The 46,701-nt window shown below is 67.6% G+C and carries 46 protein-coding genes and 3 pseudogenes; 17 read left to right on the top strand and 32 right to left on the bottom strand.

Annotated elements, in window-relative coordinates; genetic code table 11:
- Positions 1–90 precede the first annotated feature (90 nt).
- The 3 genes from ACWC2B_RS34905 to ACWC2B_RS34915 are packed head-to-tail and all read right to left on the bottom strand — an operon-like array spanning position 91 to position 1,794.
- On the bottom strand, positions 91–1,383 hold the full coding sequence (locus ACWC2B_RS34905; protein WP_450723830.1) for an MFS transporter: 1,293 nt from the start codon (positions 1,381–1,383) through the stop codon (positions 91–93).
- 40 nt (positions 1,384–1,423) lie between these two features.
- Positions 1,424–1,606 carry an SDR family oxidoreductase gene (locus ACWC2B_RS34910; protein WP_450723832.1) on the bottom strand — a complete coding sequence of 61 codons (183 nt, stop codon included), beginning with the start codon at positions 1,604–1,606 and terminating at the stop codon, positions 1,424–1,426.
- Positions 1,603–1,794 (bottom strand): SDR family NAD(P)-dependent oxidoreductase, encoded by a 192-nt coding sequence (locus tag ACWC2B_RS34915; RefSeq protein ID WP_450723834.1) that lies wholly within the window; start codon positions 1,792–1,794, stop codon positions 1,603–1,605. Before ACWC2B_RS34915 ends, ACWC2B_RS34910 begins: the two co-directional genes overlap by 4 nt.
- A gap of 1,242 nt (positions 1,795–3,036) precedes the next feature.
- On the opposite strand from ACWC2B_RS34915, the gene ACWC2B_RS34920 reads away from it, so the two are divergent.
- Positions 3,037–3,432 carry a hypothetical protein gene (locus ACWC2B_RS34920; RefSeq protein WP_450723836.1) on the top strand — a complete coding sequence of 132 codons (396 nt, stop codon included), beginning with the start codon at positions 3,037–3,039 and terminating at the stop codon, positions 3,430–3,432.
- A 475-nt stretch (positions 3,433–3,907) separates the two neighbouring features.
- On the opposite strand, the gene ACWC2B_RS34925 is transcribed toward ACWC2B_RS34920, so the two are convergent.
- Positions 3,908–4,597 carry a rhomboid-like protein gene (locus tag ACWC2B_RS34925; protein WP_450723838.1) on the bottom strand — a complete coding sequence of 230 codons (690 nt, stop codon included), beginning with the start codon at positions 4,595–4,597 and terminating at the stop codon, positions 3,908–3,910.
- A 300-nt stretch (positions 4,598–4,897) separates the two neighbouring features.
- Between ACWC2B_RS34925 and ACWC2B_RS34930 the strand changes: the two genes are divergently transcribed.
- Entirely contained in the window at positions 4,898–5,407 is a 510-nt protein-coding gene (locus ACWC2B_RS34930) for a hypothetical protein (RefSeq protein WP_450723840.1), read from the top strand.
- 78 nt (positions 5,408–5,485) lie between these two features.
- Complete coding sequence (locus ACWC2B_RS34935) at positions 5,486–5,941, top strand: MarR family winged helix-turn-helix transcriptional regulator (protein WP_450723842.1); 456 nt, start codon at positions 5,486–5,488, stop codon at positions 5,939–5,941.
- 44 nt (positions 5,942–5,985) lie between these two features.
- On the opposite strand, the gene ACWC2B_RS34940 is transcribed toward ACWC2B_RS34935, so the two are convergent.
- The 4 genes from ACWC2B_RS34940 to ACWC2B_RS34955 all read right to left on the bottom strand — a co-directional run bounded on the left by ACWC2B_RS34940 (position 5,986) and on the right by ACWC2B_RS34955 (position 9,588).
- On the bottom strand, positions 5,986–6,540 hold the full coding sequence (locus tag ACWC2B_RS34940; protein WP_450723844.1) for a dihydrofolate reductase family protein: 555 nt from the start codon (positions 6,538–6,540) through the stop codon (positions 5,986–5,988).
- A gap of 86 nt (positions 6,541–6,626) precedes the next feature.
- On the bottom strand, positions 6,627–7,271 hold the full coding sequence (locus ACWC2B_RS34945; RefSeq protein WP_450723846.1) for a helix-turn-helix domain-containing protein: 645 nt from the start codon (positions 7,269–7,271) through the stop codon (positions 6,627–6,629).
- Between the two features lie 351 nt (positions 7,272–7,622).
- Positions 7,623–8,480: an LAETG motif-containing sortase-dependent surface protein gene (locus ACWC2B_RS34950; RefSeq protein WP_450723848.1), complete on the bottom strand. Its 858-nt coding sequence runs from the start codon at positions 8,478–8,480 to the stop codon at positions 7,623–7,625.
- Positions 8,481–8,770: 290 nt separating this feature from the next.
- Positions 8,771–9,588 (bottom strand): IS5 family transposase gene (locus ACWC2B_RS34955; RefSeq protein WP_450723850.1). Its coding sequence is split into 2 segments (ribosomal slippage): positions 8,771–9,238 and positions 9,241–9,588, totalling 816 coding nucleotides; the frame shifts between segments, so codons are not numbered across the junction.
- Positions 9,589–9,829: 241 nt separating this feature from the next.
- Here ACWC2B_RS34955 and ACWC2B_RS34960 point away from each other — a divergent pair.
- Entirely contained in the window at positions 9,830–10,003 is a 174-nt protein-coding gene (locus tag ACWC2B_RS34960) for a hypothetical protein (RefSeq protein WP_450723852.1), read from the top strand.
- A gap of 213 nt (positions 10,004–10,216) precedes the next feature.
- Here ACWC2B_RS34960 and ACWC2B_RS34965 read toward each other — a convergent pair whose 3' ends face one another.
- The 3 genes from ACWC2B_RS34965 to ACWC2B_RS34975 all read right to left on the bottom strand — a co-directional run bounded on the left by ACWC2B_RS34965 (position 10,217) and on the right by ACWC2B_RS34975 (position 11,972).
- A complete protein-coding gene (locus ACWC2B_RS34965; RefSeq protein WP_450723854.1) occupies positions 10,217–11,020 on the bottom strand; it encodes an aminoglycoside N(3)-acetyltransferase in 804 nt (267 codons plus the stop codon).
- A gap of 1 nt (position 11,021) precedes the next feature.
- On the bottom strand, positions 11,022–11,402 hold the full coding sequence (locus ACWC2B_RS34970) for a hypothetical protein (RefSeq protein WP_450723856.1): 381 nt from the start codon (positions 11,400–11,402) through the stop codon (positions 11,022–11,024).
- A gap of 330 nt (positions 11,403–11,732) precedes the next feature.
- Complete coding sequence (locus tag ACWC2B_RS34975; RefSeq protein WP_450723858.1) at positions 11,733–11,972, bottom strand: hypothetical protein; 240 nt, start codon at positions 11,970–11,972, stop codon at positions 11,733–11,735.
- 373 nt (positions 11,973–12,345) lie between these two features.
- Here ACWC2B_RS34975 and ACWC2B_RS34980 point away from each other — a divergent pair.
- A pseudogene (locus ACWC2B_RS34980) lies at positions 12,346–12,906 on the top strand (transposase); the annotation flags it as partial.
- A gap of 161 nt (positions 12,907–13,067) precedes the next feature.
- Here the strand turns inward: ACWC2B_RS34980 and ACWC2B_RS34985 are convergent.
- Genes ACWC2B_RS34985 through ACWC2B_RS34995 form a run of 3 tightly spaced genes read right to left on the bottom strand, consistent with a single transcriptional unit; the run spans position 13,068 to position 14,762 of the window.
- Positions 13,068–13,781: an alpha/beta fold hydrolase gene (locus ACWC2B_RS34985; RefSeq protein WP_450723860.1), complete on the bottom strand. Its 714-nt coding sequence runs from the start codon at positions 13,779–13,781 to the stop codon at positions 13,068–13,070.
- A gap of 58 nt (positions 13,782–13,839) precedes the next feature.
- Entirely contained in the window at positions 13,840–14,613 is a 774-nt protein-coding gene (locus ACWC2B_RS34990) for a MerR family transcriptional regulator (protein WP_450723862.1), read from the bottom strand.
- Positions 14,614–14,618: 5 nt separating this feature from the next.
- Positions 14,619–14,762 carry a hypothetical protein gene (locus tag ACWC2B_RS34995; RefSeq protein WP_450723864.1) on the bottom strand — a complete coding sequence of 48 codons (144 nt, stop codon included), beginning with the start codon at positions 14,760–14,762 and terminating at the stop codon, positions 14,619–14,621.
- Between the two features lie 217 nt (positions 14,763–14,979).
- Here ACWC2B_RS34995 and ACWC2B_RS35000 point away from each other — a divergent pair, with 217 nt between their 5' ends.
- Complete coding sequence (locus ACWC2B_RS35000) at positions 14,980–16,209, top strand: serine hydrolase domain-containing protein (RefSeq protein WP_450723866.1); 1,230 nt, start codon at positions 14,980–14,982, stop codon at positions 16,207–16,209.
- Positions 16,210–16,499: 290 nt separating this feature from the next.
- Here the strand turns inward: ACWC2B_RS35000 and ACWC2B_RS35005 are convergent, their stop codons facing one another.
- Positions 16,500–16,898: a hypothetical protein gene (locus ACWC2B_RS35005; protein WP_450723868.1), complete on the bottom strand. Its 399-nt coding sequence runs from the start codon at positions 16,896–16,898 to the stop codon at positions 16,500–16,502.
- A 347-nt stretch (positions 16,899–17,245) separates the two neighbouring features.
- Between ACWC2B_RS35005 and ACWC2B_RS35010 the strand changes: the two genes are divergently transcribed.
- Positions 17,246–17,833, top strand: a complete 588-nt coding sequence (locus ACWC2B_RS35010; RefSeq protein ID WP_450723870.1) for a histidine phosphatase family protein — start codon at positions 17,246–17,248, stop codon at positions 17,831–17,833.
- A 33-nt stretch (positions 17,834–17,866) separates the two neighbouring features.
- Here ACWC2B_RS35010 and ACWC2B_RS35015 read toward each other — a convergent pair whose 3' ends face one another.
- The 8 genes from ACWC2B_RS35015 to ACWC2B_RS35050 form a co-directional block, all read right to left on the bottom strand.
- Positions 17,867–18,172 (bottom strand): MmyB family transcriptional regulator, encoded by a 306-nt coding sequence (locus ACWC2B_RS35015; protein ID WP_450723872.1) that lies wholly within the window; start codon positions 18,170–18,172, stop codon positions 17,867–17,869.
- Complete coding sequence (locus ACWC2B_RS35020) at positions 18,172–18,360, bottom strand: MmyB family transcriptional regulator (RefSeq protein ID WP_450723918.1); 189 nt, start codon at positions 18,358–18,360, stop codon at positions 18,172–18,174. Before ACWC2B_RS35020 ends, ACWC2B_RS35015 begins: the two co-directional genes overlap by 1 nt.
- A gap of 331 nt (positions 18,361–18,691) precedes the next feature.
- A complete protein-coding gene (locus ACWC2B_RS35025) occupies positions 18,692–19,147 on the bottom strand; it encodes a GNAT family N-acetyltransferase (protein ID WP_450723874.1) in 456 nt (151 codons plus the stop codon).
- A gap of 474 nt (positions 19,148–19,621) precedes the next feature.
- Positions 19,622–19,885, bottom strand: coding sequence for a hypothetical protein (locus ACWC2B_RS35030; RefSeq protein WP_450723876.1), 264 nt, complete (start codon positions 19,883–19,885; stop codon positions 19,622–19,624).
- A 29-nt stretch (positions 19,886–19,914) separates the two neighbouring features.
- Entirely contained in the window at positions 19,915–20,586 is a 672-nt protein-coding gene (locus ACWC2B_RS35035) for a DUF4097 family beta strand repeat-containing protein (RefSeq protein ID WP_450723878.1), read from the bottom strand.
- A 524-nt stretch (positions 20,587–21,110) separates the two neighbouring features.
- Positions 21,111–21,716 (bottom strand): ScbR family autoregulator-binding transcription factor, encoded by a 606-nt coding sequence (locus tag ACWC2B_RS35040; RefSeq protein ID WP_450723880.1) that lies wholly within the window; start codon positions 21,714–21,716, stop codon positions 21,111–21,113.
- Positions 21,717–22,460: 744 nt separating this feature from the next.
- Positions 22,461–23,690: a cytochrome P450 family protein gene (locus ACWC2B_RS35045; RefSeq protein ID WP_450723882.1), complete on the bottom strand. Its 1,230-nt coding sequence runs from the start codon at positions 23,688–23,690 to the stop codon at positions 22,461–22,463.
- A 94-nt stretch (positions 23,691–23,784) separates the two neighbouring features.
- Positions 23,785–24,471, bottom strand: coding sequence for a ScbR family autoregulator-binding transcription factor (locus tag ACWC2B_RS35050; protein WP_450723884.1), 687 nt, complete (start codon positions 24,469–24,471; stop codon positions 23,785–23,787).
- Positions 24,472–24,872: 401 nt separating this feature from the next.
- On the opposite strand from ACWC2B_RS35050, the gene ACWC2B_RS35055 reads away from it, so the two are divergent.
- Positions 24,873–26,789 carry an acyl-CoA dehydrogenase family protein gene (locus ACWC2B_RS35055; protein WP_450723886.1) on the top strand — a complete coding sequence of 639 codons (1,917 nt, stop codon included), beginning with the start codon at positions 24,873–24,875 and terminating at the stop codon, positions 26,787–26,789.
- 799 nt (positions 26,790–27,588) lie between these two features.
- Here the strand turns inward: ACWC2B_RS35055 and ACWC2B_RS35060 are convergent.
- Positions 27,589–27,726: a hypothetical protein gene (locus ACWC2B_RS35060; protein WP_450723888.1), complete on the bottom strand. Its 138-nt coding sequence runs from the start codon at positions 27,724–27,726 to the stop codon at positions 27,589–27,591.
- Between the two features lie 208 nt (positions 27,727–27,934).
- Here ACWC2B_RS35060 and ACWC2B_RS35065 point away from each other — a divergent pair, with 208 nt between their 5' ends.
- Entirely contained in the window at positions 27,935–28,108 is a 174-nt protein-coding gene (locus ACWC2B_RS35065; protein ID WP_450723890.1) for a hypothetical protein, read from the top strand.
- Positions 28,109–28,979: 871 nt separating this feature from the next.
- On the opposite strand, the gene ACWC2B_RS35070 is transcribed toward ACWC2B_RS35065, so the two are convergent.
- The 5 genes and pseudogenes from ACWC2B_RS35070 to ACWC2B_RS35090 form a co-directional block, all read right to left on the bottom strand.
- Complete coding sequence (locus tag ACWC2B_RS35070; RefSeq protein WP_450723892.1) at positions 28,980–30,017, bottom strand: hypothetical protein; 1,038 nt, start codon at positions 30,015–30,017, stop codon at positions 28,980–28,982.
- Positions 30,018–30,947: 930 nt separating this feature from the next.
- A pseudogene (locus ACWC2B_RS35075) lies at positions 30,948–31,073 on the bottom strand (ArsR family transcriptional regulator); the annotation flags it as partial.
- 510 nt (positions 31,074–31,583) lie between these two features.
- Complete coding sequence (locus ACWC2B_RS35080; RefSeq protein ID WP_450723894.1) at positions 31,584–31,964, bottom strand: hypothetical protein; 381 nt, start codon at positions 31,962–31,964, stop codon at positions 31,584–31,586.
- Between the two features lie 321 nt (positions 31,965–32,285).
- Positions 32,286–32,372 (bottom strand): annotated as a pseudogene (locus ACWC2B_RS35085) (hypothetical protein); the annotation flags it as partial.
- 194 nt (positions 32,373–32,566) lie between these two features.
- The gene (locus tag ACWC2B_RS35090; RefSeq protein ID WP_450723896.1) at positions 32,567–34,042 is read right to left on the bottom strand and encodes a hypothetical protein; all 1,476 of its coding nucleotides are present in this window, start codon (positions 34,040–34,042) and stop codon (positions 32,567–32,569) included.
- Positions 34,043–34,399: 357 nt separating this feature from the next.
- Between ACWC2B_RS35090 and ACWC2B_RS35095 the strand changes: the two genes are divergently transcribed.
- From ACWC2B_RS35095 to ACWC2B_RS35110, 4 genes are all read left to right on the top strand, one after another.
- Positions 34,400–34,984: a GNAT family N-acetyltransferase gene (locus ACWC2B_RS35095; protein WP_450723898.1), complete on the top strand. Its 585-nt coding sequence runs from the start codon at positions 34,400–34,402 to the stop codon at positions 34,982–34,984.
- A 643-nt stretch (positions 34,985–35,627) separates the two neighbouring features.
- Positions 35,628–36,158 carry a GNAT family N-acetyltransferase gene (locus ACWC2B_RS35100; RefSeq protein ID WP_450723900.1) on the top strand — a complete coding sequence of 177 codons (531 nt, stop codon included), beginning with the start codon at positions 35,628–35,630 and terminating at the stop codon, positions 36,156–36,158.
- A 104-nt stretch (positions 36,159–36,262) separates the two neighbouring features.
- Positions 36,263–36,916, top strand: coding sequence for a transposase family protein (locus ACWC2B_RS35105; protein WP_450723902.1), 654 nt, complete (start codon positions 36,263–36,265; stop codon positions 36,914–36,916).
- A 529-nt stretch (positions 36,917–37,445) separates the two neighbouring features.
- Positions 37,446–38,834, top strand: a complete 1,389-nt coding sequence (locus tag ACWC2B_RS35110; protein ID WP_450723904.1) for a phosphatase PAP2 family protein — start codon at positions 37,446–37,448, stop codon at positions 38,832–38,834.
- 120 nt (positions 38,835–38,954) lie between these two features.
- Here ACWC2B_RS35110 and ACWC2B_RS35115 read toward each other — a convergent pair whose 3' ends face one another.
- Positions 38,955–39,752, bottom strand: coding sequence for an endonuclease/exonuclease/phosphatase family protein (locus ACWC2B_RS35115; protein ID WP_450723920.1), 798 nt, complete (start codon positions 39,750–39,752; stop codon positions 38,955–38,957).
- Positions 39,753–40,043: 291 nt separating this feature from the next.
- Here ACWC2B_RS35115 and ACWC2B_RS35120 point away from each other — a divergent pair, with 291 nt between their 5' ends.
- Positions 40,044–41,126, top strand: a complete 1,083-nt coding sequence (locus ACWC2B_RS35120; protein WP_450723906.1) for a class I SAM-dependent methyltransferase — start codon at positions 40,044–40,046, stop codon at positions 41,124–41,126.
- A gap of 319 nt (positions 41,127–41,445) precedes the next feature.
- Here the strand turns inward: ACWC2B_RS35120 and ACWC2B_RS35125 are convergent, their stop codons facing one another.
- Positions 41,446–42,315 carry a 4Fe-4S domain-containing protein gene (locus ACWC2B_RS35125; RefSeq protein ID WP_450723908.1) on the bottom strand — a complete coding sequence of 290 codons (870 nt, stop codon included), beginning with the start codon at positions 42,313–42,315 and terminating at the stop codon, positions 41,446–41,448.
- Positions 42,316–42,444: 129 nt separating this feature from the next.
- Between ACWC2B_RS35125 and ACWC2B_RS35130 the strand changes: the two genes are divergently transcribed.
- Positions 42,445–42,918 carry a MarR family winged helix-turn-helix transcriptional regulator gene (locus tag ACWC2B_RS35130; RefSeq protein WP_450723910.1) on the top strand — a complete coding sequence of 158 codons (474 nt, stop codon included), beginning with the start codon at positions 42,445–42,447 and terminating at the stop codon, positions 42,916–42,918.
- Between the two features lie 171 nt (positions 42,919–43,089).
- Complete coding sequence (locus ACWC2B_RS35135) at positions 43,090–44,382, top strand: YhgE/Pip domain-containing protein (RefSeq protein ID WP_450723912.1); 1,293 nt, start codon at positions 43,090–43,092, stop codon at positions 44,380–44,382.
- Positions 44,383–44,443: 61 nt separating this feature from the next.
- Here ACWC2B_RS35135 and ACWC2B_RS35140 read toward each other — a convergent pair whose 3' ends face one another.
- Complete coding sequence (locus ACWC2B_RS35140) at positions 44,444–45,508, bottom strand: aldo/keto reductase (RefSeq protein ID WP_450723914.1); 1,065 nt, start codon at positions 45,506–45,508, stop codon at positions 44,444–44,446.
- A gap of 132 nt (positions 45,509–45,640) precedes the next feature.
- Between ACWC2B_RS35140 and ACWC2B_RS35145 the strand changes: the two genes are divergently transcribed.
- Entirely contained in the window at positions 45,641–46,459 is an 819-nt protein-coding gene (locus ACWC2B_RS35145; protein WP_450723916.1) for a helix-turn-helix transcriptional regulator, read from the top strand.
- The last annotated feature ends 242 nt before the right edge of the window (positions 46,460–46,701 follow it).

Consider the following 46,701-nt stretch of genomic DNA (forward strand, 5'->3'; position numbering starts at 1 on the left):
ACGCGGCATGGGGGTCCCCCCTGGCCCTTAAGGCCTTGGGGGAGTGCGTGCCAGACGCCCCGGGCCCGGGCGGGGTTCAGACACAGGCTCTCAGTCTTCACTTCCGGCTGCCTCCGTCTCAAGGATGCGAACTGGTGGTTCGGCACCGTGTGTTGAGGCCTCGACACCCCGCAGGTGGGCCCAGGCGCTGAGCGCGAAGGCGACGAGGGTGATGCCCGCGCAGACCCACCCGAGGGCGGTGAACCCGTACCGCGTGAACAGAGGGCCGAGCAGCGCGGCGCCCAGGGCCACCGCGAGGTTCGTCGCCAGGCTGTAGAAGGCGAGCACGGTCCCGCGGTACTGCTGCGAGGATTCGCTCAGGAGCGTGCTGAGCAGGGTGACGACCAGACTCTGCATGGAGCCCCAGAGGAACAGACAGACCACCAGCAGCGGGGTCCACTCGGCGATCAGCGGGATGGCCACCAAGGCCGGGGCCAGGCCGCCGAGCAGGCCGATGAGCACGCGTTCCTTGCCGATCCTGTCGGCCCACCTGCCGGTGATGAAGCTCGTCGCGAACCCGAGGCCGTACAGCAGGATCATGAGGCCTGTCATGGAGCTGCCCTCGCCGAAGCGGTACTGCAGGGCGCTGCCGAGGAAGGTGTACATGCCGTAGAAGCCGAGCATGTTGAGGAAGGTCGCCAGCACGTACAGGCCCACCTTCGGCGCCAAGAGCGCCCGGCCGGCCGACCGGATCCACTTCTCGGCGGGAGCGGAGGGTGCGTCGTCGGCCAGCTCGGGGGCCTCGGCGTCGGTGGGGCGGGCGCCGGTCCTGGCGAGTAGCAGGACGAAGGCGACGAAGACGCCCAGGACCGAGAGCAGGCCGAAGGTCCAGCGCCAGTTCGCCCATTGCCCGATGAAGGACCCCATGGGCACCCCGAGCACGAGCGATATCGACCAGCTGGACACCAGGATGCCCATGGCCTTGGCGCGGTGCTGGTACAGGATGTGGTCACCGACGAAGGCGTAGGCCGTCGGCACGAAGGCTCCCGTGGCCAGACCGGCCAGCCCTCTGCCCGTGAAGAAGACCCCGGGTCCGCCGGCGAGTGCGCACATCAAGGTGCCCAGGACGAATGCGGCCATACCGATGGTCAGGCTGAGGCGCCGCGAGAAGCGGTCGCCGAGCGGGGCGAAGAGCAGGGCGCCGACCGCCGTGCTGATGCCGTAGACGCTGACCGACAGCGCCATGACGGCCACCGTCGTGTCGAACGATGTGGACATGTCCACGAGCAGCGGGGAGACAACGAGTTCCTCCGAGCCGACCGCGAAGATGCCGGCCATCAGGGCGAGAACCGTCAGCACAGGGAACCTGGCCACGCCCTCCTCGCCGCTCATTCGATCCGACACGCCAACCAACCTTTCTCTGCGGTGAATCCGGACGGCACGACTAGATCGCCGTGTAACCGCCGTCTACGGTGAGCGCGGCGTCGTTGATGAACGCCGACTTGTCCGAGGCCAGGAAGAGGATCGCGTTCGCGACGTCCTCGGGAGTTCCCAGACGCCCGATCGGATTGAGCTTGGCCTTCTCCCCCTTGATCGACGTGTCGTGCCCCGTGGACGTGTCGGTCATGGGGTGTCGATGATGCTGGGGCAGACGCAGTTGGCCCGGATGTTGTACTGCGCGTAGTCGACGGCGAGCGACTTCGTCAGCATCGTCACGCCGCCCTTCGTGGCGTTGTACGCGGCGATGCCGGGCCAGGCGACCAGGCCGCTGACGGAGCACACGTTCACGATGACGCCCTTGGCCGGCCCGATCATGTTCCGCAGGGCGTGCTTCGATCGCCGTCTGCTTCCCGATGCCGGAAGCGGCGACGACGGTCTCGCTGGAGAGCAGCTCTTCGCTGAATTCGAAGTCGGTCCGCGTCGCGCGTCCGTATTCGGGCGTGTTTCCGCGAAACAAGATCGCCGGCTCCAGGAGTGGATTCATGTAGAAGGCGTTGATGTTCGGATAGGCGTGAGCCACCAGTGCGAGATCAGCCTGCCCGCACGTGAGAGAGTTGAGGCACTGTTCGTAAGTACTCTCCAGGACGATGCGGAACTTCCCCGAATCACCGAAGCTGTGAGCCATTGACTGGGCGATGTATTCACTGCTCGTACCGCTCGCCCCCAGAGTTCCCAGCCCTGCCGATGTTGTCGATCCGGCGGGTATCAACGCATCGAATGTGCGCCTCTCACTATCGGGTATGTGCACGATTTCCACGTCGTACTCCACTCGATATCTCCTTGCGGCTGCCACGCCCAGGCAAGCCGCAAGGGTGCGCGGAACGGTATCGAAGGGAATCCGGTGAACTCGCCTGCCGACGCCCGATGCGTGGATCTCAATGCGAGTTGAACATACATGGCTTGATCCATCTCCTTCAATATGCCGCAGGGCTCGGCCGAAACTGCGGCATCTCAGGTATGGACCAAGCGGACCCGCGCTTCGCTGCGAAAGTTACGCCCCTGTTTCCGGCCGATGGGCTTCCTGTTTCCGGTCAACGGTGCCCAACTTTCATCAACTGGCTTGATTCCCGGATTCGGGCAGTCCGCCGGGGTCAACTCCGGGAGGTTGCTGTTCCGTGCATAGGAAGAGCGGCGAAGCCCTCTGTCGCCTACGCCCAGGGCGTCCGGCGGGAGTTGCGGGACAAGGGAGGGGGGCGGCTGCGGAAGTGCGGCGGTTTGCCTACCGGGGCGTGGCACCAAGACGCGCTGGCCGAAAGAGACTCACCGAGGTGTCGTCGATTCGCCGCGAACGCTCGATCGCGCCGACGGGTGAGGGGTGCGCCGGTCTATGTCGCATGCCACACGTGCTGCGGCTCGGCCCCCGGTGGTTTTTGGCCGCGACGCCGTCTGCGTCCAGGGTCCGGTGGAGTGCGGTACACCCGGGCCGGGATCCGCCGGCCATGGGGGATCAACCGGCCACGCCTGCCGGAGCCCTGCAGGCCATGCTGGATCAACTCGTCGTGCGCCATGGGGCGTTGTCGCCGGGCTGGCAGTCGACAGTCGGCGCAGCTGGATACGGTGGCTGTGAAAGTGGCCCGCACACCCGTGGTGGTCGGGCCGCATGTTCAGTTCTCGTTCTGGAGGTGCTCGGAGAGGTCCGTGTTGGGGATACCGAGCTTCTGCGCGTACTTCGGACCAGCCGTAGTCGACGGCGGCGGCGCCGCGGATGGGTGGGACGGGGCGGCCTTCGAGGAGCTTGTCGGCCACGTCCAGGCAGAGGTGCCAGCCGACGGCGACCTTGGGGGGCCAGTCGCGGTCCTGGACGGTGTGGTGCAGGGTCAGCCGGGACCCGGTGTCCGAGGCCGTGAGGTCGGCCTCTATGGATCCGGCGAAACGGTCACCCGCCTCGCCGAACAAGCCGCCAACGTCCGGTACATCGTCGTCAAGGAAGCAACTCGGCCCACGGGCCCGTGATGCGGCGGGCTCGCCTGCTGGGGTTGGTGTGGGCCGTGCTCGCCACGGGCTGCGCACCGTTGCTGTTCGCCGACGCTGTAGGTGTGCATGAGGTGGACGGGGTGGTTGTGGACGGGGTGGGGTGAAAATGGCCCTGGTAGCCGCAGGCCGCCGGGGTCTCGTGGTCATGGTGTCGGGTTTGTGTTCATTCTGTCGCGGTGGTCTCGGTGACTACTTCTCAAGAGCCTGCACGAGCTCCCCCCTGCTCTTCCCGTCCAGCCTCGTCTCCGCCCACCACGAGCGCCCGTCCGCCGTCAACGCCCGCAAGGGCACGGGCCTGAACGACAACATCCAGGACCTGATCTCCTGGATCAATTCCGGCTTGCGGCGGCCAGACTGCAGTGACGCCATTCCGGCCGACCCCGCCGGCCGGATATACGCCTACCGACCGGGGAGGAGAAGGTCCATGTTCAACTCACCCGTCAGGCGCCTCCTGTCAGCCGGTGGGACCAGGGCGGCCGGTGTCACCTGGGATGCGGCCCTGCAGGACCTGCACCAACTCCGTGGGGGCCTTTCGGTGTGCTTTTCGTGGGGCGCCCAGCCAGCGGGTGCGTGCCCCGAGGACTCCGAGGCCCAGCGCTACCAGATGCCCGGCGTCGGCCAGTTCATGGTTGATGATCCAGGCGACGGTGAGCACCGCGGTGAGGACCGGGAGCCCGTACCGGCGGGCCCTGCGGCCGCCGAGGACGAGCAGACAGGCGGCGGTGGCCACCAGGCCGTAACTGATCCCGACGTCACGGGCCCTGGCCAGGACACCCGGCAGGTGCGCGAGGTGCATCAGCCACATGGCGCCCTCGGTCAGCAGCGTCGCGACGAGGTGGCCCAGCAGGAACACACCGAACCCGCGCCGCGACCCCCACCGCCACTCCGCCAGCCCGAGCACCGCGGCCACGGCGGCGATCCCGAGCAGCACGGGCACACCGTCGACCACCAGCCCGCTGGTGAACAGCGTCCACCACTTCCCGACCTCCAGGTGGTGGACGTTGCTGCTGTTGTGCCGCACGAACCGCGCCTGTTCGCGCAGTGACTGGCCGGACATCCACACGGCGGTGGTGACCAGCAGCGCGACGTACGCCGTCGTCGCGGGCAGCCGCCGGACGGCGCGCACCATGTTGTTCCCGACCATCCGGAAACTGTAGGCGAGGCGCGTGCTGAACCGCGCTGAAGGCCGCCGCCGGAGCCACTTCCAGGGCTGCTTTCAGAGCCGCGGCGTGCAGTGCGACAGGTCCAGCGGATCGCTGTCGTCGAGGCAGTCGACGCTGATGAAGACGTTCTCGCGATCCTGTGGGGGCCGGAAACCCTGCCGCCTTATGCGACCTGCGCGTATTGTCCCCATGACGGCCCCCCCTTCCGACGACGCTGTCCCTGAAAGCGTAGCCCTGCGGCCTCGGCAGGGTGAGACTCTCCATCCAGGGGAGCCACACCCGTGGTGGGGCAGGCCGTGTCGGTCGCTCGGGGTGCCGAGGTTCTCGAAGAACCGCTCGAATGTGCCGCCCCGGCCCGCCGCGACGCCGACCACCTGGCTGTGGTGGCGCTCCATGCGATAGGCGTGCGGGCAGGTCTTGGGGACGAAGCCGAAGTCGCCCGGGGTGAGCAGCTTCTGGCCCACCTGTTCGGCGACCTGATCACCATCTACGCCCGCGGGGAGCAGACCGAGAACACCTTCAACTTCTTCACCGTCGAAGGCCCCAAGGGCGACGTCATCCCGGCCCATCTGCACCCCGACACACACGAGGTCTTCTGCGTCACCCAAGGCGCGGTCCGGCTGTTCGTCGAGGACACCGACGGCAACCAGCAGGACCGGTCCCCCTCGCCCTTCTCGATGAAGTACGGCTTGCCAGGATCGGAGGGTATTCGTGACGCGCTCCGGTACCGGGTGGTGTACTCAACGGTCATGGGGTCTCCTCGATCAGACACGGACAGGAATGTCAGGTAGCCTGACATTTGAGCGGATCGGCAGGCACGTGGAGTCCTGCGCCGCCACCCCGCCTCGGCCGTCGTGAGGAACGAACAGATGCAGCCCACCCGTCGCAGCTTTCCCCAGCTGTTCGCCGATGCCCGGCGCTGGTTCGAGGAAGGTCTCCTCGCCGCCATGGAAGCGGCGGGCGCCACGCCGGTCTCGCCGACGCAGGCGCAACTCTTCGCCGTCCTGGACGACCACGGCACCACCGTCTCCGAGCTGGCCCGGCGTATGGGCGTGACCCGGCAGACCGCCCACCAGGCCGTGCACGGCCTGGTCGACGCCGGACTGCTCGCGCAGGTTCCCGATCCGGGCTCCGCCCGCCGGCGGCTGATCCGACGCACCCCGGACGGCGAACGCGCGCATCGCCAGGCCACCGCGATCCTGCAACAGCTTGAGGACCGGCTCGCGGAACGGATCGGCAGGGAGGGGGTCGATGCCCTTCGTGCGGCACTCGAAGCGTCATGGGGCGAATCGACTGCTCCGCCACCCTCCGCTCCCCCGCGCTGATCTGCTCGCAGGATGTCGGACACGCGGCCCGCGTCGCGCAGTGCTCAGCGCGTCGGACGATAGGTCGCGATGATCACTCCGCTGCTGGTCGGCTGAGCGCTGACCAGCTCCAGCTTCTTCAGAGTGGCGTCGGCGGCGAACAGCTTCTTGCGGCCCTCGCCGGCCACCACCGGGTGGATCAGCAGTACCAGTTCGTCCAGCAGGTCCTGCTCCAGAAGCGAACGCACCAGCGTGGGGCTGCCCGCGACGGTGATGTCCTTCCCCTCGCCCGCCTTGAGCTCCTCGATCGCGGCAGCCAGATCGCCGTTGATGAGCGTGCTGTTCGCCCAGTCGTCCACGCTGTCCAGCGTGGAGGAGACGACGTACTTGGGCGACTCATTGATCCACTTGGCGAAGCCGGCGTCCTCGCCGTCGGTCACCGTCGGCCAGTACCCGGCCCACTCGGTGAAGGTCGCCCGGCCCAGCAGAATCGTGTCGGCCGTCTCCAGCGTCTTTCCCAGCGCCGCGCCCATCTCCTCGTCGAAAGCGAACTGCCACTCGTTCGGCGACTGGGCGACACCGTCGAGCGAGACGAACAGGCCCGAAACGACCTTGCGCATGATTCCTCCGTGATGAGTTCGGGGGCCTCTGCCCGGTCGCGGCCGAATAGCGCTCCGGTCGGGGCGGGCCGATCCCGTCGGCTACGTCAGGAAGAATATGCGGGCACCGGGGAGGCGGGCTTGTACAGAAGCGACAGCGGCTCCGCCCTGTCCGGAGCACTCAGCTGAGTGGCGGTCCGGCCGATGAACCGGGTCAAAGACCGCGCCAGGTGGGGCTGGTCGAAATAACCCAGCTGGTGCACGACGTCCTGCGCCGGCACCCCGTCCTGGATCAGAACCGCCGCCTCGCGGGCACGGTGGATCTGCCGGATGGCACCCTGGGTGAGGCCCGTCGCCGCGACGAAACGCCGCTGGAGGGTTCGCTCGGAGACATCGGGGGCCGCGCCGCCGAGCACCGCGGGCACGATCGGGTCGCAGTCCACGATGCCTTCACGCACCATGCGCCGCACGAACGCCTCCGCATTGTCGTAATCGGGCACGTGCCAGGCGGAACCCTTCAGCCACACGGAACGCCGCGTCACGTCGGGAATCTCCGCGCTGCCACCCACGAGCCGACTGATCGGCACGTGGGGCATCGAAGTGCCGAGAGCGAAGCTGATACCGAAGAACGTGGCGTCCTTGGGAACGGGAGCCGGACAGGCCCTGGGCTCCGGGCCCAGCACGGCCGCCTGCACCTGGCCGTCGTGCTCCCAGAAGACAAGCTCCCAATGCGACGCCGCGATCGACGTCATCCGACCGACCTCGATGCTGCGGCTGCGCCATACCCTCTCGACGTACGGCGACTCCGACGGCCGACTCTCGATCTCCAGACCCAACCGGATCGCCCCCGTTCACCGCCGCCTGCGCCGCCAGTGTGTCACGTCGCGCGGATAGCCCTCCGAAGGAGTTCGCCGAACTCGGCAGGGTGTGTGGTCAGGGTGGTGTGCCCGCCTGGGAAGTGCATGCGCGCGATGAGCGCGCGGGGAAAGCACTCTGCCCCGCCGAGAGGGCGGGGCAGAGCGGGGTCCGAGAGCAGCCAGCGGCTCGGGGGGATGAACACTGCCGGCGTTACGGCAGCCAAGTTCGTGCTCTCGGGCGCAGGGCTATGCGCTGGTTCGAGCCTTGCGGCGGCGCGCGATGAAGAGGGCGCCGCCACCGGCGGCCACGGCGGCGGCGCCGATGGCTGCGACGACGGGGGTGGTGGACGACGAGCCGGTCTCAGCGAGGCGGCCGCTTACCGGGAGTTCGGTGCGGTCGCCCTGTGGGATCGGGCGGTTCTGCGGTGCACCGGGGGTGCCGGGCTTGACCGGCTTACCCTTGGCATCGTCCTTCGTGGGCTTGGTGCCCGCAGTGTCGATGGTGAAGTCCCACTGGTAAAGGTCACCGGAGCCGCAGCGGCCGTCTCCTTCGCCCATGGAGTAGCCGAAGGTGAAGAAGAAGCCGGCTGCGGCGGGAGCTTTGGCGTCTACCTTGATCCGCATCCGGGCGTCCACGTACTGGCCCGCCTTGATGTTCTTCGCGCCGGCGAAGTAGCCCCACAGGTCCTTGCCCCGCTCGGTGGTGGTCCGCCACTGGCCGTTTGCTGTGTCGAACCACTCGACGGTCAGCAGGAGTTCGCTGATGTCGCTCACCCGGTGGTCGACGGTGCCGAGCTCCATGTCGAGGTTGACGCGCTCCAGGGTCCTGTCGGAGATGTTGAGTGCGCGGTAGGTGAATTCGTGCCAGCCGGATCCGGCGACGATTCGGGCGGGCAGGCCGCGCAGCGAGGTCCGTACCGAGTCTTCGTCGGCGGGGAACTGCTTGCATTCTCCGATCCCGGGAGTGGGCAGCTTGGAGACGCCGGTAGTCGGAGTGTGGAAGGGCTGGTCGTTCGGCTTCTTCGCGTCCTTCGGGGCGGTGGCAGATCCGGAGGGGGACGGTGTGACGGTCTTCGGCGCGCTGGGGGCTCCGGGGGTCGACATCGTGTCGTTTTTTGCCTTGGGGGTGGCGGTGCTGGAAGACGGCGCGGAGTGGGGTGCGGTGCTGGATGCCTCGCTTGCAGCGGTGGTGCTGTCCCCTGTCGTCGCGTAAGCCGGCGGCGTGGCCCCCAGCGTGACGGTCCCGATCGCCGTCATGACTGCGGCAGTCGCCCATACGCGGCGAAGTTTCTTGGTGTCTCTTTCAGGTGGTGCGAGTGCCGACAGCGGCGGGGCTGTGGCGGTTGGTCGGTGTTATGACTATCCGTGCGCCGTATTGGTTGTAAGAAGGTGTCTCACGTGGTGAGCTTCGCGAGTCTCTTGTAGCAGGTCAGGGCTGCGGCGAGGCCGAGGAAGGCGAGGAAGTGGCTGCCTTTTCGTTCGTACCGGACGGTGAGGCGGCGGTAGCCGAAGAGCCAGGAGATCGACCGCTCGATCTTCCAGCGGTGCCGACCGAGCCGCTCGCCGGACTCGATACCGGGACGGGCGATCCGCGCGATGAGGTTCCGGCTGCGGAGCCAGCGGAGGTGTTCTGCGGAGTAGTACGCCTTGTCCGCGCGGACCTTCCCCGGCTTCCTCCGACGTGGCCCGCGCCGGGAGCGGACGGCGGGAATGCCGAGAATCAACGGCTTGAACGCCTGGCTGTCGTGCAGGTTCGCGCCGGACACCGCGACGGCCAGCGGCAGGCCCTGGGCCTCGGATAGCACGTGCAGTTTGCTGCCCTTCTTGCCACGATCGACCGGATTCGGCCCGGTCAGCGAGCCCCCCTTTTCGCCCGCACCGACGCGGCATCGACGATCGCGGACGTCCAGTCCAGCTCGCCCCTGGCACCAAGCTCGTCCAGCACCGCCCGGTGCAGCCTGCGCCACAGCCCGGCCTCGGTCCACGCGGTGAACCGACGGTGCGCGGTGGCCGGCGAGACACCGAACGACTCCGGCAGATACCGCCACGCGCACCCGCTCGTCAGCACGTACACCACGGCCGTGAATACCGCCCGCTCCTGCACCGGGGCAGTACCCCCGCCCTGCGGACGAGACGTGAACCTTGGCAACAACGGAGCTACCAGCTCCCACAGTTCGTCCGGAACCAACCGACGCGACAGATCAACCCTCACGATGCAGCATCATGCCGCACTCCGAAGCGCCACGTGAGACATTCTCTAAGAGTCCAAGCTATGAGTCACATCACGGTATGTCCGTGTGTGGCCGGCCGGAAGTGCGGCCGTCCGGGACCCGGTTTGTCAGCGCACGCTCCGGTGCGGAAACTCGACCAGGCGGTGCTGGCTCGCTCTGTTTGGGACGGGAAGCGGGGCGAGGTAACTCGCGGGATGCTGGCCCAGCTTGAGGACTGGGCACGTGCTGCTTGACCAGAAGGGGGTCGCCCGGTTCGCGGAGAAGCATTTGATGCCGGACATGGTTCGAGTCACGTGCGATGGCGGTGAGGACGTGATCGATCCGGAGACCGGGCGGCTCGTCCCCGGCCCGGACGCGGTGGTGTACGACGGGCAGGCGGGGCTGTACGGGCGGTAGGAACGGACCCGTTCCCGTACCGGCCGTGAGGGGGCGTGGGTGGAGGAAGTCCGCCCGGCTTACCGCATGTTGCGCCCCTTGCGTGCCCCGGAGCTGCGGGGGGGCGACACCGTGTCGGTCGAGCAGGCCGTCGACGAGCACCCCGCCTGACCTGCTTCACCACCAATATCACCACCGCCCCCATCACCCAGTTGGAGTTGCGGCACCGGCGTGTCAGCTGCCGGGCGGCCGGTGTTCGGGGAGCCAGTGCTGGGCGAAGTCGGCAGCCTTGCGCAGGCTGAAGAGGCGGGCGGTGGCGGAACCGACCCGGCCGGTGCGTACGGTGCCGGCTGGCGACAGGCGTTCGAAGTCCGTCCCCAGCGTGCCGAAGTCGCCGTCGTTCAGGGCAACGTCTTCGTACGTCCACCACTGCCGTTGTCCGTCGAGCGTGATCACGCAGTTGTAGCGGCGCCGGACTGGTCGCGGCACCCGATATTCCGCGAGGTGGAAGGTCGTACAGACGTTGAACCCGACGCCCAGGAGCAGCACTTGAGCGTGCAAGTCGTACAAGCGCGCCAGTGGGGAGTCCTCGCCGAGGTGGCAGTCCGGGTGATGATCCTCAATGATCTTCGCCGCTTCTTCACCGAGTGCGGCGAAAGAGGTCTGCGGGTGTTCGCTGCGGATCGCGCCTCGCGTCTGGCGCACTGTCTCGGCGAGCAAGCCCATCGTGGAAGGGGTTACCGCCGGATCGAAAGGGGCCATCGTCGCTCTGAGTTCGGCCACGGCATCCTCGTCGAGGCCGCGTACCCGTTCCACATACTCGGGCGAGGTGTCGGAGTTCGCGGGAGTGAAGGTGGGCACGGTCAGGGTGCCGGCCGGTCCGAGCGCGCTGCGCAACGCCCGCACTACCGTCGTGGGGCCGCCGGTCGTCGGGCCGATGGCGCGTACGGACGCGTGCACCATCAGGACGCCGCCTTCCTGTACGCCGAGGTCCGACAGTTGGGCGGTGAGTCGGGCTTCATCGTGATGGACGTTCAAGTCAACACATCCCTTCAGGCTCAGGCGGCTCAGCCTGAGCGCCCCGGATTCCGCGGGCCGGCGGTCGGCGCCGGTGAGGGGCCGGGACCGGCGCGCGTCGCGGTTTCGAAACCCTGCCCTTCTTGAGAGACAACGAGCCTGCCCTGGCAGGGAACACGGCCCGAGAAGGCAGCGTCTCGACTGCGGCCCGCATCTCGCTCTCGGCGCCGATCAAGCAGTTCAGCACGCGCTCGTGGTGGTCGCCCGCCGCGTCGACGACCCGAAGGCGCACGTGCAAGTCGGCCAGTTCGTCAACGATCCGGTGGGAGAACCTCCTCACCACAAATGTGCCCAGCTGACCACCGTAGCCAATCGTGTTGAGATAGAAATCCTTGCCGTTCACGGGTTTCCAGCCTGCGAATTCCGCCTTCCTCGATTTCCCTGGTGCATTCTCAACTGCCGGTTGTGCAGAGGAGAGCGGGCCTTCTGGCTGCGTGGGCACAGCTCGTTTGATCGGTCCTTGGGCCAGAGCGCGGCTCGCTTCCTGGGAACTCAGCCAGGGGCCCGTCGGCTGCCCTCTCCACTCGATTGCGTATTCGGCGCATTCGATGGTGGCGCTTCGCGTCCCTCCGTTCTGCACCGTCACCTCCCACACCTCGTCACCGGACATCCCGTACGTGTTCGGCATGGGCACCCCGGACCAACCGATCTGCGGACGCACTGATCGCGCGTACTAGGCCCGGGCGAAGGCGACACCGCCGGTGAGCGCAAGCATGTGCCCGAGCGACTGCTGGTCGAGGAGGGCGAGTCGCCAGGGCCAGCGTTCCCGGGTCGCCTCGGCCATGTTGTCCCGCACGATCTCCCAGATCAGCAGCACCGACAGCAGGACGATCAGAGCCAGCGGAACGGTGAAGAGGACCAGATTGCGCCCGACCCGGCGCTGGGCGTTCTCGGGACTCCTGGCACGTTTCATGGCCCCTCCCTGGCTCTGCTGGCCTTCCGTTGCGGCGGCCATCGCAGCACCGCCCATGGTGACGGGTCGACGACAGAGGGCACCAGGGTCCCGTACGGGCCGAGATTCGAGCGGCTCGCCGCCGCGCTTACGCTCGAATACATGAGCGCGCCAGGGAGGCGCTGACTCTCGGGACCGTCAGCGCGATCGTCGAAGCGAAGGTTCTCGTAGCCGAGGTGAGGATCTACATTTCCGGGTGCGGTGCTGGACCCGGACACCATCAAGGAGATCCACGACCCGGACGTCGTGCTGCGGGAAGACCTTGGCGCCGCTCCTTCCCGACCGTAACCCGGACATCACTCCGCATCTGACTGATCGTCGCAACGTTCCGCCGATGGCAGCGAAACGGCACCTGGCACCGGGTCTTCAGCCGGCTCCAGTCCCTGGCCGATGCGAAGGGTGCGATCGTGTGGGATCTGAGCGTCGATTCCACGGTGTGCCGCGCCCATCAGCACGCGGCTGGAGCCCGGACGCAGGTGACCCTCAGAAGGAACCGCCGGGTGGTGTCTTCACCGAGCCCCATGATCATGGACTGGGACGCTCTCGTGGCGGGTTCACCACCAAGGTGCACCTGCCCGTCGAGCAGGGCCAGAAGCCCATGTCGATCGTGGGAACGCCCGGGCAGCGCGGCGACTCGCCGCAGTTCGAACCCGTGTTGAGGAAGGTCCGCGTGCCCCGCATCGGGCCGGGCCGACCGTGCGTCCGCCCCGATCGGGTGCGTGCTGATAAGGCGTACGCCCCCCGCAAGAACCGCGCTGACCTGCGTCGCCGAGGGATCCGCTGCACCATCCCGGACAAGGTCGACCAGGCGCGCCACCGCAAACAGCGCGGCTCTTGCGGCAGCCAGCCGCCGAAGTTCGACCCGGTCGACCACCGTGAGCGCCACGCGGTCGAGTGTGGGATCAACCGCCTCAAGAGGTGCCGCGCCGTCGCCAGACGATACGACAGGCTGGCGGTCCGCTATGAGGCGACCGTCCTCATGCGGCCATCGCCGAATGGCTGTGACCAGCACACATCAAGCGCTTCCAAAACCAGCCCGCAGGCATGGAGGTGCTCTCACTCCACGGCAGCGTTGAGGAGAATCTGCGCCAGCTCGCGCGGCTGGGAGAACATCGGCCAATGGCCGGTGTCCATCTTGACCAGCCGCCAGCGCTTGCTGTTCAGCAGCTCAGCCACATCTTCGTCGGGCTCGGCGTCGTCAGGCTCGGCCCCTGGCATCACGCACAGGATGTATGTCGCCGGAAGTTCACCGAGCGGCCCCGACAGCACAGCGGGCTCGGTCAGCGTGGCACCTGGGTGAGGCGTCGAGCCACGCACGAGGCGTGCGATCTGCTCATCGGTGAGACCCTCGCCGTCGTAATGAGCAGCTGGCGCGAGCGGCCAAAACCCTCCGCTCTCGGCGATCGACGCCTCCACTGCCGCCCCGCCGTCCGGCCAGGCGGAGACAAACGACTCGCCGTCAGTTGGAACACTTGAGTCGACGAACACTACGTGGGCCAGTCGGTCACCGATCCGCTCCGCGGCCTGACCTACGGGGATGCCCGAGTAGCTGTGACCCACCAGGACTACGTCACGCAGACCCTGGCGTTCCACCTCAGCAACAATGTCCTGGACGTGAGTCGCTTGCCCCGCCGGTACACCCTGCTTGTCAGCAAGACCGGACAGCGTCAACGGATAGACGCCGTGGCCGGCCGCGCGCAGATACGGCACCACCTCGCCCCACGCCCACGCCCCGAGCCGTGCACCTGCAACCAGCACGAAATTCACCATGCCCGCACCGTAGCCGGGCAGCCTGACGATCTCCTGGGAAATACTTTCGATACGCGCCCTATTGCGGGATGTCGATGCCGGCCGCGCGCAGGTTCGCCTCCACCAGCGTGTTCAACCGGGCGATGGACGGCTCCTGGTCTTCGCGGTGGTGGTTGACCAGTCCGTATCGGGCGGCGGCGTCGGACGGCTGCTGAGACCCGGGCGGCGGCGTCAGCAGCGCGCGGTCGGTCAGCAGTTTGTTGGCGAGCGCGGACGCCAACTCCTCGATCCGCGGGTCGTCCGGATCCCAGGACGTCGCATCCAGGCCGCGCTTGGTCAGGTCGACGAACTCCGGGTCGTCCAGGCCGCGTTCGAGCCTGGCCAGGAAGGTTTCGAAGATGTCCGGGATCAGCGCCCGGGCCAGCACCAGAGCTTCTCGTTGGGTGGCCACGTAGTCGGGGCTGAAGTCGAGCTCGGCGAGTCGGTCCAGGACCGCACAGGCCCGGTCGGGCAGCAGGGCCCGATCGCCGTGGGCGAGCCGGTGCAGCGTGTCGCGGCGCGCGGTCAGGTCCTCGATCTGTTCGGTGAGACGGCGATGGACGTCGTCCAAGGTGGCGGCGAACCGCTCGGGATCGGCGTCGAGCAGCTCACCGATCTCAACCAGCGGGACGCCGGCCCCGGCCAGGGTCCGGACCTGGACCAGGCGCAGCAGCTCGGCCGACCCGTAACGCCGGTAGTCGGAGCTGTCACGTTCGGGCTCGGCGACCAGGCCGAGCCGGTGGTAGTGCCGCACGGTCTTGATCGTGACGCCGACGAACGCCGCCGCCTGGCCGATCGTGAGTCCGTCTGCCATCGGCTCTACACACCTCCAGAACGTGGGCGGCTACCGTCTCGCGAAACCGCGACGGCGACGGCGACGGCACAGAAGTCCTTGCGCAGGATCGAGCCGTGGTCACCGGCGACCTTCACGCTCCTGTTGAGGTAGGAGTTGCGGACGATCACAGGGGTGAGGGTAGCGCGCAGCGCGGACAGGCGGCCAACGCCCGGTCCAGGACGGGGACTTGCGGTTGGTGCCGGGCAGTCCGGTTCACGTCAGGAGTTGACCTTGACCTTGGGTCAGGGTGGACGCTCATCGCATGGCCGCCTCGTAGGGGGCTCAGTCCCCCTCCTGGTTCGAAAGGTTGGCGGGGGCCGAACACTGTGAACAAGGAGATTCATGATGGGTACGAGCAACAGCGGCTTCTCCGAGGCAGGGCTGCGCACACTGCGCGAGGTACTGGCCCGGCATGTCGAGTCCAAAAGGATTCCCGGGCTGGTAGCCCTGGTCAGCCGTGGCGGCCAGACGCATGTCGAAGCAGTCGGGACGATGCGTCATGACGGTGGTGCGCCGATGCGCCGGGACACGATTTTCCGGATGGCATCCACGACCAAGCCCGTCACGATGGCGGCGGCGATGGTCCTGCTCGATGAGTGCAGGCTGCGTCTTGACGAGCCAGTGGATCCGTGGCTGCCCGAACTCGCCGACCGCCGGGTGCTGAAGCGGCCCGACGGCCCGCTGGACGAGACCGTGCCGGCTCAGCGGCCGATCACCGTACGGGACCTCCTGACCTCCACGTTCGGACTCGGCATGGATTTCGCGTTGATGGACTCCCCGATCAGGGCCGCGACTTTCGAGCGTCTTGACTACAGCGTGGCGTCGGGGCCGGCGCCCGAGCCGGACGAGTGGATGCGGCGCCTCGGCGAGCTGCCCCTGTCGTACCAGCCCGGAGAGCGGTGGCAGTACGACCTCAGCAACGAAGTACTCGGCGTGCTGATCGCCAGGGTCACGGGCCGGCCGTTGGAGACGTTCCTGCGCGAACGCATCCTCGACCCTCTGGGCATGAAGGACACCGCCTTCCACGTGCCCGCCGAAAAGATCGACCGGCTGCCGCCCCTGTACGGGCCCGATCCGCAGACCGGAGAGTTCGTCGTGTGGGACGAGGCGGCAGGCGGACGGACCAGCAGGCCTCCGGCGTTCCAGGGCGCCGGCGGCGGGCTGGTCTCCACCGTCGACGACTACCACGCCTACTTCCGGATGCTGCTCAACCACGGCATGCACGGCAGCGAACGGATCTTGTCCCGGCCCGCCGTCGAGTTGATGACCACCAACCGCCTCACCCCCGATCAGCAAGCCGCCCGAACCGCCATGTACAGGAACATCGCACACCTCACGGTCGGTCAGGGGCAGCAGGGCGGCTGGGGTTTCGGGATGGCAGTACGCACCCACCGCGGCGACTACGCGCCCCTCGGCCAGTTCGGCTGGGACGGCGGTACCGGGACCACGGCCTACGCCGACCCGGACAACCAGCTCACCGGAATCCTGCTCACGCAGGTTGGGATGTCCACCCCGGACTCGTCACGGCTCATCCACGACTTCTGGGCCACCCTCTACCAGGCCATCGACGGCTGACACCGAGCGCGCTGAGCCCGGCGCGGCGGCGAATCTGCGCAGACGCCGGGCCGAGCAGGATCTGGCTGACGCCGCCGAGTGCCTCACCGAGTGGCGTGAGGGGCCGGCCCTAGACAGGTGGCTGCACGGCGTATCAGAAGGGCTCGCATCAGAAGGGCTTGCGCCCCGGACTCCACAATTCCGATGGCCCCACTCCGGACCGCCCCGAACTCAGCGAGCCGCACGAGCTGCTGCTCGTGCGGCTTGCCGCGTCAGGTTTTCCGGCAGGAGACCCGTACACCGAACCGTCGTCAGAGCAGCTTCTGCGGAGCCTGGAACTGATCCACCGGCGCAACATTGCACTGATCCTTGACAGTGCCCAGCAGATGTCCGCCGATGCCCTCACCCTCCGGCAGCCCCACCACGCAACGACCGTCGATGTGGCCGAGCGGGGCACCGTGGTTGTTGAGGATGCCGCCCGACTCGCCGGCGACGGTGGTGTTGCCGTTGCTGGTCCCGAAGTTCGTGGCACCATTGCCACTCGCGGTCGGGCCCTGCCCGACGTTGGTGGCGAGAATGCGCTGAAGCGCGTCGGTGGGGGACTTGTGGGCCTGGGGCCCGGTGGTGTGTGCCGTGGCCGAGGCGGGCATGGCGACGGCCATCGTTGCGGCGGTGGCGAAGGCTGCCCCGGCGAGAACCTGCTTGATCACGGTTGTGCTCCCATTCGGTGGATCGGTGAGGGTGGCAGGCCCGCCTTGTGAAACCCGCCGCCCCTTGGAACGAGGGACACGCGGAGCGCGTCACGAAATGCGCTCATTCAGACCAATGCGTAGGAGTGTCAGCTGATACGACGCCCGCCGTCCGCCGACGCCTCCCGAGGCCGCAGACACACCGCAAGTGAACGCCTTGACCGGCTCCGCCACCGGCACCGCAACCGGCACGGACGCGCACGTCTCATGACGATGACCGGTGGGGGCGCGCGGAGCACGACGAGTGCGTTCTGACCGTGCGGAGGACGTGTTCGGCCGTATCGCATGGTCGGGTACCGTGCGCAGCCATGGGTGAACTCATATTGATCAGGCACGGCCAGACCGCGTGGAGCCTGTCGGGCCAGCACGCCGGCCGCACTGACATTCCGCTGACCGATGCCGGCGAAGCCGCGGCCAAGTCGCTCGCTCCGAGACTGGCCCGACGCCAGCTGGTCGCCGTGTTCAGCAGCCCGCTGAGCCGCGCCATGCGGACGGCCGAGCTGGCGGGCCTGACCGGCGTCAAGCCCGACCCCGACCTGATGGAGTGGGACTACGGCGGCTACGAAGGCCTGACCGCGGCGCAGATCCGGGAGACGAGGCCGGACTGGGACTTGTGGCGGGACGGAGTCATTCCGGGCGACGCCGACCATCCTGGCGAGCAGCTCCAGCAGGTGGCCGCGCGCACGGACGCGGTGCTGGACCGTATTCGGCCGCTGTTGGACGACGGCGACGTCGCCGTCGTCGCTCACGGTCATCTGGCACGCGTGCTCACGGTGCGCTGGCTCGGCCTCGACGCGTCCGCCAGCCGCCTGCTCGGCCACCCGCATCCAGGCACACTCAGCTTCCTGGCCACCGAGGGCGAGCAGCCGTTCATCGCCGCCTGGAACGTTCCGTAGCGGCAGCCCGCTGCCTACCGGTCTGTTCGGTGATCAAACGGCGGCCTTCCAGTCGGTGGTGCGCAGCACTTCGGCGGTTTCGGCGTCGGCGGGGAAGAAGGACTCGATGGCGAGCTCGGCGACCGTGATGTCGAGCGGGGTGCCGAAGGTTGCCATGGTGCTGAAGAAGGCGAGCTCGCGGCCCTGGTGGCGCAGCCGCAGCGGGACGGCGATCTCGCCGGGGCCGGGCAGCTCGACCTTCGGCTCGCATTGGTCGCAGGGGTAGCCGCTCAACTCGTCGTACAGCTTGGCGAGATGGGTATCGGCGGTCATCGTGATCTGCTGACGCAGCCGGCTCATCAGATGGCCTCGCGCCATTCGCCGAGATTGCCGATGCGCGGGGCCATGCCGTCGGGGTGCAGGCTCACCCGCAGCAGCCGGGCAGGCTCGTTGGCGTCGACCCGGTTCCAGTACCGGTCCAGGACGACGGCCGGATACGGCTCATGGGCGGCCAGCACCTGGCCCACCATGTCCCGGACCGCGGACATGTGCGGGGCCTCCAGACTGGTCTCGTGGTAGGCGGGGGCGTAACCGGCGGCAAGGAGCAGCGGGTTGCGTCCGCGCAGCTCCAGGTGGAGGGATTCGGCCAGGCGCAGGACGGCGTGCCCGGCCGGGTACGGCGGGGTCTTCCGGCGGAACACGAAACCTTCGGGTGTAATGCTCCCGCAGGTCAGTTTGATGCTGGGGCCGTGCGCGGACTGCGCAGCCCGCGCCGGCGCTCACACCAACACCCCGGCAATCCAGCACAGCCACCCCAGTGCGGGGTGGCTCCCCCGGGCTGCCGGGGGCCCCGCTCCTGGCGGACCCGATCGAGACCCCTCAGAGCCTCTTCGTCATGAACGTGCTGTTCGGGTCGGGCTGGTAGTCGGCGAACGGCTCGCAGGGGGCGAACCCGAACTTCTCGTACAACTTCCTGGCGGGCAGGAAGAACTCGGCCGTGCCCGTCTCCAGGCTCAGCCTGGTGAAACCCATGCGCTCGGCCTCGGTGATGATGTGCTCCAGCATCAGGGACGCGACCCCGCTCCGTTTCCGTAGGGGCGCGGTACGCATCGACTTCAGCTCCGCATGACCCTCGTCGAGCCGCTTGAGGGCGCCGCAGCCGACGAGGGTGTCGCCGTCCCTCACCGTCCAGAAGGTGATCTCGGGCTTGCGGAGGGCATCGAGGTCGAGTGCGTGCTTGCTCTCCGGTGGCGTGATGGACTGCATCTGCTGGACGTGCTTGTCGAGGAACCCGGCGATCTCAGGACCGGAGAGGTCATCCACCACAATCTTCATGTTGCTCGTCCTTTTCCGGGCCACGCTTCGCGAGGCCGCATGGGGTTGGGGCCGGTCTTCCGGGTGTTCGACGAGTCTGCCAAGGTCTGTCCGATGAGCCGCTCCGGACCCTGCCTTGCCCTGCTGGTCGACGCCGCGCAGAAGGAGCCTCCGGCTACCGCTGTGACGGGGAGGGTCGCTGGACGCCGACGGGCCGGCTGCCACGCCTCGGTCCTTCAGCCGGTCACACGGACAACCATCCGAGCACCCGCCGACCGTCTCCTGATGCCGAACCGACCTGTTCCCGGGCGCACTTCGGCAGCACTCGATGGGATGGCGAGTGCACACGACGACGCCCGGCTCGGGGATCCAACCGGGCGTACGTGTGACTCGCTCCGGATGCCCGCATCGGTGACCACGGGGTGGCCGAAGAGCGGGACGGGGTGCCGATGGCCAAGGCCTCGGCCAGCAGCCGACGGTGCAGGTCGGTCAGCTTCAACACGCGGTCATGGCCCGGGCGCTCCCCAGCTCGGGGAAGGCGCCCTCCCACATGTCACGGACGTAACTGCTGATCAGCGTGCGTAGGACGGGCCATTGGCCGATCAGCAGGTCCTGGTCGAGGAAGCGCTCCAGGTCCTCGCGCTCTCCCTCGCCCAGGACAGGACCATGCGGTGCAGGCTCATCCGCGACTTGATGCCGGTCGGCTCGCAAGCGCTGCGCCCCGACCAGACCTCGTGCGGCGGCAGGCCCACGGTGCATGGTGGCCAGTTGGTCATGCTGGGGTGTCCTCACAAGCTGCGGGCCGTGATGTCGCCGTTGGCGGTGGTCGCGTGGATGTTCAGGGCTGCTGCGGCGCCTTCGGTGTTGTTGAGGGCGTTGTGGATGCGGCCGTAGGAGGTGCCCGCGTCCAGGGTGGCGGAGGTTCCGTGGGCCGCGCCGACCGAGATCTTGCCGGATTCGGTGCGCAGCGTGAGGGTGCCGTGCAGGGCCTCGGCGATGCGGATGTCGCCCGCTGCGACGCTGATCTCGCTGTCCCCCGCCAGGCGGGCGACCGAGACGTCCCCGGCGTGGACGGTGAGGCGCAGGCTCGCGGTCTCGTCGATCTGGGCGGTGCCGTGGGCGCCCTCGAAGGTGACGTCGCCGAGGCGTCCCGCGGTGCGGAACTCTGCGGCGCCCGACTTCGCCTCGATACGCGAGCCTGCGGGCAACTCGATGGTCACGTCGAGGGATCCGGAGGCGCCGAAGTACTGGTTCTTCGCCGGGGCGCCCTCGATGCGCAGGACGCCGTTGTCGTAGCCGACGGTGGTCTGTTCGGCGGCCTTCACGTCCCGGCTCTTGGTGGCGTCGGCGGGCTTGATCTCGACGGTGGTGTGGGGCTGATCGGCGGCGATGATCTGGACGCGTCCGGCGGGGATGTCGAGGACTGCGGTGATCGGGGCCGTGGTGGCGAACTTCTGCATGGTGGTGTTCTCCTGCGACTCGTCGTCTTCTGCGGCTTCGTTCGCCGCGTTGTTGAAGAGAGAGTGCGTGGGGTGGGTTTCAGCGGGGTGTTACTGCGGTTTCAGTGGGCTTCAGGTGGGTGGGGTCGGCGCGCCGCCCGGCGCTGGGGGCAGCTGCGAGAGGACGTACGGACAGCGAGGACGTACGACAGAGGGGACTTCCAGAGAGCCGTCTCGATCGTCGCCGGGCCTGGGGGCGGGAAGGGGAGGTGCTAATCGTTCCCTTGGCAGCAATCCCAGGAGGGAAGCTCCGTCAGTCGTTCTCGTACGCCACGACCTGCTGGGTACGCAGAGCCAGCCGGGCGCTCCTGTCCCGGCGTTCCTGTCGGGGCGCTCGGCTGCCTGGCGCAGGACCTCGGTGAGGTGCTTGCGGTCGGAGGCGACGGTACAAAGCGCGCCCTCGCGAGCTGAGCAAAACCGCCGATATGGTCTATTAGCGCCGCGGGGGGCTTCTCTGCGCGGGGACCGACGTCCCGGCAAGTGGCCTACAAGCAGGCCATCGTCGCCTTGGATCCGGACGCCATCAGGGTGTCGAGGCGGGAGGACTCCGCGAGCCTCGGAAGAATCAGTTGCCAGAACCGGGTGAGTGGCGCACGCGAGAGCCACCATTCGTCCTGCCGACCCAGGGTCCCCAGCCCCGCCGTGACGGCCACCACGGCCGTCGCGACTTCCTGTGCCGAGTTCTCCGGCGCCAGGGCGCCCTCCCTGTCGGCCCGGGCCAGGGAATCCTCCACCCACCCTTGCCACTTGCCGCGCAGCCCCGCGCCGACGCGTACGTGCTCAAGACTGTCGCCGAGGCTGAAACCGGCGCGCAGGAGTACATCGTGGTCGAGAGCCTGGACCAGGGCGTGCGTGGCATCGATCAGCACCTGCAGGGCGTCGTCAGCCCGTTGCTGAGTGATGCCCTCAAGTCGCCGCGCCGCCGCCTGGCCGACCGCGTCGGCCAAGGCCGCCTTGCTGGTGAAGTGGAAGTGCAGCGCGCCATTGCTCACTCCCGCCCGGGCGCTGATCGTGGACAGCGAGGCCAGTTCGTAGCCTTCGCGGTCGAACAGCGCGGCAGCGGACTCGATCAGGGCGGTGCGCGTACGCACCGCGCGATCCTGTTTGACCATCAAACGACTCCGGTAGTGAAGAGGGACGGGCATCGGGCGTGAACTCCGCCGGTAAAACCGTCTGAGCGCGCCCTCCCATTGGAGACGCCCTTGTCATCGCTTGAGCACACGCAGTGATTGCCGTAACCGTCTCGCCGGGCACCCTCACGCAAGGGACAGTAACAAACCGCTCTGACGGTTTCTAGCGCAGGTAGAACAGTCTCGCTCAAGCCTGGTCCGCAGAGCGAAGAGCTCCGCCGCCCAGGGCTGCGGAACTCTCTGCCGCCGACTGCCGCCGCGGGGCCGCGTGAGAGGGCGGCGAACACGGATAGGAGGAAGGCCCTCTTGGAGCTATGGGTCTCCTCTGCGCTGCGGGAGGACTGTTCGCTGCGGATCGAGGGCCCGGAGTCGGGTCTGCCGGATTCGCCACGGCGGCCGTGGCCAGGAGTGCTACCGCCGCCGGATCGGCGAAGGCAAGACACCGGCCGAAGCGCGGCGTGCCCTCGAACGACGACTCTCGAACGTCGTCTGCCGGATCATGAAACGTGACGACCAGCGAAACCAACTCGCAGTAGCCGCCGCTGACATACAGCTGGCATACAGAGGCAGTGATCGGCGGTCTACCGATGCCTCCGGGCCCGGTGGCACCCCCAGCTCATCAACGGCAGGGGGGAGGAAGCCACGCCGGTCCCGGAGGCGGGAACCCCGTTGCGGGGCCACGCAAAAGACAACGCGGAAGGGAGATCAGCCGGCGGGCCGGAGTACCACGGGCAGCGATCCGTAACCGTTGACTATGAAGGACGGCATCGGGTCGATGCTCTCCAGTGGCGCGGCCAGGGCGAGGTCCGGGTACCGTTCGAAGAGCTGCTGCAGGGCGACCGTGGTCTCCAGACGGGCCAGCGGGGCCCCCAGGCATCGGTGCACGCCGTGTCCGAAGGCGAGGTCCTCGCCACGGTGACGCAGCACGTCGAACTCCTTGAGGTCTTCCCCGTGTTGCTCGGGATCCTCGACGGCGGCGGCGAAGGAGATGACGATCGCGTCCCCCTTCTTGATCTTCGTACCGTCCAGGTCGATGTCCTCCACCGCGAAACGCAGCGGCGAGAAGGCCGTGGGGCTGTGCGTGCGCAGGGTCTCGTTCATCACGTCCGACCAGTCCACGCGGCCCGCGCGGACATGCTCCAGCTGCTCCGGACGGGCACACAACGCCCCGATGGCATTGGTGATCACGGCGGACGTGGTCTCCTGGCCGGCGGCGATCATCAGATACAGGGTGCCCAGGAGTTCGTCCTCGGTCAGTGCGTCGCCGTTGTCCTGAGCCGCGATGAGCGCGGACGTCAGGTCGTCACCCGGCCGGACCCGCTTGTCCGCCACCAGTTCACCCAGCATGGCAAAGGCCCTGACCTGCGCGGCGGCCATCTCCTCGGCCGCCACCACCGTGTCGAAGACCACCTCAAGGGTGGAGCACAGCGGTTGCCTGAGCTCCTCCGCGACGCCGAAGAGCTCGCAGATGACCCGCATCGGCAGCAGCTTCGCGAACGACTCCCGCAGGTCGATCGTCTCCCCCGCCGGCACATCCTCCAGGTCGTCCAGAAGCCTGGCAGTGGCCTCCTCGATCCGGCCACGGAGCGCCTCGGTGCGGCGCACGGTGAACGCCCCCGAAACCAGCCGACGCAGCCGCGCGTGGCTCTCTCCGTAGGCGAACAGCATGTTCTCGTTCGCCACCCACGGATAGAGCGGCCACTCCTGCGTTATCCGCCCCTCGATGAAGGCGGGCCAGTGCTTGCGGGCGTCCTTCGACACCCGCGGGTCCAGGAGCAGTTGCTTGACATAGCGATGCCGAGTGACGGCCCACGCCGCCACTCCCCCAGGGAGCAGCACCTCAACGGCCGGCCCCTGCCCGCGCAGTGTCGCGGCCTCACCTGCGAGATCGCTTCCCGTGACATCCAGCGCATAAGGGCAGACAGCCTGCTTCATTCGTGTCTCCGCTCGGTGAGTCCTGCGTCTTTCACGTTCCATAACCCTGCGCGCCGAGAGCACGGCCCCCCGGCGTACTGCTGGGACGGCCGGCTCAACCGGCCATTTCGAGTTCCGCGTCCTGCCGTTCCCTCATCGCCGCCTCATAGATCTGCTGTCCGCGGCTCGCCGAGAAGTCCAGCCGGACGAGAACGGCGGGCACGGCGATGGACGGCATGACGAGCCGGTACAGGTCGATCACCCGGTCCGCCATGTCCGTCCGGTCGGTCATGATCCTCGACAGCACCTGGATACCGGTGAAGGAGCCGACCATGAACTTCGCGACCCGCGACACGTCCGTGTCCGGGAGGATCTCCCCGTTCCGCTGGGCCGCCTCGAAGAGGTCCACGGTGTGGTCGATCCAGGCCGTCATCGGCACCCGTCGGTCCAGGCCGTCCTTGGGCGATCCCTGGTCCACGGTGAGGCGGATGCTGCCCTGGATGATCGGATCGCCGGAGTCCCGCCCGAGCAGGTGCGTGAGGAGCAGCGACTCGTCCAGGGACTGCTGCAGCTTCAACTCCCGCTCCGGAACCGCGGGCAGGGCGATGACCTGCTCCGCCAGGACGGCTTGGGCCAGCTCGTCCTTCGACGTGAAGTGGAAGTAGAGCGCTCCCTTGGTCATGCCGGATTTCTTGAGGATGTCGGCGATCGTCGCCGCTTCAAAGCCGACCTCGTCGAACACCTCTGCCGCCGAGACGAGAATCTTCTTCCGCGTACGGATGGCTCGTTCCTGCTGCGCCACAACCCACCTCCATGCCAGCCCGCGACCTACAGAAAAATAAACCAAAGGGTTCGTATTCTAGCATCGGTAGCCGCGCACGACGAATAGGCACCGAAGGGCCCACACTGGCTCTACGGCCCCATTTTCGCGTGCAGTTGAGGGAACGCGCTTGGAGAATAAAACCAGATTGCTGGTTGTTCGAGCCAGCGTGGAGGGAGGTACGGGGTCCAGCAGCTCCGATTACTTGACCGCCATGTCCGAAATGCGACGGTCGGGCATGTTTCACGGGTCACCCCTGAAGCCGTTGAGTACCCACCCACCTACCTCGCCCCCCGAAAGAAGTTGCAAATAAAACCGGTTGGTACGTATCTTCGTGGCTGAGATTCCCACTCATCGGGTCCCTCATCAACGGGGAGAGGTCCATGACCTTGCTGACGCTCCAGAAGGACGCCTTCATCAGAGCAAAGACGGAGGGGACCGTTGGCAGCAACGGTCTCCACAACCGTTTCGCGTTCGAGCCCTCGGCCACGGAAGCCGGTGAACTCGCGCACCTGCTCTTCGACAGGCAGGACCGGGACTGGATCCACAAGCCCTGGCGCACTCTCGTAAGTGGCCCAAACTTCACCTACCGGACCGGGCTGTCGCCGGACGAGCGGACCGCCCTCTCCTACGACCGGCTGCGTCTGGTCAACGAGGCCGTCGGCAACGCCGCGGAGTTGGCCGACGATCCCCACCGACTGGCCGGCCTGCACGAGTGGACAGGGCCGGTGGACGGTGGTCTGTGCACGGTGGCCAGCATCCACTACAACCTCTTCCTCGGCAGCCTCATCGATCACGACACCGACGGCCGCGACCTGTCCGCCTTCACCTCGATGAAGCACACAGGAACGTTTCTGTGCACGGAGCTCGAACACGGCAATGACGTGGCCTCGATGGAGACCACGGCGGTGCTCGACCGTACGACCAACGGATTCGTCCTGGACACCCCCACTCCGGGAGCGCGGAAGTTCATGCCGAACACCAGCACCATCGGCGGCCCGAAGAGCGCCCTGGTGGCGGCCCGGTTACTGATAGACGGCCGCGACCACGGGGTCTTCCTCTTCCTGACCCCACTGAGCGACGAGAACGGCCACCTGCCCGGGGTGACGGTCCACCGGCTGCCGCAGCGCACCGGTACCCCGGTCGACCACAGCCTCACCGCCTTCGACCACGTGTGGCTGCCTCGCGAGGCCCTGCTGGAAGCCGCACACGGCCGGCTCGACTCCAACGGGGAGTTGAGCAGCAACCTCGGCAACCGCCGCAAACGCCTGCTCCGCTCCATCAGCCGCATCACCATGGGGAAGCTCTGCATGAGCGCCGGCACGCTGGGCATGTCCCGCACCGCGCTCGCCATCGCGGTGCGCTACGCCCACAACCGGTTCATCGCCGGGACGAAGCCGGGCGAGCGGGTGGCGCTGATCGCCCACCGCAGTCACCACGGCCGCCTCCTCGACAAGCTCGCCACGGCGTACGCCATGACGTTCCTGCACCGCACCACCGTGACCCGCTGGGCCGCGCACACCGATGAGGACCGGGCCGAGGTCGAGCGCCTGGTGGCCATCGCCAAGGGCTGGATCACCTGGCAGGCCCGGGACATCACGATCGAGTGCCGGGAGCGGTGCGGAGCGCAGGGACTCTTCCCCGCCAACGGCCTGGCCGACCTCCCCCTGAACATCGAGGGCGGAATCACGGCCGAAGGCGACAACCTCGTCATCTGGGTCAAGGCCGCAGCCGAGATGGTGCTCGGCCATGAGGTCGACCGCAGGGCATCTGCCGAACTCCCGCCCGGCGAAAGGAATCTGACAGACCTTCACTTTCTGCGCGACCTGCTCGCCGAGTTGGAGGCCCTGTGGCAGAACCGGGCCCGCACCGCGCTGCGTGAGGGCCCGTCCGGCGACCCGCTGGCCCGATGGAACGAAACCTCCCCAGCCGCCCTTGAGATGGTCTCCGTCCACGCCCGTCTCAAGGCCGCCGACACCTTCATCGACGCCGCCGCCCAGGCCATGGTTCCCTCGGCCCGCTCCCTGCTGGAGAGCCTGTGCCTGCTGTTCCTCCTCCGGCAGATCAGCGAGCACACCGGGGACCTGCTCGCCGACGGTCACATGACCGCCGACCAGGTGCGTCAGCTGCCCAGGATCGTCAACACCGTCATCGCCGACCTCGCCCCGCACATGGCGACCCTGGTCGACGCGTTCGACATCCCGGCCGAGATGCTGGCCTCCGTCCCCATCGCCAACGGCACCTACATCGACCAGCGCCTCGACGCCTCGGCCACCGGCCAGGCCCTGATCCCCGTATGAGCCCCGCTCCCTTTTTCGAACCGGTCCAGCCGGTTTGAACTCTTGTTTGAACTGCTTGGGTGAGCGAAGCAACCCCCACATACGCGCTCGCTGCCGCCTACGGAGAGCGACCCGCGGCACGGGCAGCGGGTCGCCCGTGTCCCATGGCGGTGTCGTCCTGCCACGCGTCAGCGGGCAACTGCCAACTCCGCGCAGCCGTACCGCGTCACGTCGATACTGATACTGGGCGGGTACGGCAAGGCTGAACTCCCGTAACGCGGCGAGCGTGACGAAGCAGCAGGGCCGGGCGTCGCGGACGCGGGCTGCCCTCCGCGGAGGCGTTCCTGCGCGGCCGCCCGGGCGCGGGGGTGCCCTCTGGGAGCGCCGTCGCCCAGCTCAGAGCGTCTGGCGGCTGGCGTTGTCGGGCGTGGTCGTCACTGAAGGGGGCGGGCGGCCTCCACCTCCATGTTCCGGCGTGGCATCAACTCCCCTTGCCAGAAAGGTTGGTGAGGATTCGTCATGTCCTAACGCACTGCCCGATCCTGGGGGCCGGAGCCGTTGTGTACCCGTATGCGCCGTAGCACGGCCCGGCCGGGCCGCTCGTCCTGTGTTACATCCCCGGGGACACACCATTCGCCGGTTTCCCACGCCAGTAGGCTACTTGACACGGCACAGAACCCAGCCCTGCAGGGTAGAGCCGTCGAGGGGGATGGCGGTTGCCGTCGCCCTACTCTCCGCAGGCACCTTGCCCCTCGACCCCGCCGCGTACGCCGATGAGCCGCTCCCCTCGGTGTCCTGCAGCCCCGGCCGCTTGCACCATTTACAGGATGTCGCCGTACAGGGCGCGACGGTCGTCGTACAGGGCGTAGCCGCGGGGCCGCGAGGCCTTCACGCGTCCCGCGAGCATCGCGACCGAACGCCGGACATCGCCAATGGCTTCTCGGATTCCGGCCGTCATCACACGGGCAGCCGCCTCATCCAGCGGTTCCTGGGGCCCGGCGTTCAGAACCGGCAGTCGCCCCCCTGTTTTTATAGGCGGGGCCGGAATAGCCCCCTGTTCGGGGTAGACCGGCGCGTGTCCTTCCGCCGACTTGAGCCGTCATACGGCAGCGTGGACCCGTCACCTACTCAAACCTCAACTACGTCGACAACAAGAGGAATCCCTCATGCGCCGTACCGCCGCACTCCTCCTCGCAACCGCTTGGATCCTGGGACTCACCACCACCACCGCAATGGCCGACGGCTCCCCCGCCGCCGCCCCCGCCAGCGCCGTCGTCGACATCCCCACCGTCGCCGGGTACGTCTTCCAAACCGTCACCGCACTCGGAGGCCTCAGGTGAAGTCAGCGAAGCCGCCGACAGCCACGGCGCGTTAGACCGGTCGAGTCCGACCCGAGCGCAGCAGCGGGGCAGCTCCTGGCGGACAGTCCCCAGCTCGCCCCGGCGGTCTCCGTGGCCTCCGCCGACCTGTCCGATGGGTTGTACGGCCTCCGGCTCGGCCGTGCAAGTGGCGCAACTCCCGCAACTCCGGGCGCCGATAAGCGGCTGGGATGCCGGGCAGGCACGTACCGACAACCAGTCCGTGATGTGCGCGGACTGGTGATCCTGCTCCGGCTGCTGCCCGGCATCGAGGTCGTCAGCGGTGGAACCCTCGTTGATCGCCCCAGCATCTGGCATGGTGCTGGTCATGGCCACTGACGGCACAGTCCGGGGCACCGGGCATGTATCCATTGATCGGTCACAGTTCTGGGTTCAGGACTCCGGTCCATCGCCTGGTGCCGTGGAGGAGCCGGCCAACAACCTGGACGTCGACGAGGGGCATCCTGTGGCAGTCGGCCACGGTCGCGCGCATCTATTGAGCAATGCACACGATCACAGGTGCACGATGCATTTGGAGCTGCGCCTCCTGCCGCCCAGGTCTCTTGACGACCAGTGGACGAAGCTGGGGTCCTGGCATTTCCGGACGCGAGATGGCGATGTCCGCGTGTATGTGATTTCCCGACCCGAAGGTCCCAGGCTAGTTTTCGTCACCCAGGCCCGCCCCCTCCCAGGAGGAAGGGAACGGGGGCCGGTAGGTGTGGCCCGCTTGCCAGGACAGGCAGGGGTGGCATCGACGGATCCTGTGCCAGCCGGACTCGGTCCTGCGGCCAGGGTCCCCGCCGCTGCGATCCGCGGCAGAGGAATAGGACATGAGGTGTGACGTGCGGGCAACTTACTGACGAACAGTGTGAGTTGCGTCCGTGTAGCGCCTGGCGAGCGCGTGGAACGCCTCCTTCGGTTCCCAGGGCATGTCGGGGTAAGTGCGGGCATCAGCAGGGTAGTTGCTCTGCTTGTCGAGGATCTTGACGATGCCATAGGAGGCCATGTCCTCGTCCGGTCCAGTCGTGCGGTGGTGTGTGGCGAAGCCGGCGAAGCTGAACCAGAAGACTGAGTCGACGCCCTCCCCCTCGAAGACGGTCATGAGGTCGTCGAGGTAGCGGACCTGCTCGGTCTCGTCGCGGATCAGGTCGGGTTTGAGGGTGACGCCGTCGGCCTCCCTGGCCATGTACCAGCCGGCGCCGCCGTAGTCGCCCGCGCCCCGGTAGGTGCAGCAGCCTGCCTCCATGATGGCGACGGGCTTGCCGTGGGCGAACTCCTTGCGCAGGTCGGCGCGGTAGGTGGGGGCATTGCGCAGGCCCCGGAAGGCGTCCAGGCCCACGATGTCGAACGGGGTCCAGTCCACGCCGTCCAGAGGGCAGGAGGCGTAGCTCACGCGGCCGCCGAAGAGAGGCCGTACGGTGTCGACGGCCTCACCCAGGAAGGTGTTGACCTTGTCGGGAATACCCTGGAGCGCGGCCTCTCGGCCGGGGCCTGCCAGGATGGGGATGCGCTCGTTGAGGGTGTCGCCGGGCAGGTAGCCTCGGGCGAAGACGCTGAGTTCGCAGCCAGTGACCAGGGCGATCTCGGCGCCGTCCCGACGCAGCCGCTCCGCCCGCTCGGCGCAGTCGGTGAACAGCGCCAGCATCTCGGCGTTCGTCAGCTCGCAGGGGAACGGCGAGAACCAGACCTCCAGGCCCACCTCCGCCGCGTAACGCGCCGTGGCCTCGATCCGGTCCGGGTCGCCGCCCGTGATGCGGACCGCGTTGCAGTGCAGGTCCTTCGCGATGACCCGCATATCCCGTTCGGCGTCGCGTGGGTCGAAGCCGGGGCGCGAGGTGTCGCCGTTGGGAAACGTACCGGTGTCGTAGTGGATGCCCTTGCCGCGCAGCATGACGGGCGCCTCCATAAGCGTCGCTGTGTTCGTACGCCGCGATCGTCCAGGTTCCAGCCGCGTCAGAGTCAAGGCCGCACGATGCTCAGCCGGCATGAGCGCAGTGACGGCCATCCCAGAGGCGGATCGGCGCCCATCGAGAACAGGTGTCACCTGCCCAGAGAAGTCACACCAACGGTCAGACGAAACAGGACGCCGGCCAAGTATGAATCGAGATGGCCAACTATTGGCCCGTGGCAGGGAAGATTGAGCGGTCTCGCTGATTCCTGATATGTAGCGGGTTCTTCTCAAGGGGCCATGGGGTGTCAGCCCCTTTGGCTGGGAGGGGGCATAGGGGGCTGAACCGGGCACTACCGGGGTGTGCTGTGCTGGCTTGCCCTCGGCTCGTTTGCGGTCGTAGAACCGGCAGGGCTCGTCGGAGTGCCGGATGCTGAACAACGCCGAGGTGCAGGAGACGCGTTGGAGGCATCGGTTGTATCGCTGGGGTCGCCGCAGGCTGCCGCTGACCTTGCCGGAACATATTCCAACTCCCAGCGACTGAACTCCACTGCGAGGGGAAGCAGGCCCACTGCGCGGCGTCCCGCGAGTTCTCCTGAGCGCCGCCGCGTCCCCTATGGGTGCCGACAACTCCCGTCACCGGCGTTGAACTACAGTTTCAGGATCACAGCGTGGTATTGGCGAAACAAGCACGCCCAGGACAAGCGCCTAACGCGACATCGTCACCAGGTCGAACATCGCCTGACGCTGCGTCAGGCGACCTACAGCACCCCACATCAGGCGCCGAAATGCTCTGGGTAGGGGCAGATCTCTAGCGCCTCGTCCGGACAATCGCTCCAGCCCCGCCAGAGGTGCCGACTGACTGTGGCGTCTGGCGAGGGCGCAGCGGTGTTGTTGATCGCTTCGACTGCGGAATGGCGCGGCTGAGCAGGCCGGGAAACGCGCGTCCAGGTCGTTGCGGCGTAGCCGGTTCAACCGCCGGGTTCCCTCGTCCCTCTGGTGGATCACGCCGGCTTCCCGCAGGACCTTGAAGTGGCCGCTTTGGATGGACTTGCTGACTCGCCCAGTACGGCCCGGCGCCCGATGTCCTGCCATTCGCGGTGGAGATCCGTGCTGCTGGTTCCGGCGGCGGCCGCCATGCCGCGCCGCAGATAATGCGCCGCTATCTGTGCGATCGTTGAAGGCGGCCAGCGGCGAGGCTCCGACCGCAGTGCGCGGCGTGGCCCTGGTGTCTATCGACTGAAAGCCAACGACGACATCCACGGCCCGCACTACCTATTCGCCGTCCTCGGCACCAACTGACCCCCCACGTATGCCGCTTCACGTCGCTCTGCGGCCCGGCGCGAAGAGCGTGGCCAAACACCTCAACTCGGCGAAGCTGGTTCTGACCTCCGCACGGACACAGGCAGGATGAGATGAACGACGGCTTCACATGTGAGCTGAATCGTTAGCGAGCAAAGAAGGAAGTCGTTCCCGCTGTGCCAAAGGCCTCGGCTCGCCGCGCATGGACCATCGGCATGCGCGGCATGGTGAAGCAAGAAGCCGCGGCGACCGGGTCGGAGGCCGTCGTCAGTACCGATCGAACTGGGCGGCGGCATGCGGGCTACGAGGCCTGCGAAACCACTCGCCCGCGGTCCGCTGGCTGAGGAGCACGACAACGACGATGGCTCCAACCAGGGCGAAGACTCCCCCCGGGATGCCCCGGGCTGTCCCGCCCAGCGCCATCATGATCTGCACGCTGGCCAAGATGACTGAGACGGTGCGGACGCCTTTGCCTGCGGTGCCGTAGCGGAAGGCTAGGACGAACAGAACACAGCCCATCAGGTTTTGGCTAAAATTCGCGCCACCAACCCTAGGCGTATCAGCGATGCTCAATGCAATCGACATCAGCAAGCACAGGCCCATCATCACCCAGATTGTTATCTGCGCGGCACGGACACTGGTCGGCATTGCCACAGGTACTACTGGGGCCGGCGCGTACGGAGCCCCGTACGGCGGCAGTTGAGGTGGATATCCGTTCGACATGGTGACACTGTAGCCACGAATGCGCGGAGCTATTGCGGCGGTCGACGCTCTCCCGCCGTCCGGGGTGAGTTCGGGCAGCAACTCTCGTCGATCCCGCCAGGGGGATCCTCCCCTGTGACCGGTGTCCGCCGGACTCCGCCTTGCGGACCTGGGGCCGACTCGTCTCTCACGAGAGGCCACTTGTCTTGGTCGTGCGCCTTGTTGACGTCGGCTTGATGCCGCCGCACGCGCACTTCGGTGCCGTCCAAGCGCCAGGCTCCCGGCGTCTCTCAGCCCGGCAGTAACGCGCGGGACCCCGTAGGTGCCATCCGATTCCCGGTGGATCCGGGCGATGCGCCCGCCCCTCCCGACATCCGCCCCGGGCCGGGCGGCTTGCTACGCGTCCCGCACCCATGTCCGCAGCGTCTCATGGTTGACGCCCAGATCATTAACCACCGACGCATACGTCCCGCCCGGACTGGTGTGGTACAGCGGTGACACGTCCTCCTCCCCCCCCCCGGCTCCGCGTGGTGGGCGTTGCGCAGTGTTCAGTTGGTGCGGCGGCGGTGGCGGCCCGTGCCGGCGACGAAGGCGGCGCCCATGCCGACGAGGGCGGTCCCGGCTCCGAGCGCCCAAGTCGTGGCGTCACCCGTTCCGGTCTGCGCTAGCTCACCGGTGGCCTGCGTGGTGGTGTTGGTGGCTGTGATGGGCGTCGTGCCCCCGGTCTGGGGCTTTGGGTTGCTCCCGCTCCCAGTGCCGGGGGGTGTGCTGGTTCCGGGGGCCAGGATCGTGGAGCGGAACCACGGTGAGAAGCTTTCCATGCGCTCCCTGCCACCCAGGTAGGCCTCGGTGATGGCGCGCAAGGTGATGGGGACGGTGGGGGCGTCCGCGGTGAACCGCATCCGTACCTTGAGCGTGGTCTTCTGGCCGGCCGCCACGTCGGAACGGCTCAGCTCGTAGCCGAAGTAAAACGACTCGCTGTCTCCCTCGTTGCTCACCCGGACCCAGCGGCCGACGCCCTTCGCATCGGTGCGGTACGTCTCGACGACGATCTGCCGATCCTTGATGAGCGAGTCGTCGACCGTGGAGATGCCAAGTCCCACGCTCAGTTCCTTGACGGCATTCTTGCCGGTGTTGTCGACGCCGAGGGACAGGTACTGCCAGTCTCCCCCGGCGACGAATCCCTTCGGGACGCCGGCCAGCGTCGCCTTGGGGCCTTCGAGGACGGGCTTGTCCTGGTTGCCGCCGCCGTCATCCGTCGCGGTGGTGACGCGCGAGGTGTACCAGGTCGACGGAGCCCAGGTGTAGCCGCCGCCGGTCGTGCTCACACCGTCGCTGGTGATGTCGAAACGGCCTGGCGTGGCGGCCGCGGTGATGCGGACCCGTACCTGGACGGTATAAACGGCGTCCTGCTTCACAGTGCTCTTGCCGAGGCCGAATTCATGGGAGCCGTATGCGCTGTCGTCGCGGCCGGGCGGGATGGGCGCCGCCGTCCACACGGCACGCCCAGAGGCGTCGGCGTGGCGGATCTCTACCTGTATGTGCTCGCGCTTGAGCGACTTGTCGTCGCGATGGAAGGCGATGCGCGGGGTGAAGTCGCTGACGGCACGGTGGTGGGAGTTGTCGACCTTGACCGAGAGCTGGGTCCAGGCGCCACCTGCCCGGAAGCCGGCCTGCGGAATGCCGGACGTGGTGACCTCGGGGCCCTGCATGATGGAGTCGGCCTTGGCCGCCGGGGCTTCCTTTGTCGCCGATGCCCCGGCCGTCGGGTGACCGGAAGCCTTCAGCTGCGGTCCGTTCGGCGGGGACGTCTGCGCCTGGGGTGCCTTGCGGGTGACGGTCGCTGTCTTGGTGGGCTCGGGGACCGCGGTGGTGGCGTGGTCACTGCGGGCAGTGTCATCCTGGGGAGTCGCGTCCGGGACGGTCGCGGCGGGCTTGTCCTGCGCCATCGCGGGTGCGGCCATCACCAGGGACGGTCCGGTAGCCGCGGCGGCAGCGGCCACGGCAAGGTGCTTGAGTCTCATGTGGGTTGTTTCCCCTCCTTGTGCGAATCCGGGACGCTCTCATGCGTCCCGGCCCTCCCTCGCACGTTTGAAGCCGCCAGTGTAAACATCGGAAAAGTGCGAGTACCGAGGAGAATTGATAACGGATCAGCATCGAGTTGCTCGCCGGTTACGGCTCGTTGGAACGTCCTTCCAGCCCCGGCCACCGCACCACAGTTCTTTTCCTGCCGACCGGGGACGCGACGACGCCGGGGGTGCCGCATGGCACCCCCGGCGTGACGTCGAGAGAGGAAAGCGAAGGGAACCAGTTTCAGTGAGGTGTGCCCGGGATCGGATATTCGGTGTTCTGCCACCCCATGAGGACACAAGATGGTGCGCATGACTGTGGCCACCCCCGTACTGCACACCGCTCGCCTGCGACTGCGGCCCTTCACGGACGCCGATGCGGACCTCCTCTTCGCGCTGCACAGCAGCGCCTACGTGCTGCGCTACTGGGACTCACCGCCGTGGACGGAACGGGCCCGCGCCGATCGTTTCATCGCGATGTGCCGGAAGATGGCGGACGAAGGCACTGGGGCGCGGGTGGCCATCGACCGTGCCTCTGACGGGGCCTTCGTCGGCTGGTGCGGTCTGACCGGATGGAATCCGGACTACCGCAGTGCGTCGTTGGGCTACGTCCTCGACGAAGCGATGTGGGGCCACGGCTATGCCACGGAGGCCGCACACGCCGTACTGCAGTGGGCATTCGACACTCTGGACCTGAATCGAGTTCAGGCCGAGACCGATACGCGCAACGTGGCATCTGCCCGGGTCCTGGAGAAGGTCGGATTCGTGCGTGAAGGGACGTTGCGGGAAGACTGTGTGGTGAACGGCGAGGTATCCGACTCGTGGGTGTTCGGGTTGCTCAGGCGAGAGTGGCGCCCGTCGGCTGTACCGATCGCAGCCCGCGAAGTGCGGCGTTGAGTCTGTTTCTGGCAGCGGCCTCATCCAGGAGGAAGCCTTGTCGGGTGAGGCGTCCGAGGCGGCGGGTGATGTTGGCGGCCGCCTCGTCGGTGGGCATGCCGAGGAGTTCGTGCAGCTCACGGGCTCCGAATGCCTGGCTGGGGTGCTGGTTGAAGGCTGCACGATGGCCTGGTCGGCGGCGTTCGTCTCGGGCGGGTCAGGCTCGGTCCAGGATAGGACGCGTTCGGCCATGCCCTTCCGGATGGTGGCTGGGTCCGCGAGACGGGCCTCCGTCTCGGCCAGGGCGGCGGTCAAATGCTCGACCTGGTCGCCTAGTTCACCGGCCCGAGCCTCGGTCCCGTCGTGCTGGGCCTGCAGGTCGGCCAGGAGCTCGATGACGTTCACGCGGCCGGCCCGAGGCTGTGCCCCCGGCCGGGACGGGTGCGGGCAGGCGGAGTCGTCGAAGGCGGATGCCGCCAGCACGACCACCCACGCGGGGCGCTAACGGCTCGGTCCCCGATTAATGGTGGGTGTGGCTCTGTCTCGGGGACAGCTGATCTGGGGTGTTGGGACGACTGTTGACCAGCCCGGGGTGTTGTGATGGGCGGTGGTCGGTCGGGATATTCGCTGGTCGCCGCTTGTTGATGGTGGTCATACTGCCGCGATGGATCCAGTGACTCTTGAGACCGACCGTCTGGTGCTGCGGGCCTTCACACCTGCCGACGTGGATGCGGTGTACGAAGCCTGCCAGGACGAGGACATCCAGTTCTACACCCCGGTGCCGGTGCCGTACCGGCGTGCGGACGCGGAGAAGCTCGTCGGTGAGAAGCTGCCCGCTCAGTGGGCCGAGGACAGGGACTACACCCTCGGCGCGTTCCGCAAGGACACCGGTGCCCTGGTCGGCTCGTACTGCCTGACCCTCGTCAGCCGCGGCGTCTGGGAGCTCGGTTACTGGGCGGTCAAGGAGCAGCGCGGACGCGGGTACTCGGTGGAGGCCTCTCGGGCGCTGTGTGACTGGGGCTGGGCCGCCCTCGACGTCCACCGCATCGAGTGGTGGGCCATGGCCGGGAACACCGGCTCGCGTGCCGTCGCCGAGAAACTCGGCTTCACCGTCGAAGGGACGCTGCGCAATCGCGGCATCGCCAACGATGGCAAGCCGCACGACTGGTGGGTAGGCGGACTGCTGAGGCCCTGATGCTCGGGCCGCTGCTTCGCCGGCTGCGTTTGCTCTGCTGCAGGGAAGTTCCGATCATCAGCGGGCAGCCGTGACGTGGCAGTGGCCGCACGGGTTCTTCGAGTGTGACCAAGAAGTGGGCCCGTGGCGCCTTGACCCATCCTGCCTTCTGCGGCGTCTCGCGCGCACAACTCGGCGATTTGATCGCAGAGTGGGACGATCTGTGGCTCGCCCGGTGCGAGTCGGAGCTTCGTGAGCGGCGTTGTGCCGAGCGTCAGCGGGAGGCCGGTGCCGGCCCGAAGCACGACCTGGTCTTCACCGACCGCCTGCTCGCCACCCTGGCCCTCTTGCGCGCCGGGCTCCCGCACGGCGCGCTCGCCGAGCTGTACGGCATCGCCCGCTCCACGATCTCCCGCGTCATCGGGGAGATCCGCCCGTTGCTGGCCATGCGTGGCTTCGCAGTCCCCGACCACTCCGGCGTGCGACTTCGGACCCTGCGGACGTGTTCGCCTATGCCGAGGCCGCGGGGGTCCGGTTGCGGATCGATGGCGCCGAGGCCCAGGTTCGCCGCCCGAAGGCAGGCAGACGGATCTGCGTCGAGCACGCCCACGCCGAATTTGCGGCAGTGGCGCCCACTCCAGCGCTACACCGGCCCACGCGAGGGCTACGCCGCGACCCACCAGGCGATTGCTTCATTGGTTTCGGACCGTTCGGCTCGCCGACCGACCCGCCGCAAGCCGAGCACCGAGCTCGTGCTCGCCCGGCAGGTCACCTGCTGATCAACCACCAGCCGACCCGCCAGGCCAGCACGCCCCAACCCCAATCGCGGACCAAGTCGTGAGCCCCAACAGGCCGAGACAAAAACTGGCAGCGAACACGCCGCACATGCCGGCCACACTGACCCACACGGCCCGTAACGCCCGCACCCTCCCGCCCCCCATGACACCCAGCCCGCCCCGAACCGCGCGAGCCGCACGAACCGCTGATCGTTCAGCTCGGCGCGTCGGGTGATCCGGGCGGAGGCTCGAAACTCCGAGTCATACGTCAGAGCGGCTTCTGCGGGACGCGGGACATGGAACGGGCCGGCATGCGCGACGTTGCGCTCAGTCTTGACGCTGCCGAGCACGTGGCCGCCGGTCCTCATCCTCCGGCAGCGGCACCAGACAGCGCGCGTCCATGGCCGGCGGAGCCTCCCGCGCCGCCCTGATGTAATGATCGACCTCTCGACGGGCGCCGCCATCGCCCCCCACCCGGGGACCCACGCCATCCGGCACCGAAGAGTGAATTAATTAAACAAAACCTAACAAAATGGCCAAAAAATTGATATCGATATTCCGGCAACTATTTTCGCGAATAAATCGCAAAAGCGAGTTGCCCGCGTGGCGAAAACCACGGGCGATTCTGTGGGCCGTGTCGGGCGGGGCGGCTGTCGTCCTGCTGATCTCGCTTGAGATCGCCGCGCGGCATTACACCGGTCAGCCCGGGCCGATAACCAACCAGGCACGAGAGGTGATATTTGCCCCCAAATCGGGGCCGCTGTACGCCGGCATGGCGTTGATGATGGTGGTTCTCACCTGGCGGCAACGGTTCATCGCGGCTGGTGTCGCGATCGGTATCGACGTCGTCTTCGTGCTGGTGCGGTGGGCGGTCGACGCCGAAGTGCCCGACGGCCATTACTTCGGCAACGGCGCATTGTGGGTGATATTGGGCTGTGCGGTCATCGCCGTCACGCGCCGCACCGGACCAGAACGTGTCCTGCTGCTCAAAGGCGTCGGCCTCGGCCTGCTTCTGGTGGCGGGCCGCAAGACCGGGGATACCTGGCTGCTCATCACGTCGAAGACCCGCCCGGAGGTACTCGACCCGTACGTGGCACTTGCCGATCACGCGTTGGGCAGCCCGTCATGGCTGGCGGGTCGGCTCCTCAAGGCCACCAACCCGATCGGCTCCCATCTTCTCCACGTGGTCTACGCCCAGCTCGCGGTGGCCGCCATCGTCGTTGCGGTCTACCAGCTACGCAACGTGGCGACCGAGCGCCGCTTCCCACGCCATCACCTGGTGCGCACCTTCCTGGTCATCGGCCTTCTCGGGCCGGCCATCTACATGATCTTCCCGGTGGTCGGGCCGATCTTCGCCTATGGCCCGGGTACCTCGGGCACCGGTGGGGTGCAGTGGGCGGTGGCCAACCTCTGGCCCAACACGCCGCCGCCCATCCACGCCGCACACCCGGTGCTCTACGACGGGATCACCCCGCGCAATTGCATGCCCAGCCTCCACACGGCGTGGGCCACCGCGATCTTCATCCACTCCCGCAAGGGCCCACGAATTCTGCGGTACGCGGGCTCGTTCTGGCTGATCGCCACGCTCAGCGCGACACTTGGCTTCGGATACCACTATGGCGTGGATCTTGTTGCCGGCGTGGTGTTCGCGCTCACGATCGAGGCGGCACTTCGCTCGCTCGATCGCGGCTGGGACCGGCAAGGAATCCAATTGGTCACCTACGGCACAGCGGTTTTCGCCGTGCTCCTCCTTTCGTATCGCTATCTGTCGATGGAGATGGCCACATATCCGTGGGTGTTCGGACCACTCGTCATCCTGGCAATGACCTCGGTGATCTACGCCTACGTACGAAACACCAAACGCTGGGAACCGAAGCCCTCAACTGCTCAGCAACCGGAACCACAACCCGCACTGGCTTGAGGCGCGTCGCATCAGGGGGTGACCGGCGGCCGGGGCACGGCTGGGCGCCGGTCCGAAACTCGTAATAGGTAAGACCAGGCCCGCAGCACCATCCCGTCGAAGGCAATCCCGACCGGCCGGCTAGACCTTCGGGTCGAAGATACGGGAGGAGCCTTCCGGTGGCGCTGCCGTATTTCGTGACGAGTGCGGGCCGGACGCAAGGTCGCAGACCACGCCGAAATGATCGGAGGGCCACAGCTGACCGCGGACGGTGTGGTGGGGAGTGGTGAACGACAAATCGGCGTGCGCTGCCCGGATTCCAGCTGTGAGAATGTAATCGATACGCCGCGCCGGTTCGCGGGCTTTGCGCGCATGCCCGTTGGCGGGTGTGTACGTGTGGCCCGGGCCCTGACCGCTGCACGCCCACGCGTCCTCCATGCGGCGGGTCAGCCACCGGACCTCATCCGTGTCCGGGGCCGCGTTGAGGTCGCCCAGGACCACGACGTCGCGTCCGGCGTGCCCGGCCACGAGTTCCGCGAGGAATCGCACCTGCTGTTGCCTGATGTGCGTGTGCTCCCACTCCCAGGTCAAATGTGTGACGAGCACGGTCGTCGAGCCCACCTCGGCACACAGTACGGACCGGGGCTCGACGCCCGGAGTCGGCAGCGGGAGCACCTCGTACCGTGCGACGGGTGCCCGGCTGAGCAGAGCATTGCCCTGGGTGGCGCGGTTGCGCGCCGAGCGGGCCCGCGCGTAGGTCACGTGATAGCCCAGGGCATCGGCGATCTGCTCTGCCTGGCACCGCGAGCCCTTACGCCACACCTCCTGCAGGCCGACGATGTCGGGAGCGAGCCCCACGAGCTCGGCCTTGATCAGGGGCAGCCGACGGCGCCGAGCCGCGCCCCGTCCCCAGATGTTGAGAGTGACAGCACGTGCCATGTTCACCAACACACCGTACGCCGGGCTGGGCCGCCGTCGGCCGCTGAGGCTTGTCGCGCAGTGATCGTTGCCGCAACCGGTGAAGCCCTTTCACGAGCGATCGCCGCACCTCACAGAGGCAGGACGCTGCCTCATGACGTACTCGCCCCAGCCCCATCCCCAGCCCGAAGGCTCAGGGAGAGCCGCCCCGACCGTCATCGTTCCGTAGGATCCGCGACTCCAATTCGGGCATAACCTGGCAAATAGGTACCTCTGGTTGCGGCGCCCCGCAACCCCGTCGAAGGAGGGACTATGTCGGTTCCTGAAACGCGGCAGACGCCACTGGATCCCGTCACACAGGAGGCATTCGCCGCGGAAGTGGTTGACGTGCTCAACAAAGCGGTGCTGGGGTTTCTCGTCAGCGTCGGTCACCAGTGCGGCCTCTTCGACACCCTGGCCGGCCTTCCGCCCTCGTCCAGTGCCGACCTCGCCAAGGCGGCGGACCTCGACGAACGGTATGTGCGTGAGTGGCTCGGCGGAATGGTCGTCAGCGGATTCATCACATACGACCCCGAGACGGAGACCTACTTCCTGCCACCGGAGCACGCGGCATCGCTGACCACCGCGGCGGGTCCGGACAACCTTGCGGGCATGATGCCTTACCTCGCTCTCATGGGTGAGGTGGAGCAGCAGGTCGTACGTTGCTTCCGCAACGGGGGCGGTGTGCCGTACTCGGCCTATCCGCGCTTCCAGGCGTTGCAGGCCGAGGAAACCGCACGGGTCTACGACTTGGCGCTGGTGAACACCATCGTGCCGCTGGTTCCAGGACTGACCGAACGCCTCGGCAAGGGTATGGACGTCCTCGACCTGGGCACCGGGCAGGGCCACGCGCCTCTGGTGCTTGCGACGGCTTTCCCCGCCAGCCGCTTCCACGGCCTGGACCAGTCGGAGGCCGGGATCGAGGCCGGACGTGCCGCGGCGGCCCGTGCCGGTCTGCGCAACCTCCGCTACACCGTTGCCGATTCGACGGAGATCAGCGGCGAGTACGACCTCATCACCGCATTCGACGTGATCCACGACCTCGCCCGGCCGGCCGAGACGCTCACGGCCATCGCCCACGCCTTGCGAGAGGACGGCACGTTCCTCATGGGCGACATCGCCGCTTCCAGCAGACTGGAGGAGAACATCGGGCACCCCTTCGCCCCCGCGCTCTACGGGTTCTCCGTCTTCTACTGCATGACGACCTCTCTCAGCGCCGGCGGAGCCGGGCTGGGCACGGTATGGGGCCAGGAGACGGCCTTGCGCATGCTCGGAGAGGCGGGATTCACGAACGTCGACACCAAGTCCATCGAGGGAGACCCGCTCAACGTCTACTACGTCGCGACCAAACGCTGACGACCGGACGGGGGCACTTCCTCCTCCTACGCCGATGTGGTCTACCCCCTCCCCCACAACTGGGGCGAAGCCTCCACCCTGCGCCGTCCGCGAGCGGACTCTCTCGGCGTGATGTCAGCGAGCCCGATTCGCCCGACACTGCACCTCAACTGCCCGTTGAACAAAGCTACTTGATGGACCATCAGGCATCCCGGCCGCTACAGAGCATGCGGAACCATCGACTTCCAGGGACCCACCTACGCCGGCGTGAAACTCTCGGTCAACTGCCAGCGCATTCGTCGGCGAACACGGCCGAGGCCGTGCGGAGTTCGGCCGGTCCTCACCAGCGGACGGCCGTGAAGTCGATCGGCCGGGGCCGGAGCAGGCTCGCGCGTTCTGCCAGCGCCCGCAGCCGACGGGACATCTCGTCGGCGGCCAGGCGGTGGCGGTCCCCATGACCGGGCAGGACCCATTCGCATCGCAGCCGTCCGACCGTCCTGGCCAGCGAGGCGGCCAACTCCTCGACGGAGTACCACGTCACGCTGTCCGCGATCTCCAGATCGCTGGTGGTTCGCGACCAGTAGAAGCTGTCCCCGCTGAAGCAGTACCGGTCATCCGCGAGGTAGAGCACGCTCCCCCGGGTGTGCCCGGGGAGGGGGTGGGCGGTGACCCCCTCGCCGATCTCGACAGGTTCCAGGCCCCGGATCACCTGGTCGGCATCCGGTGCCGCGTCGAGGTCTCCTTCGTGGATCCACAGGCGGGCGCCGAAATGGTCCGCGTAACGGCGGCCGTGTGCGGCGTGGTCCCGGTGTGTGAGCAGCACATCGGTGACCGGGCTCGATGCGGCGTAACGCGAGGCGAGCTCAGGGCTCCAGCGCGGCGTGTCGATCATCATCGCCGTACCGGATGGTCGCAGCAGGAGGTAGGAGTTGGCACCGGCGGTGTGCTGGGAGTTGTGTCCGCAAATCAGTACGCCGTTGTCCAAGGCCATCGGAAATGGGTCGAGCGCCTGGTCGATCCGTCCGGACGCCCGGCGGATCGAGCGTGTGGGGCAGGCGAAGGCGGCCGCGTACAGGCTTCGTGTCTCCGCCTCATCACGTGGCGAGCGGAGGATCTGCGACTTTCCATCGGCCTCGGCGATCAGGCCGGGTGCGAGTTGCCGGGCGACGTCGCAGTTGGTGCAGCGATCGTCCACGTACCAGCCGTCCATGGCAGGACTCCTTCCCAAGAGGGCACATCAGACCAGGCCCGTCGCTGCCCCCAGGTCGAGGGGGCAGCGCATCGGATACAGTAGCTGCATCACTAAGTATCTTAATCGTGAAGGTAAATGGAACCCCGCATGCGCGTCAATCACCAGATCGGCCAGTCCGGCGAACCGGCCGACCGGATCATCGCGTCTCTGACGGACCTCGCCGGAGCCCTTGGACGACTCAACGACCTGATCGCCCAGCGTCTCGGCATCGCGCAGACCGATCTGCTCTGCCTGCACATCCTCAACCGCGCCGGAGCCTCCACCGCCGGTGCGCTCAGCTCCCAGCTCGGGCGCTCCACCGGCGCGGTCACGCACATGATCGACCGTCTGGAGAAGGCGGGTTACGTCCGGCGCAAACCGGACCCGAAGGACCGCCGCCGCGTACTCGTCGAAGCGTTTGCCCCAGGGCTTGAACGGATCGCCTCGTTCTACGAGCAGATGGACGCCCGCAGCCGCCGGCTGACGGCCGCCTTCTCCGACGACCAACTCACGGCGATCCACGCCTTCCTTCAGGGCAGTTACGACAGCACCGTCGAAGAGTGTGACCGGCTGATCCGGTAGCCCGGCTCCTCCCCCACAGCGGCGTCGACGCCCGGCGCGCCTCGGGCAACCCCGATGCGTGCGCTCCGCCGTCGGGTGGAACCGTCGGGCGGGGCGGGCGTGGGGCTCCGGGGCCGGGGACGCGGCCGCAGTTAGGTTGCCCGTGCTGCCCACCGAAGCCCCTGGAGAGCCATGACTTCCCCTGTCCAGCCCCCCGCGGCCGAGGCGAGGCCGGGCCAGGCGCGCCCGGGCCAGGTACTGCGCAACCCCAAGATCTGGAAGTTCCCCACGGTCATCGTCTCGGTGACCGTGCTGCTGCTCTCGCTCCTGTACATGGGCGGCATCGTCGACCCGAACGCGCACATGCACCGGCTGCCCATCGGTCTGGTCAACGCCGACCGTGGTGCCGTCATGGCCGGCCAGCCCACCAATCTGGGTGCGCAGATCACCGACTCGATCGCCAAGGCTCCCGGTGAGCGGGTGTCCTGGAAACGGTTGGAGGAGTCCGTAGCCCAGCATCAGTTGGCCACGGGCAAGCTCTACGGGGTGCTGGAGGTGCCCGACGGATTCACCGCGGCGGTGGCGGCGCTCCCCGGCGGCTCGGCGGCGGCCCCGGCACGACCCACCATGATGGTCCTCACCAACCCCGGCGTGGGCAGCCTCGCCTCCTCTTTTGCCAGCAACATCAGTCAGACGGCCGCTCACCAGGCCTCGCTGCAACTCGGCAAGACACTCTCCGCGTCCTCGGCCGGTGCGAGCGGTACGGCCCGGCTGCTGCTCGCCGACCCGATCGGCGTCACGGTCAAGGTGGGCCACCCGATCGGGTCGCACAGCGGTCTGGGCCTGACCGCCTTCTACTACACGCTGCTGCTCGTGCTCGCCGGCTTCATGGGCGGCAACATCATCAGCAACGGCGTCGACGTGGGCCTGGGCTACGCGGACAGCGAGATCGGCCCCTGGCACACCCGCCGCCCGGTGGTACCGATCAATCGCACCCGGACCCTGATCGTCAAATGGGCCATGTCCCTCGCGATCGCCGCGCTGACCTCCGCTCTCATCATGCTGGCCTGCGTGGTGATCCTGGGAATGGATGCCTCGCACCTGTGGCTGCTGTGGGTGTTCTCGTTCTGCGCCAGCGCCACCGTGGGCCTCGGAGTGCAGTCGGTCAACGCGGCGTTCGGCGGCATCGGACAGCTCGTCAGCATGTTCGTCTTCATCGTGCTCGCCCTGCCCTCCTCCGGCACGACGATTCCGCTGGAGGCGTTGCCCGGCTTCTACCGCTGGCTCGCGGTGTTCGAACCGATGCGACAACTCGGTGGAGGCGTGCGGGCCATCCTCTACTTCGACGCGCGCGCCGACGCCGGTCTCACCCGCGCCTGGATCATGATCTCTGTCGGGGCGGTGGTGGCTCTGGCCTTCGGCCTGGCCGCGGCTTCCTACTACGACCGCAAGGGGCTGCACCGCATGGTGCCGAAGGACTCCTGACTGGCACCCCGTTTGGCCGCGTGTGGTGCGTTTGGCCGGGGCTGCTCAACCGCCGTTCCAGTTAGCGGCGGGGCTCGACCTTCAGGTCACCGCGGGTGAACGCGCGGGTCGTGTCGCGGGCCAGCATGTCGTGCGGGAAGCCGAGTCCGATCGCGCTGGCCTCGTCGAGGCGGGCCAGTTGGGAGGAGGTGAAGTCGACCTCCAGAGCGCCCAGATTGTCCTCCAGCTGGGCGAGGGTACGCGCGCCGACGATCGGCGCGGTCACCCCCGGGTTCTGCAGGGTCCAGGCCAACCCGACCTGAGCGGGTGTGCGGCCCAGCTCCGTGGCGATGTCCCTTACGACGCCGACGATGGCGAGGCTCCGTTCGGTGAGGGCGCCGTTGGCGATGGTGACGCTCCTACGGGTGCCGTCACCGGATGCGGTGTTCGTCGCCGTCGCGTCGTCGCGGCTGTACTTGCCGGTGAGCACCCCGCCGGCCAGCGGTGACCACGGGATCACCGCCAACCCCATCTCGCGTGCCATGGGGATCAGGTCGCGTTCCCCGGTGCGCTCGATCAGGTTGTACTCGATCTGCAACGCGACCAGCGGCGACCAACCGCGCAGGTCGGCGATCGCCTGCATCCGCGACACCTGCCAGGCCGGGGCGTTGGAGATCGCCACATACAAGAGCTTGCCCTGCCGGACCAGATCGTCCATGCCGCGCAGGATCTCCTCGACCGGCGTCGTGAAATCCCACACGTGCAGGTAGAGCAGATCGATGTAGTCCGTATTCAGCTGTCGCAGACTGGCTTCCACCGACGCGAACAGGGTTTTCCGGTGATTTCCCCCGGAATTCGGATCGCCGGGCCGACGCAGCGTGGAGTATTTCGTCGCCAGCACCAGACTTTCCCGGTTGTCGTGGCTGAATTCGCCCAACAGGCGCTCGGAGCTGCCGTTGGTGTAGGTGCTGGCGGTGTCGATGAAGTTGCCGCCGCGTTCGACGTAGAGGTCGAACAGCTTGCGCGCCGCGTCCCGCTCGGCGCCCCAGCCCCACTCGGTGCCGAAGGTCGCCGCGCCCAGCGCCAGCGGTGAGACCCGCAGGCCGGAGCGGCCAAGGAGCCGGTAGGTGTCGAGGGTGAGCGACATCGTGTCCTCCTGTGCTTGTGTTCCGTTGCCGAAACCAAGTCTGTGACCGTCGCGAGCCGGGGATAAGGGAGAGAAGTTCCTGGGAATGCCAGTCCTACCCTGCCCGTTGGACGGGACGTGATGACTCGCACCGTGGACGCGACACAGGAGCTGGCCGCGTTCCTGCGGACAGCGCGCGAACGCCTGGACCCGGACGATTTCGGCCTGCCGACGCGTCGGCAGGCCCGGCGGACTCCGGGATTGCGCCGCGAAGAGGTCGCCGAACTGGCCGCGGTCAGCACCGACTACATCGTGCGGCTGGAGCAGGGACGCGGGATACGGCCTTCAGCGGACGTGGTGGAAGCGCTGGCCCGGGCCCTGCGCCTGGCCCCCGACGAGCGTGCCTACCTCTTCAACCTGGCCCAGCAGCGCCACCGCGGCACCGACAAGCCCGCCACCACCGCGGCGCCACCGCTGGCCGGGCTGGTCGCCGACCTGTCGCCGCTGCCGGCCATGCTGATGAACCACCGCTACGACATCCTGGCCTGGAACGGCGAAATGGCGAGGCTGCTACTGAATTTCGACCCCCTGCCGCCGCGGCAGCGCAATGCGATGTGGCTGTGCCTGATGCATCCGCGGATCCGCGAGCTGTACGTCGACCGCGAACGCGTCGTGCGGGAGGGGGTCGCCCATCTGCGCGCCGCATGGGCCGCGCATCCGGAAGATCAGGCGTTGACCGGCCTCATCGACGAATTCACCACGCGCGACGAGGAATTCGCGCGCTTGTGGGCCGAGCGGGACATCAAGGTCAACGGTCGCGGGCGCAAGGAGATGCGACATCCTGAGGCCGGCGTGATCGCGGTGCATTTCGAAGTGCTTGTGCCACTTCAGGATCCGGATCAGCGGTTGGTGATCTACCGGGCCGCGGACGACGAGAGCCAGTCGGCATTGGACCGGTTGTGCGCACGGTGATGCCTAAGCGTCCATCCGTGCATTGAGAGCCTGTGTCTGAGCCGAACCGTCGTTACGGCCTGGCCGCACCGATACTCCGACGCGTCATCCGGCGTGTTTACGGAATTCAGCCCCCGCCACCCGCCGGTCCGTGGCGCGAGGCCGCTCGGCGTGGCGCATGGGCGACACCGTCCATCACGTCACGCGAGTCCGCGGCCGCGGCGCAGTGCCCCTGTTTCCGGACCCGTCAGCACGGGGTCCGG

The sequence above is a fragment of the Streptomyces sp. NPDC001415 genome, from assembly GCF_053597395.1.

Excerpts from the sequence above, each read along its gene's own strand:
- ACWC2B_RS35090 (WP_450723896.1), bottom strand. The coding sequence starts at position 34,042 with ATGAGACTCAAGCACCTTGCCGTGGCCGCTGCCGCCGCGGCTACCGGA.
- ACWC2B_RS34990 (WP_450723862.1), bottom strand. The coding sequence starts at position 14,613 with ATGGCAGACGGACTCACGATCGGCCAGGCGGCGGCGTTCGTCGGCGTC.
- ACWC2B_RS35045 (WP_450723882.1), bottom strand. The coding sequence starts at position 23,690 with ATGAAGCAGGCTGTCTGCCCTTATGCGCTGGATGTCACGGGAAGCGAT.
- ACWC2B_RS35140 (WP_450723914.1), bottom strand. The coding sequence starts at position 45,508 with ATGTCGCTCACCCTCGACACCTACCGGCTCCTTGGCCGCTCCGGCCTG.
- ACWC2B_RS35110 (WP_450723904.1), top strand. The coding sequence starts at position 37,446 with ATGGCCAAAAAATTGATATCGATATTCCGGCAACTATTTTCGCGAATA.
- ACWC2B_RS34935 (WP_450723842.1), top strand. The coding sequence starts at position 5,486 with ATGCAGCCCACCCGTCGCAGCTTTCCCCAGCTGTTCGCCGATGCCCGG.
- ACWC2B_RS35130 (WP_450723910.1), top strand. The coding sequence starts at position 42,445 with ATGCGCGTCAATCACCAGATCGGCCAGTCCGGCGAACCGGCCGACCGG.
- ACWC2B_RS35095 (WP_450723898.1), top strand. The coding sequence starts at position 34,400 with ATGACTGTGGCCACCCCCGTACTGCACACCGCTCGCCTGCGACTGCGG.
- ACWC2B_RS35120 (WP_450723906.1), top strand. The coding sequence starts at position 40,044 with ATGTCGGTTCCTGAAACGCGGCAGACGCCACTGGATCCCGTCACACAG.
- ACWC2B_RS35100 (WP_450723900.1), top strand. The coding sequence starts at position 35,628 with ATGGATCCAGTGACTCTTGAGACCGACCGTCTGGTGCTGCGGGCCTTC.
- ACWC2B_RS35055 (WP_450723886.1), top strand. The coding sequence starts at position 24,873 with ATGACCTTGCTGACGCTCCAGAAGGACGCCTTCATCAGAGCAAAGACG.
- ACWC2B_RS35070 (WP_450723892.1), bottom strand. The coding sequence starts at position 30,017 with ATGCTGCGCGGCAAGGGCATCCACTACGACACCGGTACGTTTCCCAAC.
- ACWC2B_RS35080 (WP_450723894.1), bottom strand. The coding sequence starts at position 31,964 with ATGCCGACCAGTGTCCGTGCCGCGCAGATAACAATCTGGGTGATGATG.
- ACWC2B_RS35065 (WP_450723890.1), top strand. The coding sequence starts at position 27,935 with ATGCGCCGTACCGCCGCACTCCTCCTCGCAACCGCTTGGATCCTGGGA.
- ACWC2B_RS35020 (WP_450723918.1), bottom strand. The coding sequence starts at position 18,360 with ATGTCCGCGGTCCGGGACATGGTGGGCCAGGTGCTGGCCGCCCATGAG.
- ACWC2B_RS35010 (WP_450723870.1), top strand. The coding sequence starts at position 17,246 with ATGGGTGAACTCATATTGATCAGGCACGGCCAGACCGCGTGGAGCCTG.
- ACWC2B_RS34925 (WP_450723838.1), bottom strand. The coding sequence starts at position 4,597 with ATGGTCGGGAACAACATGGTGCGCGCCGTCCGGCGGCTGCCCGCGACG.
- ACWC2B_RS34950 (WP_450723848.1), bottom strand. The coding sequence starts at position 8,480 with ATGTCGACCCCCGGAGCCCCCAGCGCGCCGAAGACCGTCACACCGTCC.
- ACWC2B_RS35125 (WP_450723908.1), bottom strand. The coding sequence starts at position 42,315 with ATGGACGGCTGGTACGTGGACGATCGCTGCACCAACTGCGACGTCGCC.
- ACWC2B_RS35060 (WP_450723888.1), bottom strand. The coding sequence starts at position 27,726 with ATGACGGCCGGAATCCGAGAAGCCATTGGCGATGTCCGGCGTTCGGTC.
- ACWC2B_RS34975 (WP_450723858.1), bottom strand. The coding sequence starts at position 11,972 with ATGAAACGTGCCAGGAGTCCCGAGAACGCCCAGCGCCGGGTCGGGCGC.
- ACWC2B_RS35000 (WP_450723866.1), top strand. The coding sequence starts at position 14,980 with ATGGGTACGAGCAACAGCGGCTTCTCCGAGGCAGGGCTGCGCACACTG.
- ACWC2B_RS35135 (WP_450723912.1), top strand. The coding sequence starts at position 43,090 with ATGACTTCCCCTGTCCAGCCCCCCGCGGCCGAGGCGAGGCCGGGCCAG.
- ACWC2B_RS34985 (WP_450723860.1), bottom strand. The coding sequence starts at position 13,781 with ATGGTGAATTTCGTGCTGGTTGCAGGTGCACGGCTCGGGGCGTGGGCG.
- ACWC2B_RS35035 (WP_450723878.1), bottom strand. The coding sequence starts at position 20,586 with ATGCAGAAGTTCGCCACCACGGCCCCGATCACCGCAGTCCTCGACATC.
- ACWC2B_RS35015 (WP_450723872.1), bottom strand. The coding sequence starts at position 18,172 with ATGAGCCGGCTGCGTCAGCAGATCACGATGACCGCCGATACCCATCTC.
- ACWC2B_RS34940 (WP_450723844.1), bottom strand. The coding sequence starts at position 6,540 with ATGCGCAAGGTCGTTTCGGGCCTGTTCGTCTCGCTCGACGGTGTCGCC.
- ACWC2B_RS35030 (WP_450723876.1), bottom strand. The coding sequence starts at position 19,885 with ATGCACCGTGGGCCTGCCGCCGCACGAGGTCTGGTCGGGGCGCAGCGC.
- ACWC2B_RS34910 (WP_450723832.1), bottom strand. The coding sequence starts at position 1,606 with ATGACCGACACGTCCACGGGGCACGACACGTCGATCAAGGGGGAGAAG.
- ACWC2B_RS34945 (WP_450723846.1), bottom strand. The coding sequence starts at position 7,271 with ATGACGTCGATCGCGGCGTCGCATTGGGAGCTTGTCTTCTGGGAGCAC.
- ACWC2B_RS35115 (WP_450723920.1), bottom strand. The coding sequence starts at position 39,752 with ATGGCACGTGCTGTCACTCTCAACATCTGGGGACGGGGCGCGGCTCGG.
- ACWC2B_RS34915 (WP_450723834.1), bottom strand. The coding sequence starts at position 1,794 with ATGATCGGGCCGGCCAAGGGCGTCATCGTGAACGTGTGCTCCGTCAGC.
- ACWC2B_RS35025 (WP_450723874.1), bottom strand. The coding sequence starts at position 19,147 with ATGAAGATTGTGGTGGATGACCTCTCCGGTCCTGAGATCGCCGGGTTC.